Origin of the sequence: Flavobacterium sp. 11, assembly GCF_002754315.1 — a bacterium.
Classification (GTDB): Bacteria; Bacteroidota; Bacteroidia; order Flavobacteriales; family Flavobacteriaceae; genus Flavobacterium; species Flavobacterium algoritolerans.
In genome coordinates this window covers 1672474-1730144 of the sequence record NZ_PEFE01000001.1, presented here as the reverse complement: position 1 = coordinate 1730144, position 57671 = coordinate 1672474, and the positions used below count along the sequence as shown (strand labels likewise).

Annotated in this window: 50 protein-coding genes and 4 tRNA genes (1 of these 54 running past the window's edge); 8 read left to right on the top strand and 46 right to left on the bottom strand. The window is 34.0% G+C overall.

What is annotated here, in order from left to right; translation table 11 throughout:
- The 15 genes from rplJ to CLV00_RS07530 form a co-directional block, all read right to left on the bottom strand.
- Window positions 1-207: the beginning of a 50S ribosomal protein L10 gene (gene rplJ, locus CLV00_RS07600; RefSeq protein WP_099714545.1), read on the bottom strand. The gene continues 306 nt to the left of window position 1, outside the view; the window shows 207 of its 513 coding nt (coding positions 1-207); its start codon is at window positions 205-207; the stop codon falls past the left edge of the window.
- Window positions 208-229: 22 nt separating this feature from the next.
- Window positions 230-919: a 50S ribosomal protein L1 gene (gene rplA / locus CLV00_RS07595; protein ID WP_039111376.1), complete on the bottom strand. Its 690-nt coding sequence runs from the start codon at window positions 917-919 to the stop codon at window positions 230-232.
- Between the two features lie 13 nt (window positions 920-932).
- Complete coding sequence (gene rplK / locus CLV00_RS07590) at window positions 933-1370, bottom strand: 50S ribosomal protein L11 (RefSeq protein ID WP_035639405.1); 438 nt, start codon at window positions 1368-1370, stop codon at window positions 933-935.
- A gap of 68 nt (window positions 1371-1438) precedes the next feature.
- The gene (nusG, locus tag CLV00_RS07585) at window positions 1439-1990 is read right to left on the bottom strand and encodes a transcription termination/antitermination protein NusG (protein ID WP_099714544.1); all 552 of its coding nucleotides are present in this window, start codon (window positions 1988-1990) and stop codon (window positions 1439-1441) included.
- A gap of 11 nt (window positions 1991-2001) precedes the next feature.
- Complete coding sequence (gene secE / locus CLV00_RS07580; RefSeq protein ID WP_039109059.1) at window positions 2002-2199, bottom strand: preprotein translocase subunit SecE; 198 nt, start codon at window positions 2197-2199, stop codon at window positions 2002-2004.
- 17 nt (window positions 2200-2216) lie between these two features.
- Window positions 2217-2287 (bottom strand) — tRNA-Trp (locus CLV00_RS07575).
- Window positions 2288-2346: 59 nt separating this feature from the next.
- The gene (gene tuf, locus CLV00_RS07570; protein ID WP_099714543.1) at window positions 2347-3534 is read right to left on the bottom strand and encodes an elongation factor Tu; all 1188 of its coding nucleotides are present in this window, start codon (window positions 3532-3534) and stop codon (window positions 2347-2349) included.
- A gap of 54 nt (window positions 3535-3588) precedes the next feature.
- Window positions 3589-3660: transfer RNA gene (locus CLV00_RS07565), tRNA-Thr, on the bottom strand.
- A 79-nt stretch (window positions 3661-3739) separates the two neighbouring features.
- Window positions 3740-3820 (bottom strand) — tRNA-Tyr (locus CLV00_RS07560).
- Between the two features lie 33 nt (window positions 3821-3853).
- A tRNA-Thr gene (locus tag CLV00_RS07555) sits at window positions 3854-3927 on the bottom strand.
- A gap of 90 nt (window positions 3928-4017) precedes the next feature.
- Entirely contained in the window at window positions 4018-4320 is a 303-nt protein-coding gene (hpf, locus tag CLV00_RS07550) for a ribosome hibernation-promoting factor, HPF/YfiA family (RefSeq protein WP_099716279.1), read from the bottom strand.
- Window positions 4321-4355: 35 nt separating this feature from the next.
- Window positions 4356-5252: a tyrosine-type recombinase/integrase gene (locus CLV00_RS07545; RefSeq protein WP_099714542.1), complete on the bottom strand. Its 897-nt coding sequence runs from the start codon at window positions 5250-5252 to the stop codon at window positions 4356-4358.
- A 70-nt stretch (window positions 5253-5322) separates the two neighbouring features.
- On the bottom strand, window positions 5323-5517 hold the full coding sequence (rpsU, locus tag CLV00_RS07540) for a 30S ribosomal protein S21 (RefSeq protein WP_035670421.1): 195 nt from the start codon (window positions 5515-5517) through the stop codon (window positions 5323-5325).
- Between the two features lie 263 nt (window positions 5518-5780).
- Window positions 5781-6923 carry an acyl-CoA dehydrogenase family protein gene (locus tag CLV00_RS07535; RefSeq protein ID WP_099714541.1) on the bottom strand — a complete coding sequence of 381 codons (1143 nt, stop codon included), beginning with the start codon at window positions 6921-6923 and terminating at the stop codon, window positions 5781-5783.
- Between the two features lie 17 nt (window positions 6924-6940).
- Window positions 6941-7732 (bottom strand): ComEA family DNA-binding protein, encoded by a 792-nt coding sequence (locus CLV00_RS07530; RefSeq protein WP_369800923.1) that lies wholly within the window; start codon window positions 7730-7732, stop codon window positions 6941-6943.
- A 374-nt stretch (window positions 7733-8106) separates the two neighbouring features.
- Between CLV00_RS07530 and CLV00_RS07525 the strand changes: the two genes are divergently transcribed.
- Window positions 8107-9558 (top strand): amino acid permease, encoded by a 1452-nt coding sequence (locus CLV00_RS07525; protein ID WP_099714539.1) that lies wholly within the window; start codon window positions 8107-8109, stop codon window positions 9556-9558.
- A 73-nt stretch (window positions 9559-9631) separates the two neighbouring features.
- Here CLV00_RS07525 and CLV00_RS07520 read toward each other — a convergent pair whose 3' ends face one another.
- The gene (locus CLV00_RS07520) at window positions 9632-9859 is read right to left on the bottom strand and encodes a PspC family transcriptional regulator (RefSeq protein WP_099714538.1); all 228 of its coding nucleotides are present in this window, start codon (window positions 9857-9859) and stop codon (window positions 9632-9634) included.
- 67 nt (window positions 9860-9926) lie between these two features.
- Window positions 9927-11198 carry a DUF2851 family protein gene (locus CLV00_RS07515; protein WP_099714537.1) on the bottom strand — a complete coding sequence of 424 codons (1272 nt, stop codon included), beginning with the start codon at window positions 11196-11198 and terminating at the stop codon, window positions 9927-9929.
- Between the two features lie 162 nt (window positions 11199-11360).
- Between CLV00_RS07515 and CLV00_RS07510 the strand changes: the two genes are divergently transcribed.
- Window positions 11361-13034, top strand: a complete 1674-nt coding sequence (locus CLV00_RS07510) for a GLPGLI family protein (RefSeq protein WP_099714536.1) — start codon at window positions 11361-11363, stop codon at window positions 13032-13034.
- A 44-nt stretch (window positions 13035-13078) separates the two neighbouring features.
- On the opposite strand, the gene CLV00_RS07505 is transcribed toward CLV00_RS07510, so the two are convergent.
- From CLV00_RS07505 to CLV00_RS07465, 9 genes are all read right to left on the bottom strand, one after another.
- Window positions 13079-13561, bottom strand: coding sequence for a 3'-5' exonuclease (locus tag CLV00_RS07505; RefSeq protein ID WP_099714535.1), 483 nt, complete (start codon window positions 13559-13561; stop codon window positions 13079-13081).
- Between the two features lie 99 nt (window positions 13562-13660).
- A complete protein-coding gene (locus CLV00_RS07500) occupies window positions 13661-15022 on the bottom strand; it encodes a pyridoxal-phosphate dependent enzyme (protein WP_099714534.1) in 1362 nt (453 codons plus the stop codon).
- 205 nt (window positions 15023-15227) lie between these two features.
- Window positions 15228-17186 (bottom strand): putative porin, encoded by a 1959-nt coding sequence (locus CLV00_RS07495; protein ID WP_099714533.1) that lies wholly within the window; start codon window positions 17184-17186, stop codon window positions 15228-15230.
- Between the two features lie 301 nt (window positions 17187-17487).
- Window positions 17488-18255 (bottom strand): hypothetical protein, encoded by a 768-nt coding sequence (locus tag CLV00_RS07490; RefSeq protein WP_099714532.1) that lies wholly within the window; start codon window positions 18253-18255, stop codon window positions 17488-17490.
- 15 nt (window positions 18256-18270) lie between these two features.
- Window positions 18271-19752 carry a RagB/SusD family nutrient uptake outer membrane protein gene (locus CLV00_RS07485; RefSeq protein WP_099714531.1) on the bottom strand — a complete coding sequence of 494 codons (1482 nt, stop codon included), beginning with the start codon at window positions 19750-19752 and terminating at the stop codon, window positions 18271-18273.
- 11 nt (window positions 19753-19763) lie between these two features.
- Entirely contained in the window at window positions 19764-22820 is a 3057-nt protein-coding gene (locus CLV00_RS07480) for a SusC/RagA family TonB-linked outer membrane protein (RefSeq protein WP_099714530.1), read from the bottom strand.
- Window positions 22821-23018: 198 nt separating this feature from the next.
- Entirely contained in the window at window positions 23019-24968 is a 1950-nt protein-coding gene (locus CLV00_RS07475; protein WP_099714529.1) for a S8 family serine peptidase, read from the bottom strand.
- A gap of 346 nt (window positions 24969-25314) precedes the next feature.
- Window positions 25315-26943, bottom strand: a complete 1629-nt coding sequence (locus CLV00_RS07470; protein WP_099716278.1) for a RagB/SusD family nutrient uptake outer membrane protein — start codon at window positions 26941-26943, stop codon at window positions 25315-25317.
- 16 nt (window positions 26944-26959) lie between these two features.
- Window positions 26960-30046, bottom strand: coding sequence for a TonB-dependent receptor (locus tag CLV00_RS07465; protein WP_099714528.1), 3087 nt, complete (start codon window positions 30044-30046; stop codon window positions 26960-26962).
- Between the two features lie 199 nt (window positions 30047-30245).
- Between CLV00_RS07465 and CLV00_RS07460 the strand changes: the two genes are divergently transcribed.
- Window positions 30246-30905 carry a ribonuclease HII gene (locus tag CLV00_RS07460; protein WP_099714527.1) on the top strand — a complete coding sequence of 220 codons (660 nt, stop codon included), beginning with the start codon at window positions 30246-30248 and terminating at the stop codon, window positions 30903-30905.
- 7 nt (window positions 30906-30912) lie between these two features.
- Here the strand turns inward: CLV00_RS07460 and lipB are convergent, their stop codons facing one another.
- Entirely contained in the window at window positions 30913-31632 is a 720-nt protein-coding gene (gene lipB / locus CLV00_RS07455; RefSeq protein WP_099714526.1) for a lipoyl(octanoyl) transferase LipB, read from the bottom strand.
- 108 nt (window positions 31633-31740) lie between these two features.
- The gene (locus CLV00_RS07450; protein WP_099716277.1) at window positions 31741-32466 is read right to left on the bottom strand and encodes a hypothetical protein; all 726 of its coding nucleotides are present in this window, start codon (window positions 32464-32466) and stop codon (window positions 31741-31743) included.
- A 293-nt stretch (window positions 32467-32759) separates the two neighbouring features.
- Here CLV00_RS07450 and lysS point away from each other — a divergent pair, with 293 nt between their 5' ends.
- The gene (gene lysS / locus CLV00_RS07445; RefSeq protein ID WP_099714525.1) at window positions 32760-34469 is read left to right on the top strand and encodes a lysine--tRNA ligase; all 1710 of its coding nucleotides are present in this window, start codon (window positions 32760-32762) and stop codon (window positions 34467-34469) included.
- Between the two features lie 160 nt (window positions 34470-34629).
- On the opposite strand, the gene CLV00_RS07440 is transcribed toward lysS, so the two are convergent.
- From CLV00_RS07440 to CLV00_RS07415, 6 genes are all read right to left on the bottom strand, one after another.
- A complete protein-coding gene (locus CLV00_RS07440) occupies window positions 34630-36153 on the bottom strand; it encodes a DUF4394 domain-containing protein (protein ID WP_099714524.1) in 1524 nt (507 codons plus the stop codon).
- A 204-nt stretch (window positions 36154-36357) separates the two neighbouring features.
- Window positions 36358-37317: a hypothetical protein gene (locus CLV00_RS07435; protein ID WP_099714523.1), complete on the bottom strand. Its 960-nt coding sequence runs from the start codon at window positions 37315-37317 to the stop codon at window positions 36358-36360.
- A 160-nt stretch (window positions 37318-37477) separates the two neighbouring features.
- Window positions 37478-38515: a cytochrome-c peroxidase gene (locus tag CLV00_RS07430; RefSeq protein WP_099714522.1), complete on the bottom strand. Its 1038-nt coding sequence runs from the start codon at window positions 38513-38515 to the stop codon at window positions 37478-37480.
- Between the two features lie 57 nt (window positions 38516-38572).
- Window positions 38573-39355 (bottom strand): MbnP family protein, encoded by a 783-nt coding sequence (locus tag CLV00_RS07425; RefSeq protein ID WP_099714521.1) that lies wholly within the window; start codon window positions 39353-39355, stop codon window positions 38573-38575.
- Between the two features lie 136 nt (window positions 39356-39491).
- Complete coding sequence (locus CLV00_RS07420; protein ID WP_099716276.1) at window positions 39492-39833, bottom strand: hypothetical protein; 342 nt, start codon at window positions 39831-39833, stop codon at window positions 39492-39494.
- 128 nt (window positions 39834-39961) lie between these two features.
- Window positions 39962-41776 carry a hypothetical protein gene (locus tag CLV00_RS07415; RefSeq protein ID WP_099714520.1) on the bottom strand — a complete coding sequence of 605 codons (1815 nt, stop codon included), beginning with the start codon at window positions 41774-41776 and terminating at the stop codon, window positions 39962-39964.
- 266 nt (window positions 41777-42042) lie between these two features.
- On the opposite strand from CLV00_RS07415, the gene CLV00_RS07410 reads away from it, so the two are divergent.
- The 3 genes from CLV00_RS07410 (at window position 42043) to CLV00_RS07400 (ending at window position 44539) form a co-directional block, all read left to right on the top strand.
- On the top strand, window positions 42043-42636 hold the full coding sequence (locus CLV00_RS07410) for a Crp/Fnr family transcriptional regulator (protein WP_099714519.1): 594 nt from the start codon (window positions 42043-42045) through the stop codon (window positions 42634-42636).
- Between the two features lie 3 nt (window positions 42637-42639).
- Entirely contained in the window at window positions 42640-43872 is a 1233-nt protein-coding gene (locus CLV00_RS07405; RefSeq protein WP_143394882.1) for a hypothetical protein, read from the top strand.
- A 67-nt stretch (window positions 43873-43939) separates the two neighbouring features.
- Window positions 43940-44539: a fasciclin domain-containing protein gene (locus tag CLV00_RS07400; protein WP_099714517.1), complete on the top strand. Its 600-nt coding sequence runs from the start codon at window positions 43940-43942 to the stop codon at window positions 44537-44539.
- A gap of 26 nt (window positions 44540-44565) precedes the next feature.
- Here the strand turns inward: CLV00_RS07400 and CLV00_RS07395 are convergent, their stop codons facing one another.
- The 8 genes from CLV00_RS07395 to CLV00_RS07360 all read right to left on the bottom strand — a co-directional run bounded on the left by CLV00_RS07395 (window position 44566) and on the right by CLV00_RS07360 (window position 51549).
- Window positions 44566-44937: a group III truncated hemoglobin gene (locus CLV00_RS07395; protein ID WP_099714516.1), complete on the bottom strand. Its 372-nt coding sequence runs from the start codon at window positions 44935-44937 to the stop codon at window positions 44566-44568.
- 11 nt (window positions 44938-44948) lie between these two features.
- A complete protein-coding gene (locus CLV00_RS07390) occupies window positions 44949-45242 on the bottom strand; it encodes a hypothetical protein (RefSeq protein WP_099714515.1) in 294 nt (97 codons plus the stop codon).
- Window positions 45242-46009: an ABC transporter permease subunit gene (locus CLV00_RS07385; protein WP_099714514.1), complete on the bottom strand. Its 768-nt coding sequence runs from the start codon at window positions 46007-46009 to the stop codon at window positions 45242-45244. Before CLV00_RS07385 ends, CLV00_RS07390 begins: the two co-directional genes overlap by 1 nt.
- Window positions 45993-46715: an ABC transporter ATP-binding protein gene (locus CLV00_RS07380; RefSeq protein ID WP_099714513.1), complete on the bottom strand. Its 723-nt coding sequence runs from the start codon at window positions 46713-46715 to the stop codon at window positions 45993-45995. Before CLV00_RS07380 ends, CLV00_RS07385 begins: the two co-directional genes overlap by 17 nt.
- Window positions 46712-47941: a nitrous oxide reductase family maturation protein NosD gene (locus tag CLV00_RS07375; RefSeq protein WP_099714512.1), complete on the bottom strand. Its 1230-nt coding sequence runs from the start codon at window positions 47939-47941 to the stop codon at window positions 46712-46714. The genes CLV00_RS07380 and CLV00_RS07375 overlap by 4 nt, the downstream gene beginning before the upstream one ends.
- A gap of 48 nt (window positions 47942-47989) precedes the next feature.
- Window positions 47990-49006, bottom strand: coding sequence for a nitrous oxide reductase accessory protein NosL (locus CLV00_RS07370; RefSeq protein WP_233206869.1), 1017 nt, complete (start codon window positions 49004-49006; stop codon window positions 47990-47992).
- Window positions 49007-49070: 64 nt separating this feature from the next.
- Window positions 49071-51044, bottom strand: a complete 1974-nt coding sequence (gene nosZ / locus CLV00_RS07365) for a Sec-dependent nitrous-oxide reductase (RefSeq protein ID WP_099714511.1) — start codon at window positions 51042-51044, stop codon at window positions 49071-49073.
- A 16-nt stretch (window positions 51045-51060) separates the two neighbouring features.
- Window positions 51061-51549 carry a c-type cytochrome gene (locus CLV00_RS07360; protein WP_099714510.1) on the bottom strand — a complete coding sequence of 163 codons (489 nt, stop codon included), beginning with the start codon at window positions 51547-51549 and terminating at the stop codon, window positions 51061-51063.
- A 194-nt stretch (window positions 51550-51743) separates the two neighbouring features.
- On the opposite strand from CLV00_RS07360, the gene CLV00_RS07355 reads away from it, so the two are divergent.
- Window positions 51744-52208: a hypothetical protein gene (locus CLV00_RS07355; protein ID WP_099714509.1), complete on the top strand. Its 465-nt coding sequence runs from the start codon at window positions 51744-51746 to the stop codon at window positions 52206-52208.
- Window positions 52209-52274: 66 nt separating this feature from the next.
- Here the strand turns inward: CLV00_RS07355 and hemL are convergent, their stop codons facing one another.
- From hemL to CLV00_RS07335, 4 genes are all read right to left on the bottom strand, one after another.
- Window positions 52275-53561: a glutamate-1-semialdehyde 2,1-aminomutase gene (gene hemL / locus CLV00_RS07350; RefSeq protein WP_099714508.1), complete on the bottom strand. Its 1287-nt coding sequence runs from the start codon at window positions 53559-53561 to the stop codon at window positions 52275-52277.
- Window positions 53562-53593: 32 nt separating this feature from the next.
- Window positions 53594-54502, bottom strand: a complete 909-nt coding sequence (locus tag CLV00_RS07345; protein ID WP_099714507.1) for a glucosaminidase domain-containing protein — start codon at window positions 54500-54502, stop codon at window positions 53594-53596.
- Complete coding sequence (locus CLV00_RS07340) at window positions 54495-55391, bottom strand: 1-aminocyclopropane-1-carboxylate deaminase/D-cysteine desulfhydrase (protein WP_099714506.1); 897 nt, start codon at window positions 55389-55391, stop codon at window positions 54495-54497. Before CLV00_RS07340 ends, CLV00_RS07345 begins: the two co-directional genes overlap by 8 nt.
- Before the next feature lie 86 nt (window positions 55392-55477).
- Complete coding sequence (locus tag CLV00_RS07335; protein WP_099714505.1) at window positions 55478-57313, bottom strand: T9SS type A sorting domain-containing protein; 1836 nt, start codon at window positions 57311-57313, stop codon at window positions 55478-55480.
- Window positions 57314-57671 lie beyond the last annotated feature (358 nt).

The following is a 57671-nucleotide window of genomic DNA, read 5'->3' as shown; positions in this document are numbered from 1 at the left end:
ATAATCATTATCAGAAGCTTCCATTGCTTTTGCAAGCAAAGTGTTTTTTACAACCTCTAATTTTATACCTGCTTTAAAACAAGCTCTTCTCAAGCTTGAAGTAGTCTCTGCATTAAGTCCTGAAATATCAGATATGTAAATGATATTTGTACCAGCTAACTGTGCAGTTAAATCTTCAATCGCGATTGATTTTTCTTCTCTAGTCATACTAAAAATTATTAACTACCAATTATACTGCTTTTGGATCCAATGCAATTGCAGGACTCATAGTGCTTGTAAGGTGAATACCTTTAATGTAGGTACCTTTAGCAGCAGTTGGCTTAAGTTTGATTAATGTTTGAATAATTTCGTGTGCATTGTCATAAATTTGCTCAGCTCCAAAAGAAACTTTACCAATTCCTGCATGTACGATACCAGTTTTATCAACTTTGAAATCGATTTTACCAGCTTTAACTTCTTGAACAGCTTTTGCAACATCCATAGTTACAGTACCTGTTTTAGGGTTTGGCATTAAACCTCTAGGTCCTAAAATACGACCTAATGGACCTAATTTACCCATAACAGCAGGCATAGTGATGATAACATCAACATCTGTCCAACCGTCTTTAATTTTTTGAAGGTAATCGTCAAGACCTACATAGTCTGCACCAGCTGCCAAAGCTTCCGCTTCTTTATCCGGAGTAACCAATGCTAATACTTTAACATCTTTACCAGTTCCATGAGGTAATGTTACCACACCTCTTACCATTTGATTCGCTTTTCTTGGATCTACACCCAATCGAACTGCGATATCAACAGACTCATCAAATTTTGCAGAAGCAATAACTTTTATCAATGCAGCTGCATCTTTTAAAGAGTATAATTTGTTCTTTTCAATTTTTGAAGCAGCCTCTTTTTGCTTTTTTGTCAATTTTGCCATGTCTTTCTCTTAATTAAAAAGGAGAATCTCCTGATACAGTTATACCCATAGATCTAGCTGTTCCAGCAATCATGCTCATAGCAGATTCGATTGTGAATGCATTTAAATCTACCATTTTATCTTCAGCAATTGCTTTGATAACATCCCAAGTAACGCTAGCTACTTTTTTACGATTTGGTTCACCAGATCCTGACTTTAGCTTTGCAGCTTCCAATAACTGGACTGCCGCTGGAGGAGTTTTTACAACAAAATCAAATGATTTGTCTTTATACACAGTAATTTGTACTGGGCATATTTTGCCGGGTTTATCTTGAGTTCTAGCATTAAATTGCTTACAGAATTCCATGATGTTTACCCCAGCAGCTCCTAAAGCAGGTCCAACCGGTGGCGACGGGTTCGCAGCACCTCCCTTAACTTGTAGTTTAACTACCTTACTAATTTCTTTAGCCATTTTTTAAAAAATTTAACACTACAATCATTGGAAGCGATTGTAATGGATATTATAGATGTAACAAAAAATTATACTTTTTCAACTTGCATAAAACTTAACTCTAATGGAGTTTTTCTTCCGAAAATCTTAACCATTACTTCAAGCTTACGCTTTTCTTCATTGATTTTTTCAACAGTACCGTTAAAACCATTAAAAGGTCCATCAACAACCTTAATAGTCTCTCCAATGTTAAAAGGAATAGAACGAGTATCTGTATTCACAGCCAACTCATCTACTTTACCTAACATTCTGTTTACTTCAGAAATTCTCAATGGCACAGGCTCTCCACCTTTGATTTCACCTAAAAAACCAATAACACTTGTTATAGACTTAATAATATGAGGTATCTCTCCAATAAGATTAGCTTCAATCATAACATAACCAGGAAAATAAACTTTGTCTTTGATTATTTTTTTCCCCTCTTTTACTGTAACTACTTTCTCAGTAGGCACTAAAACTTGCGAAACATAATCTCCCATTCCTAGTCGCGCGATTTCGGTTTCAATATAAGCTTTCACTTTATTTTCTTGCCCGCTTACCGCTCTAACGACATACCACTTCTTAATAATATTATCTGCCATAACAAAAAAAATTATGCTTTTATCCAGTTAAAAAATCCAGCCAAAGCTTTTGCGAAAATTTCATCTACTCCCCAAGTTGCCAAAGCGAATAATACTGAAAAAACAGCAACAACAATCGTTAGACGTTGCACCTCAGCCCAAGCCGGCCAAGTTACATTTGACTTTAATTCCTCAAATGCTTCTGATATGTAATTAACAACTTTTGTCATTATGATTTATTTTTTTGCACGGGCGGAGGGATTCGAACCCCCATCAACGGTTTTGGAGACCGCTATTCTACCCTTGAACTACGCCCGTAGAATAAAAAGTAGTGCCATCGTTAAACGACACTACTTTTTGAATTTATTTTTAGTAGATTATCCTACAATTTCAGTTACTTGTCCAGCACCTACTGTTCTACCACCTTCACGGATAGCGAAACGTAAACCAACGCTCATTGCGATTGGGCTTAACAAAGCAACATTAATAGTTAAGTTGTCTCCTGGCATTACCATCTCTACACCTTCTGGCAAAGTAATAACTCCTGTTACGTCAGTTGTACGAACGTAGAACTGTGGACGGTAGTTATTATGGAATGGAGTGTGACGACCACCTTCTTCTTTTTTCAAGATATAAACCTCTGCTTTGAAAGTAGCGTGTGGTTTAACTGAACCTGGCTTAATGATAACCATTCCTCTTTTGATAGATTCTTTATCAACACCACGCAACAATAAACCTACGTTATCTCCTGCTTCACCTCTATCAAGGATTTTACGGAACATCTCAACTCCTGTAATAGTAGAAGTTAATTTTTCAGCTCCCATACCAATGATTTCAACAGCATCTCCAGTATTAGCAATACCAGTTTCGATACGACCTGTAGCAACAGTTCCACGACCAGTAATTGTAAATACATCCTCAACCGGCATCAAGAATGGTTTTTCTGTATCACGAACCGGCTCTTCAATCCAGCTATCAACAGCTTCCATTAATTCAATGATTTTTGGTACCCAAGCTGGATCATTATTCAATCCTCCAAGAGCAGACCCTTGAACAACTGGACAATTATCTCCATCATATTCGTAGAAAGACAATAAGTCTCTAATTTCCATTTCAACAAGTTCTAATAACTCAGCGTCATCAACCATATCCACTTTGTTCATGAAAACTACCATTCTAGGAATACCAACCTGGCGACCTAAAAGGATGTGCTCACGTGTTTGTGGCATTGGTCCATCAGTTGCAGCTACAACTAAAATTGCACCGTCCATTTGAGCAGCACCAGTAACCATGTTCTTTACGTAATCCGCGTGACCAGGACAGTCAACGTGTGCGTAGTGACGGTTAGCAGTTTCGTACTCAACGTGTGATGTATTAATTGTAATACCTCTTTCTTTTTCTTCAGGAGCATTATCAATTTGATCAAATGATTTTGCTTGACAGTAACCAGCATCAGATAACACTTTTGTGATTGCTGCTGTTAAAGTAGTTTTACCGTGATCTACGTGTCCGATCGTACCAATATTTAAGTGTGGTTTCGAACGGTTAAAGGTTTCTTTTGCCATTTTACTTAATTTTTAATCTAGTTTATATATTTATTTCAATTTCCTACTTACTTGAGCCAACTACGGGAATTGAACCCGTGACCTCTTCCTTACCAAGGAAGCACTCTACCTCTGAGCTAAGTCGGCAGAACCCTTGATTAAAGAGCTTAGATTCCTCATTTTAAACTTTTCAATCTAAAAATTCGCAATCTAAAATTAATTCTTGTGGGGAGAGCAGGATTCGAACCTGCGAAGTTCACACAGCAGATTTACAGTCTGCCCTCGTTGGCCGCTTGAGTATCTCCCCTACTTTTTCTATCGTCAAACCTTTACAGTCTTGAGCCGGCGGAGGGACTCGAACCCACGACCTGCTGATTACAAATCAGCTGCTCTAGCCAACTGAGCTACGCTGGCGAATCAATAAAAAAAGTCCGCTATTTCTAACGGACTGCAAATGTAGAGATTTTATCTCTCAATCAAAACATTTTTTAAAAAAAATTCATATTAAATGTGCGAACTTATTTTTTCTTTCCTTTTTACTAACATTCTCTCTAAGGATTCTGCCGAAAGCTCAACTGCCTCTTCAAAAGTTTTACATTGCTTTTTTACCAAAAAATCATCTCCTGGAACATTGATTTTTACCTCGGCAATTTTATTTTCTTTATCACTTGTCTTTTCAACCTTCAAAAAAACATCTGCTGATACTACTTTGTCATAATACTTTTCCAACTTGTCCATTCTCTCTTGAACAAAATCTACTAGCTTTTTGTCAACAGTAAAGTTAACTGCATGAACACTTACCTTCATAATCATTTTTTTTAATAGTTAAACATTTCTCAAAATTACTTCCGACCCCGTGGATGCGCTTCTTTATACACACTTTTCAGTTCTGATAAACTACTGTGCGTATATATTTGCGTCGATGCCAGACTAGAATGACCTAATAATTCCTTGACTGAATTTAAATCCGCTCCATTATTTAACAAATGCGTTGCAAAAGTATGTCTCAATATATGGGGGCTCTTTTTTACTTTTTCAGAGACAGTACTAAAGTAAGAATTTATTAATCGATACACAAAGGAATCATTTAATTTTAACCCTTTTTTTGTGAGAAATAAATAATCATGATCTTCAATAGACAACAAACTCTCCCGCTCTTTCAAGTACAAAGCGAACTGCTCTTTTATTATTGGCAAAACAGGAATAATTCGCTCCTTATTTCGCTTTCCTAACACTTTTATTGTACTGCCAGACAAATCAACATTTGTTATTTTTAAACTTATCAGTTCTGCTCTACGTATCCCTGTAGTATAAAACAAATCAATGACAAGTTTATTTCTAACTCCTTCAAAGCCGGCTGCACTTTGCGCTATATCCAAAACATCAATAACCTCCTTTTCAGAAAAAGGAATCTGCAACAACTTTGGAGCCTTTAACGCTTTGTGCTTCAACAATGGACTTACTTCTATTTGCTTTGTTTTTAATAGAAATTTATAAAATGCTTTTAAGGATGCAATTTTTCTATTAACTGAGGTATTTGATATGTCATTATCAACAAGAGACACAATCCAACTTCTAATTTGACTATAATTAACCTGCTCAATATTTTGTTGGTCAAAATGTATCGTATTGAATGATTCAAAAGAAGTAATATCATTACAATATGCCGTAACGGTATGTGAAGAATATTTTTTCTCCAACTGTAGATAATCCCGAAATGCGTCTTTATTAGTAGTCATAAAAAAACCGTTAGCATCAAAGTTATAAAACTTTTAATGACTAACGGTATTTTATTTTAATAGATATTGACTAACTCTCTAAGTTATCTCTCATATTTTGGATATAAGCCGCTTTTTGAATTTTGATTCTATTTGTTACTGAAGGCTTAATAAAAGCAGTACGTGCTCTTAATTGACGAACAGTTCCTGTTTTATCAAATTTTCTTTTGTAACGTTTTAACGCTCTATCGATATTTTCTCCGTCTTTAATTGGTATAATTAACATAATATAGACACCCCCTTTCTTTAAGTGTGCAAAAGTAAACATTATTTTGAATTACGAGTCATGAATTATAGATTATTTTTGGGCGTGCCGGTGGACACCTCTTTTATCATTCACAAAACGTCAATTCGTCCACCGTCAGGCTGTCCGTTTCAAGTCCTCATTGCATTCCGGGCTTTCCTCTTCTATCCTTCACGCAAAAAAAAAGAGCCAAGCTACAATTTAATGCATTTTGGCTCTTTTTACTATATTCAAATTTTCAAAAACTATCCTTTCAATAAATTTCTGGAAATCACTATTTTTTGAATCTCGGTAGTTCCTTCTCCAATAGTACATAATTTAGAATCCCTGTAGAATTTCTCTACCGGATAATCCTTGATATAACCATAACCTCCATGTATTTGCACTGCCTCATTTGCTACTTTCACACACACTTCTGAAGAATACATTTTAGCCATCGCTCCCAATGTGGTAACTGGCCTGTGTTTCTCTTTCAAGAAAGCTGCTTTGTGCAACAATAATTCCGAAGCTTCAATCTCAGTTGCCATATCAGCTAACTTGAATGAAATACCTTGAAATTCTGAAATTGGCTGTCCAAACTGATGTCTTTCTTTCGAATATTTCAAAGCTGCTTCATACGCTCCTTTTGCGATTCCTAATGACAATGCGCCAATAGAAATTCTTCCACCGTCTAAAATTTTCATCGCCTGGATAAAACCTTGTCCTACTTCTCCTAATCTGTTTGCATCAGGAATACGACAATTATCAAAAATCAATTCAGCAGTTTCACTGGCACGCATGCCTAATTTATTTTCTTTTTTACCAGATGTAAAACCTGACATTCCTTTCTCAAAAACAAAAGCTGTCATTCCTTTTGAATCTCCTTTTTCACCAGTACGAACAATTACAACCGCAATATCTCCAGAGATAGCATGCGTAATGAAATTCTTAGCTCCATTTACAATCCAGAAATCTCCGTCTTTTTTTGCAGTAGTATTCATTCCTCCAGCATCAGAACCTGTATTGTGTTCCGTCAATCCCCAAGCACCAATATGCTCAGCAGTAGCCAGCTTTGGAATCCATTTTTTCTTCTGCTCCTCGCTTCCAAAAGTCAAAATATGATTGGTACACAACGAATTATGCGCAGCAACAGATAACCCTATTGAAGGATCAACTTTTGATATTTCTTCTACTATAGTAATGTATTCATGATATCCTAACCCCGAACCACCTAGTTCTTCCGGCACTAAAACTCCCATAAAACCCATTTCACCTAATTTTTTAAATAACGGCACAGGAAATGTTTGAGCTTCATCCCATTCCATTATGTTTGGTCGAATTTCTTTTTCAGCAAAATCTCTTATAGATTGCGCAATCATTGATTGCGTTTCGTTGTAGTCAAAGTTCATTGTAATAGTGTTTTGTTTTAAAAGTCCAAATATAAGCCAATTATTTTTGCTTTATCAACAGGAAATCCCTTAATTTTTGTTAAATCCTCAATATTGTTAATATTTCCTCTCATACTTCTATAGGTAACAATTTCTTTTGCCAAAGCATATCTGAAATAATAAAATTGAGAAAGTTCTTTTAAAGAGGCATTATTAACATCTATTTTCTTAATATTCGGAAGTACCGAAACTTTAAAATGAGAATTTAAGTTCTCAATCACTTCAGGTGATAATCCCCAAACATCTTTCATTTGTTCCATGGAAACAAACCCACCTAAATTTTCTTTTTGTTTTAAAATTCGCAAAGAAATCGCCTCACCTATTCCGTAAATTTTTATCAAATCCTCTTTGGTTGCCTGATTGATATCGATTATAATAATTTTTTCTTTTTTGGCGAAAGCCTTATTTGGATATTTATTATACTCTTTAAATTCTTTCTTATTATTTACCCAATCAGGGAATTTAAAATAAGGAGCTATGACATTTAACAATGAATCCGAAATTTTAGTTACGTTTTGAAACTCCTTAGGTGAATTAACGTATTTATTTTCTTTTCTAAAAACTAGCAAGCGATCAATTTCTTCCACTGACATTCCTAACTTATATCCTTTATAATCAGTTATGAAATTAGGATTAAAAAGATACATTTTTGGAGACTCTTTTTCGGACTCCCTTTTCATGGAATCAATTTCAGATTGAAGGGAAAGCCATTTTTGTTTATCAGGATATTCTTTTGTTTCAAAACCAAAGTCCACAAAAAAATAAATCATTTGCAAAAGAATAATAATTGCGAATAAAACAAAAATACCCGTACGTTGCTCTCGAGTAAAATTGAAGAAACTTCGCAGTGTTTTAAAATTCATTTATAATATCAGGATTAGTGTAGTAAATTAAGATTCCTAAATTTATAAATTAAATCAAGACCTATCACTTTCTAAGAAAAAATATTTGAAAGAAGTAAAACTTATTTCAAAAACAAAGTGAAATTCAGCACACCTAATGCCAAAAAAAGTTTTTTCTCATACTAAACCCCAAATAAAGACAGGTAAATTACTTTTTTATAACTTAAAATTCAATTATTGTTTTTATTTTTTATAAAAAACTATACATTTGGAGCTTAATAACAAACAAAACCATATAACCCATGTCAATTTGGAAAACTAAACCACTGTCGGTATTGCTAAATGAAGCATCAGAATCCGAAAAAGGATTAAAAAGGACTTTGTCTTCACGTTCATTAGTAGCACTTGGAGTTGGAGCAATTATTGGAGCAGGATTATTCTCGTTAACAGGAATTGCTGCCGCAGAACATGCTGGTCCAGCAGTTACACTTTCATTTATTTTAGCCGCCGTAGGATGTGCTTTTGCAGGACTTTGTTATGCTGAGTTCGCATCAATGATACCAGTAGCAGGTAGTGCTTACACGTACTCCTATGCAACTATGGGAGAATTTATGGCTTGGATTATCGGTTGGGATTTAGTTCTTGAATACGCATTAGGAGCAGCTACAGTAGGGGTAAGTTGGTCTCGCTATTTACTCGAATTATTAAATAAATACGGAATACATCTTCCACATGATTTGATATGTTCGCCCTGGGAAACATTAAAATTAAGCGACGGAACTATAATAGAAGGTGGAATCATTAATCTTCCTGCTATTTTTATCGTTTCGATGCTATCTTTACTTTTGATAAGAGGAACTAAAGAATCTGCGTCTATAAACAACTTTCTAGTTGTTGTAAAAGTAATAGTGGTTATCATGTTTATTGTTTTAGGTTGGAGCTTTATTGACACTGCTAATTACACACCTTACATTCCTGAAAACACAGGAGTTTTTGGAGAATTTGGATGGTCAGGAATTGCTGCAGGAGCTGGAACTGTATTCTTTGCCTTCATTGGTTTTGATGCTGTTTCTACAGCTGCTCAAGAGGCAAAAAATCCACAAAAAGGGATGCCAATTGGTATTTTAGGATCTCTTATTATTTGTACTATTTTATACGTATTATTTGCTCACGTAATGACTGGACTTGTTCCTTATAATGAATTTGCAGGAGATGCTAAACCAGCAGCAACTGCATTTGCAAGAACCGGATATACCTTTTTACAAACTGGTTTAATCGTAGCTATTTTAGCAGGTTATACTTCGGTAATGCTTGTGATGTTAATGGGACAAAGTCGTGTTTTCTATACAATGAGTAAAGATGGTTTATTACCTTCTTTCTTCAGTGATATTCATGCAAAATTCAGAACACCTTGGAAAACGAATCTTTTCTTCATGGTATTTGTAAGCCTTTTTGCAGGTTTTGTACCAGTAAGTGATTTAGGTCACATGGTAAGTATTGGAACATTATTAGCCTTCGTTTTAGTATGTATCGGAGTTTTAGTAATGCGTAAAAAAATGCCAGATGCACCAAGATCTTTCCGCACACCTTTAGTACCATTTGTACCAATTGCAGGAATCCTAATCTGTTTAGCCTTGATGTATTCATTACCAAATGAAAGCTGGGCGAGACTTGTTATTTGGATGGCATTAGGTGTTGCTATTTACTTTGTTTACGGAAAGAAAAACAGTAAATTGAACAATCCAGACAAATAAAATTTCATCATAAATAAAAAAGGGATTATAAAGTATCAACTACTTTATAATCCCTTTTTTTGTTTATAGCTATTTACAAATCAAAAACTGAAGTCCGCTTGGCGCGAATTAAATCCTTCAAACGAATCCAAAAAGCCAACGTGAGGTAGACCGCAAACCACAACCCTACAGTAACAAAAGACAAATAGATAAAAAACAATCGCACACTACTGGCACGCATTCCCAAAGTATCAGCTAAACGAGAGGAAACATGAAAACCATGTTTTTCAAAAAAGAACTTTAGTTTAATTACTACTGACATTTTATGAGTTATGAATTATGAGCAAAATTACGATTTTTTCGAATAAACAAATGACCGAATCAACAAATCAACATTTTTTCATCAATTCCGAACCTATAACACATTCTAAACACTTACTTTTATTACAATACTCATTCTTCAGTTGCAACAAAGATTGCGTTTCAAAAGCAGTTTTTGACTGTATTCCAAAAGAAGTAAATTTTTCAATAATAGCATTTTTCTCTGCAACAACTTCATTTAAAAGCTGTATTAAATCCTCCGAAATTTCTTTTCCCTGACTTTTAGCAAAAGCAAATTGAATTGGAATTATAGTATTTATGACAATTAAATCAATGAAAGATTTAGATAGTTTTCTCTGTTTCATCGGACTTTCTTTATCAAACTGATAATGGTTTTGCCAATACTCCGAAGCCGTAATCTGAAACAATTCGTAAGTACTTTTTAATGAACTTAAACTATTTATTTTCGAAAATAAATTCTGCTGACTATGGTATAAATTAGCTAATTGTGAGAGTCGTATCGTCGGAAAATTATCTGGACGATGCTTGAAAAACTGTACTGGTTCTATACAAACTTTCTCTATTTGATACTTATGCAACAAGTAGAAATACCTGAATTTTAAATCCTTAAAATAGTTATCTTCTTTTTCGGAGTCCAATAATCCGGTAGTGCCAAAAATTAATGCTTCTATATTTTCCACTTCAAAACTTTCCTTTCTAATTATCGAAAAAGGAATAGATTGCGCCATTTTATAAAAGATTTCTCCGTTTGTATTTAAACCAAAATTCTTAGCCAACAAACAGAACAAAACTCCTTCCCAATCTTGATTGGTTTGTTCCAATAAATCAAATATGGGTTGGGATTTTCTTTCTAACCGTTCAAAAAACAACCGTTCTTGCCAGTTTTTCAATGCAAACTCGTCAACATCTTTTAGCTGCTTTTCGCAAAAAATCCATGATTTTGGAGTCATTAAAGACTGGTAGTTTTCCAGAGTCGCTTTCTCGACATATTCTTTTAATTCTAAAACAGGAATTTCAGAATTGTCGCTTCTAAAAACTGCTACATCATGCTCCCAAACCACATGCAAAATTACGTTTTCATAACCCGCATCTTTTTCGTGATGATGCACGTACCAATCAGAAGATTTTATATGAATTTCAATATTTCCTGCCCATTTTTGAGCACCAATAACTATCTGAGCATTAAAAAAGTCAGGACCTGCCAATTCAAGATATTGACCTACATTGACAATTGTAATTTCCTCGTTGTTGACCGTTTTTAAATTCAAAGTGTCAAACTTCTTAAATCTCCAGAGGTAATGCAGAAAATCTTCTTTCATTTGTTTAAATTTAAAGAATCAGATACTAAAGTAACGAAAATTATTACAAATAAAAGCATCTAAATGCTATGACAAAAAAATATTTTTCATCTCCAATATAAAGAAACATCGGCTAAAAATCTTATCCTAATTTTTTATATTTGCGTTCCTAACTCTATTACCATGAAAAACCACTTCATTTTATTCTTTGTTTTTTGTTCTGTCTTTTCAGCTCTGGCTCAAAAAAATATCAAATCAATAAAAATAACTTATACCAGAAGTTCAAACGGAACCCTTATTGAAAACCAAGATCCCATTTTAGTTTTTACCAATGAACTAAAAACACAAATCACTTCTGAATCCATATTCAATAAAAAAGCCTCATACCCTTTCGAATACTACAACATCTATAGAGAAAACAATAGATATGACCAGTTTGCAAATCTAAATGAGAACAAAATTATTTACACAACAGATAGTCTTTCATTAGCAAAACAAAATTTTGAGATTACCAATGAAACCAAAACTATTTTAGGTTATGCCTGCAAAAAAGCAAAAACAGTAATCAACTCAAATACCATTGAATTATGGTTTACCAATGATTTAAAAGTAAAAGGTGCACCAACAATCTTAGGACAAAATCTAGGTTTAGTGCTCGAAATGGTTAGAAATGGGAATTATATTACCGCTGCCACAAAAATTGAAGTCCTAAAAGAATTTCCAATAATAAGAAAAAGTGAAACTCCACAAAGAAAAGTAGATTTATTAACGTACAAGGATTTAATCTGGAAAAGTCGATTTACCAATATTGCTGTTTTTGACAAAGAAATCATCAACTTTTCGAATACATCCCAATCAAATGACAGCATCTTACGCTTTGCCAATGGAACTATAATTCTCAAAAAAGTAAAAATCCCAGAAATCAAAAAAGGAAATCGAATTTTTGTCGATGTAACAGAGCAATCAAACGGTGACGCTTATGATAGAACCGGTTCCGTATTTTTAATTCCTACAGACAAAAACATTTCATTTCTTGATGGCTTGAAAAATGGAGTAAAAACGTTGCCTATATACGAAAATGGAAATGGTGAAAAATATCAAGGTGTGATTCGAACAGAAAATTACGCTCCTCTTTTAGAATTGATGCGCTTTTTTACTCCTTTTGGCGTAAAGCAGTTCAATACGCTGCAATTGAAGAACAAAGTGTGGCAAGACAGCGTATATTACCGTCAAGATATTTCAGAAATGCTTCCTGCTTTGAGCAATAAAGAGGTCTGGATTGGTATGAATATTGGCAATTATGACAAAGGCGGACACAAGGCAAGTTTGAATATTTCTATACATCCAGAAGAAGAAAATAAGCCAAAAAACACATGGTTATTACCTCTTTTTAACACTAATAATGTAATGGAAATGGCCGGCCAGCAATACGCAACCATGTTCAACACCGATAAAGGATTGGAAGTGACTTTTGATGTTCCCGAAGGTTTTAAGAATTTCAAGTTACGCTACATCACCACAGGTCACGGCGGCTGGGAAAACGGAGATGAATTTGTACCTAAGAAAAACACCATACTCGTTGATGAAAAAGAAGTTTTTGCATTTACGCCATGGCGAACGGATTGCGGTTCCTATCGATTGAGTAATCCCGCATCTGGAAATTTCAGCGACGGATTATCTTCTTCTGATTTAAGTCGTTCCAACTGGTGTCCAGGAACAGTAACTAATCCTATTTATATTGATTTAGGAAATCTTTCACCTGGAAAACATACGATACAAATTAAAATACCTCAAGGCAAACCAGAAGGATCTAGCTTTAGCTCGTGGAATGTTTCAGGTTGTTTAATAGGAGAATAAAAAATAGAATTCGGATTTTTTTGCCAATATAAAAAACCGGTAAGTTATCTCAAAATGTACAATTTGGCACAAGCCCGAGCATCTGATAATGCTTCGTGATGGTTTAAAGCTATATTCATTTCTCGACAACAATCACTTAATTTAGTTGGTTTCAATCCTTTGGCTTTGTAAATTTTTACAGTGCATTCCCAACGCGAAGCGATATTCAAATCGGCATAATCAAAACCATAAAGCGCCATTGATTTAGCAAGGACATTTCTGTCAAAACTTTCATTATGAGCCACAACTACTCTATTTTGCAAACGTTTTTGAATTTCAGGATACACTTGTGCAAATGATTTTGCATTCACCGTATCACGTGGATATATCCCGTGAACTTGAATCGTAAAAGGAGAATACAGATTATTTGGAGGCTTAATTAAACTAACAAACTCATCTACAATTATTCCGTTTTCAACGGTAACAATTCCTACCGAACATGGATGGAATGCAGTTGCGGTTTCAAAATCTATGGCAGTGAAAGTCATATTATATGTTTGTTATAAATCTGAAAAGCCACAAATTTAACGAAATAAACTCGTCAAATTCATGGCTTTAAAAATTTTAATATTTTGATTCTAAAATTTTTACTTTATAGATCCAATAATATCATATTTGGTAATAATATGGTGACTTCCATTTTCTAATTCAATCAAAACTGCTTCATTCTCTTTAGTAAATAATCGAGAAACTTCTTCTATTGAAGTTCCAAATTTCACTATTGGAAATGGTTTCCCCATAACTTCTTTTATAGGCTTATCAGCAACATTTTTATCGGCAACATAACTTTGAAACAAATCACTTTCATCAACAGAACCTACAAAACCTGTAACATCAATCACCGGAATTTGAGAAATTTTGTATTTACGCATTCTTTCAATAGCGTGCGAAACTAATTCCTCGGTACGCACAACAATCAATGGTTTATCGATATGATCTTTGATTACATCTTCGGCTTTTGTAATTTCTTCGTCAAGAAAACCACGTTCACGCATCCAATCATCGTTGAACATTTTACCTACGTAACGACTTCCTGAGTCATGGAAAAGAACGACAACAACATCTTCAGGCTTAAAATGTTCTTTAAGCTGCAACAATCCTTTTATTGCTGCTCCTGCTGAATTACCTACAAATATTCCTTCTTCAAGTGCAATTTTACGGGTATAAACCGCTGCATCTTTATCAGTTACTTTTGTAAATCCATCAATCAAAGAAAAATCAACATTTTTGGGAAGAATATCTTCTCCAATTCCTTCTGTGATATACGAATAGATTTCATTTTCATCGAAAATTCCTGTTTCATGGTATTTTTTAAATACTGAACCATACGTATCAATTCCCCAAATTTTAATGTTTGGATTTTTCTCTTTCAAATATTTAGCCACACCAGAAATTGTTCCGCCAGTTCCTACACCAACAACAAAATGAGTGATTTTACCTCCTGTTTGCTCCCAAATTTCCGGTCCTGTTTGTTCGTAATGCGCGATAGCATTTGAAGGATTATCGTATTGATTCACATACCAAGAATTAGGTGTTTCTTTGGCTAATCTTTTGGAAACTGAATAATAGGAACGTGGATCAGTAGGCTCGACATCAGTAGGACAAACCACTACTTTAGCTCCTACTGCTCGAAGGATGTCCATTTTCTCTTTAGACTGTTTATCTGAAATCACACAAATCAGTTTGTATCCTTTTATAATGGCTACTAATGCTAATCCCATTCCTGTATTCCCAGAAGTTCCTTCAATAATGGTTCCGCCCGGTTTTAATCGTCCATCAGCCTCTGCATCTTCAATCATTTTTACTGCCATTCTATCCTTTACAGAATTTCCCGGATTGAAAGTTTCTACCTTAGCAAGTACTAAAGCATCTACTTCTGCAGTTACTTTATTCAGTTTTACTAAAGGTGTGTTCCCTATTGTGCCTAATATATTTTCTGCGTAGCGCATTTTATGTTGAATTTAAGATTGTGATTTGTTGTAAATACTAATACAAAGATAGTATTTTGTTATAAAAATATTCTGGTTTACGGAATTTTGCGTTAGTGATGGTAGCGACATCCTTTACTTGCTTCCTTTAAGCAAGTAAAGATACAGTGGACAGCGCGGGAAACGCCCAAGAAAAAACATTTAAAAGGTATATTATTGCCCGAAATTAATTAAAGAAGTTCCAAATTAACCCGAAACGAATCGTGAAATCACGCGATGGATTATTTGGTGAGGAATAAAAATTATTACCCATTAGAGACGAATTAAAATGCTCCGCTTTGAAATAAATACGTGTTCTTTGAATCTTTGCGTTTATAAAAAAATCAAAGTTTGGATGATTTCCAATTTGTTTATCATTTTGCACAAAAAACTCTCCAATAACCGGATTGTAATCACTTGCATAATATTTCGAGAAATAATTCAATACAATTCCTGTTTGCAAAAATAAAGCACGTTTGAATAAATAATTGGAGTAATAAAACGTATTTCTTGTTACTATTTCAGGAACATTTAAAATGGCATCTTGCTGCTCTACTTTTTGATATAAAATAGTATTGTCTAAAGCGAAGTTTCCAAATGTCAATTCTCTACTTAATTTTACAGATAAGTAATTTATAGTCCCATCGTATTGTGACGGAGCCACTATTTGTGTTTTTGCGATTGCTTGTTCAGAAGTTGACGCATCATTAAAATACAAATGATCTTTTAAAACTGAAAATTGTACTTCTGCATCTAACCATGGAGTAATTGCATTAGCGCTAATTGTATTTATTTTTTCGTTCTTGAAATCATTTGACCAATTGTACTGAACGTAACTACTTTGATGTAGATTGTAATTACTATTTGGCAGTTTATTTATGTTCTGGTATTGAAATGAAAATTGGGTTTCGTCATTAAGATCATAATCTAATTTAGCATCAAGATTTGATAAAGACTGAGCCGTTACTGATCTTGAGTATAAAAACTTACCATTCCATTTATTTTTTCTATATTCATATTGACCACCAACACTATTAATTTCCTGACTGAATGAACTTGGTATCACATTTTGATTATCAAAAATCAATATCTGGTCGTAATAATAATTCGATCTAAAATCATCTGCAAAAAACTGGAATTTACCTAAAATAGTATTCTCATAAACCAGCCCAACTCTATTGTACATTTTATTATAACGCGTTTGGTCATTTATCCCGCTACTTTTAAAAGATTCCCCAAATCTATATACAATTGTGTTTCCTACTGTTGATGGAACGGTAGCTTGGTTGTATTCAAAAAATTTATTTTCGTAATTAAACTGATGGGTTAAATACAAGTTATTATTCCCTTTTTCTGAATTTATCCTGAAATTATGGTCCAAAAATATTCTTTTCCCTTTAAGAAAGGACTTCGCATCTGAAAAATAAACTTCAAATCTTTGGCGATTATTATAGTTTGGATCTTCACTTTCGAAATCATCTATTGTTGTTATTCCACCATTTTCCTCATTCAAAATATCTTGAAAAGTATAATGTGCTTTAGCGAAATAGCGTTTATTCTTGGTGTTATAACTAGTGGTGAATCTAAAATTACCAGTACTGGATAACTGATTAATATATTCTCCTTCTGAACGCAAACCTTTGTATGCAATAGAAAAATTAAGATTTTCAGAAGTATTCAAGGTTATAAATGCATCTACAGATTGTCCTTTTCTAACAGTAGTTTTAAAATACAATTCGGTCACAGGAGTAGCTACAGAACTGTACCTTATTTGGTTTGCTTCTAAAAAATTGAAATGTTTTGCTTTAAAACCAAATTCCGGATAAGGTGAAAAATCGGTTAAACTATATTGTAATGTATTATAGGTTTGCCCATCATTTGCAAAAGGTAAAAGCCCAAAAATATCTTTTCGCAAATAATTATGACTGTATTCTTTTTGAATGGTAAGAGAAGTATCTATGTAAGTTGTATCATTTTCGATTGTAATAAAACGATACATGTCAATGGTAGCGATTTTTTCACTTATCTTTTTAATCGAATCAGAACTATTATATTTATTATCAATTCTCAATTTTTGAATCTTTTTCTCTTGAGAAAATAATAGAACCGGAAATGTTAAGAAACAAAACAAAAATAATATTCTCATTTGAAAGAAATCTAATTAGTCGATTAAAAAAAATAATCAAGCAAAGATATATTATTAAGAGATATAATTAAAAAAAGAAATGCCAATATGAATTCAAACTGAATTAATTAAAATAAGAGTTGGTAGATTAATCCGTTTACAGAACGCCCCTTATGTTTTAAGAGCCGAAGTTATTTTTATTATCATTTATTATTTTTGTCGGTTAGCAATAATAAATGATATGACTCCAGCTATTTATTTACAAAAAAAAGAGTGTTTTGTTAGTCACAAAACACTCTTTCTATTTTTTTTGAAAAACTCTTTACGGGTTTATTTCAAAAGCAGTAACTTCTGTACATCCGTAAGCTCCAGTACCAGATGCGTGCTTAATAATAGAACAGTCTAATTTATAACCACCATCATAAACACCATCATTTTGACCATCACAATAAATATCTTCCATTATAAGAGTATACTTCCCGTTTGGTAAATTAATATTATGTGTATAAACTTTTCCTCTACTTGCAGTAGATGAAGCAGGTCCATATGTTCCAGGAGGTATTGACGCAACTACTACTCCAGCAGCATTTCTAATTTTCCAAGAAGTTTCTTCTGCATAGGCATCAGTAGTTACAGTTAACACAACATTATTACAAACCACCTTTTTGTTATAATTTATAGTTGCAACATCGTTAAAGGCTGAACCTCCAGCAGGTGCTACTAGTTTTACAAGTAGTGTATATGCTATACCATCCTGTAGAGAATTAGTATTTAAAGTAACATCTAAAGTTCCTTCATAAGATCCAGCGGGAATTGTTGCTACACCTATTGAATAAGAAACAGCTGCACCAGTTGACTTAACATCTGCAACCGCTTGAAATGTTCTTGCAACATCAGAAATTGTCGTAACACTTACTGGTATAGTAACTGTTGTTCCCGCAGGAGGGACAGTAATGTTATAACTTCTTGTAGTAAATTGAACACCCTCTTGGCCATTTACATTATCAAATACTACACTCTCGCTTTCACAACCTACAATTACCCCCATAAAAAGGGCAATTACGGTTATTTTTAATAAATATTTTTTCATAATACAATAGTTAAATTAGTTAGTATAACCAGGATTTTGTTGGTCTTTTATACCAGTATTAGCACTAAGCTCACCAACAGGGATAGGCATTGTAAATCTATAATCAGTATTTGGTATAGTACAAGCATTATATATACTACAGTCCGCTGGATCTCTATCAATAGAAACACCCGCTTTAACACCCAAACGTTTTAAATCTAAGTATCTGTGCCCTTCAAAACACAACTCTATTCTACGTTGTTTCAAGATTTCAGCAAATGCCGCTTGTGCTGTAGTTGGAGTAGCAATAACCGGAGCTGTACCCGCAACAAATCTAGCATTAGTAACCGCTTGTAATTGCGCAGCTACACCTGCAAAGTTTCCAGCATCAGCAAGAGCTTCCGCTTTTAAGAAATACATTTCCGGAGTTCTAAAGATTTTAATATCATTCAATTGAACAATACCACCTGAACCAGGATACTTACCAATAACAATTCTATTTCCGGCAGGATCAGAAGAAGGACTTAAAAAAGCACGTCTTCTGATATCATTTGGATTATTAAGTAAATTGTATAAACCAGTACTCATTTCATAAAAAGGAGAACCATTTATAGTACTATTAACAGATGCCCATGTTGCATTTATCAATCTATTTCCAGGAACACGCTCTAGTTTGAAAATAACTTCATTCTGAGTAGCTGTAGGTATAGCTACATCAGTCCAAATATTTAAATATAACGACGTAGCTTCTGTAGCTACAGTAGCTGATCTAGGAGTCAAAGGATAAGCAGCAATTAACTCATCAGCTAAAGCAGTTACTTCAGCATATTTACCTCTGTATGCTGCCATTCTAGCTCTAAAAGCTTTCACAAAATCAGTTGAAACAAAAGTACGTGAAGTATTAACTGCATTAGTAGACAATGAAGAAACAAAATTTAAATCTTCATTAATTAATGCAAAAACTTCACCATTCGTATTTCTTGGTAATTGATCAGTAACAAGCGGTACAAAATCAAGTTTAATAACACCAAGGGCGCTGTCATCAGCCATATTTGTTGTAAAATGACTTAACAATACAAAATGCCCCCAAGCTCTCAATATATGTGCTTGTGCCAATATGTTTTTGTATGCCGCTTCATTAGCAGCAGTTGGAGTAACAAGCTTAGCTCCTGCGATAACTCTATTCGCTCTATTTATTAAAGAATAATTAGAATACCATATTGCCGAAGGATCACCTGAGGCCGCAGTTAGATTAAAAACATATTCACCACCATTCAATCCTTGACCACCATTGGCAAAACCAATAGCAACTTCATCTGTAAAGACTGTGCTAAAAGCTATAGCGTTTTCACCTGCAACAGCAGCATAAACACCATTAAGACCTAATTGCAAATCATCTACGGTCTGAAAAGTAACATCTGGACCTAATTCACCAGGCTGAATAATATCAATCGCATCTTCACATGAAGAGAAAAATGACACGATCAATGCTAATAAAATAAAATTAATTTTTTTCATATCTTTTTATATTAAAATTCTAATTGTAATCCTACAGAAACGATTTTTGGAGTAGGGTATTGGTATTGGTCAGCAGTACGTGGGCTTTCAGCATCCCAACCTCTCCACTTAGAGAATGTAACTAAGTTTTCTCCTTGCACAAATGCCTTCACAGTTTTGAAAGGCGTTTTGTCTAATAGTTTTTTAGGAACATCATATCCAAAAGATGCAAATCTTAGTCTTACATATGAAGCATCTACTAAATAACGGTCTGAATTATTTTGCGCAGCATAATTAGCAGCTCTCAATGCAGGAATATCGGTAACTCTATTGTCAGCCGTCCAAGCATTTAATAAATCAGCAGAAATATTAAATACTCCTACATTATTTGTTGGATTCTGTAATCCTTGTAAATCGAAATCAATTCTATACACTTCAGCAGCATAAGAAAAATTGGTTGTTAAGAAAAAACCTTTATAGCTTGAATCAAAACCAAATCCTCCTTGATACAATGGAATTCTGGACTTACCAGTAAGAACTCTATCAACGGTTGGGTTAGGATTCTCAGTAATTTCTCCAGCAGCATTTAAGAAAAGTAAATTACCATTAGCTGGATTAACTCCTTGATATCTTGTAAGAAAAAATTCATCAATAGTAACACCTTCTTGAATAACAGTAGTTCCATTATCAATTAGTCCTGTAGTTCCAGCTATATCAAGAATTGTATTTTTATTATAAGCACCATTAAAGTTCAAAGTTAAATTAAAACCATTAGCACTTTTAATCAAATCGTAATTTAAAGTAGCTTCAACTCCTTTATTTTCTAATGCCCCAAAATTAGCATTTATAGTAGGTGTAGCATTAACCGCTGATAAGGGTACTGGAATAAACAAATCTGTCGTTTTCTTTCTATACACATCAAATGAACCACTCAATCTACCTTTAAAAACCTCAAAATCAAGACCTATATTTGCTTGAGCAGTTGTTTCCCAACGTAAATCCGGCACTGCCAACTGAGAAAGTATAAAAGACTGAGTCCCATTATAACCAACACCAGTAGTATATAGCTCTCTAGTATTATTTAAAGCCAAGTATGTTCCATTTAAAACGTCTTGATTACCAGATGTTCCATAAGACCCTCTTAGTTTAAGAGCATTAATTACAGATCCTTGCATGAAAGCTTCTTTGTCAATATTCCAACGACCACTTAATGAGTAAAAAGTACCCCATCTGTTGTCTCCTGCGAATCTAGAAGAAGCATCTCTACGAATAGTAGCTCCAAAACCATATTTGCTGTCATAATCATAATCAGCAGTACCAAAATAAGAAAACAAACCTGTTTCTTGTTTAAAAGCACCTACAGTAGGTACAAATCTATCATTAGCTGGGCCATCTAAAATGTATCCAGTACCCGCTCCAGGAGAAGTAGTTTTAGGATTTAAACCTCTTTGTCTAAAATTAAAACCATTTCTATGTGCTTTGATGTATTCAACATATGCACCTGCATTTACAGTGTGCTTCTCATTAAAAGTACGGTTATAATTCAAACGAGTATTTGAAGTTATAGCTGCATCTCTTTCGAACAATTGGTCTTCAAATTCAGGTGCAGTTGCAGCTCCAGCAAAAAGAAGTGAATTAAAAGCACTTGGGCTTTGCCAAGTATATAGATTTTGTTGAGTATAATCTAATGCTATAGATGTACCAATACTTAAATCTTTAGTGATTTTATAACCACCTTCAATATTAATCAATCCTTTTAATTCATCAATTCTATTTTCAAAAGTCTTTAACTTATCAATAAGAAATAATGGAGTTAGCAATAAAGTTCCTCCTTGTGTACCATAATCTGCAAAAAGTTGCGCAGATGTGCTATACTCACTAGGTGTAATGTATGGCGCACTATTATTAGCTCCAAGCACATAATTTTGATTTACACCTCCTGTACCAATAGCGTTTGCTTCATTTCTTCTAGAAAAATTGATAGATGTAGTAGTAGAATAGGTTAATTTTTCATTATTAGATTTACCACTTATATTACTTCTAAAACTGAATCTTTTCAAATCAGATCCTTTCAAGATACCTTGCTGATCAAAATATCCAAGAGAAGTAAATGAAGTCATGTTTTTTCCTCCAGCAGATAAGCTCAAAACTTGATTTTGAGTTACACCAGTTCTAAAAAAATAATCATTCCAGTCTGTATTTGGTGCTGCAGCAATCTGAGCATCCGTCATTGGACCACCATTAGGACCAGTAGTAAAACCTCTTCCTCTACCATATGCTCTCTCAGTAGTAAGCAATTCTTGAGAGTTCATCAAATTGTATTTAGTTTTTTGTAAAGTTGAAAAACCAGTAGTTGATGAATATTTAACGCCTAACGCTGAATCAAAACTACCTTTTTTAGTTTTAACAATAATTACACCATTTGCTCCTCTATTACCATAAATAGAAGTTGCACCAGCATCTTTAAGAACAGAAACTGATTCAATATCATCAGGATTTATACTTCTAAAGTTATCAGAGTTCAAAGGAATTCCGTCTATAACGAATAATGGCTCGACTTTACCGTTGATAGAACCTGTACCTCTAATAATAATTTGGCTATTCCCTCCAGGTTGTCCTGTTCCTGATGTAATATTCAAACCAGAAACTTGCGCCTGTAAAGTTTGAATAAAAGAGGCATTAGGTCTTCCCTCAATAGTTTTAGAACTAACAGTTACCGAGGCAACGTTAGATTTCGCTTTTGTTTTAGTTACATTGTAACCTTCAACGATAACATTTTCCAATACAGTAGTATCATCTTCAAGCTGAACATTAATTCTATTTTGAGCACCTACCACAACAGTAACAGGTTTTGACCCAACAATAGAAATAACTAATCTTTCTCCAACGGAAGCTTTGATAGAAAACTCTCCATTGAAATCGGTTTGTACTCCACGACTTGTACCTTGTACAACAACATTTACCCCCGGCATAGTCATTTGATCGGATTTAGAAGTAACAGTACCCGAAACAGTTTTCTCTTGCGCAAAGGAAAACTGAATAAAAAACGCTAAACATAGCGTAAGAATCCAAGTAAACTTTGATTTCATAAATAATTTTTTTGAGTTAGTTAAAAAACAAAACTATTAATTTATTATTAATTAACAAACATTTAATAGTTAATATTATAGGTTTTTAAATTCAACAGGCATTTTTATCAAAAACAGAACTTTTTACTCTGTTATTGTTTATTCCGCTTTTTTGAAGAAAAAAAAGTATTAAAAAGAAAAATTTCAAATATATTTAGTTTAATTTTTCAATATTTTCCAAACAGATTGTTTATTTCCCTGCTTAATTTTAAAAATATAAACCCCTTTTTTCAGAGAATCTACATTTATTGAATTAACTAAACCATTATTTGAATAATCTATTTTTTTATAAAGCTGTCTAATTCCCAAAACATCATACACCTCTAAGTACATTTCGTCAGAAAGATCGGACTGAACAGATATATTAACAAATTCATTCATTGGATTAGGCCATACATTCAATGATTTAAAATCAGACTCATAATTTGATAATGTGCTTTCATCTACACCTGAAACTATTAAAGAAAAATCTTGACTATCTCCGATCAAACTTCCTTTATGGTTAACCGTTATTGTGTAAAAATCATTAGCAGGATTATTAATTTCAATCTTCTCAACATTATCAACACTATTATCTGCTTTAATAGCAGGCAGACTTCTTACATCATTTAATCTCCATGGAAAAAAAACCTCATTCCCTTTAGTAATTCTAATATCCAAATCATTTACCAAAACAGGAGTTGCTAAATCAACTGTACCAGTATTAACCACACCCGAACGATCTGTCCAAGAAATAGTTGCTACCAAGGGCTCAGTTCCTTTAGCTTTAATAACTTTTGTAAAAACAGAACCTTGAAGCAAAGGAGATGTTCTAGAATCAAATTCCTGAATTAAAACTTTATTATTCGTCTCAAATGCATTAGTAATTAATATTGCCGCTTTTTCAGCGTTTAGCAAGCCCCAACCAAATCTTGGATCTGGTCCATCTGCATCTCCGGCCTCATCAGCACTATGAATCATTAATCCCCTTAATGTAGCAGATCGCATAAAATCCCCTTTAACATTTCTAAAATGCTCTTGCAATAACAGTAAAGTCCCTGTAACTCCAGGAGCTGCCATTGAAGTTCCAGATATTGTCCCATACCCCTTATTACCAGCAGCATTGGTTGTTGAAAAAACATTAACACCTTTTGTAGAAATATCAGGTTTTATTCTATTATCATCAGTTGGTCCCCAGCTACTAAAATTAGACATGACAACACTACTTGAATTAACATAACCATTAACACTTAAACCTTCTACAGCTGCAACTACAATTGCATTTTTTGCAGTGCTAAAATCCGTCAATAAATCATACCCGTCTTTTGAAGCATTAATATTCGGAGTTTTATTTCTATCATTACCAGCTGCAATAACCGGTTGATAATAGGGCGCATCAAAAGCTATTTGATCTAAATCTTTCGAATCACTCCTGTAAGCTCCAAAAATATACTCTGGAAAACTTGCGCTAGTTGCAAGAAGTCCGTATGAATGATTAGAGAGTAATAACCCATTATTTGTAGCTAATTCTGTCATCTCTTCTAAATCTCTAGTCCAATTACTTACGTAAGCGTAAGCCTGATAAGCAATACCTCTACCTAAACCACTAGTTGAATTTGCACCAGAACTAATCATTGTACCTGTCACGTGGCTTGAATGATACGAAGTAGGATTTGTATTATTATCATAAACAAAAGCTCTTCCTCCAAAATCCTCATGTGCAATGATCGCATTATCTTGATCCCAGACCCCTACGAATAATCCATTACCTGTTAGATTCAAACCTAATCCGCCATTAGGACGTAATTTATTCGCTCTAGAAGTAAATGCAGATCCTTCATTCCTGGTTACACGATACAATGGAAATCCATCATCGGTAACTTCTTTAATTTCGGAATAAGTCCCATCAGAACTTGTAAATTTAACAGGCCATCCATTTTGTTTAGCAATAGCAACTGCTTTTTCATATTTTTTTATTTGACTCAAACCAAATTCCATTTTCAATTTTTTAAGATTTGAAACATTGGTTTGATTTAAAATAACTTTTTTTTCTTTGTCATTTTGTGAATATGAAAAAATTGAAAAAAACAGCATTAACAACAATAATATTCTAAAAGTATTTTTTTTCATGATTTGAAATTAAATGGATTTTCTTGCTTGCTAAATTAAAATAAAAAATAACTTATTTATGTTAAAAAACAGCACAAGATGATATGATTAATTCAACAAACTTCTTATTTAGAAAACATTTAATTAAAAGTTTTAAAAAAATCGCCTTTATAAGATTGAAATTATAGAATGAAAGATTAACTATTTTCTTTTCCTTTTTTAACTGGAAAAAAATTAAAATAAAAAAAACAGCTATAAGAATAAATTCCCATAGCTGTTTATATAATAATAACTTATAGCTCTTTTATAGTAAGATTAATAACTGATATAATTATTTCACCTTATTTATAATGAACTATTAACTTATTTAGTAACCAGGATTTTGTTGTTCTCTTAGAGTTGGATTAGAATCCAATTCCAATTGCGGTATAGGCCACAAAAACTTGAAGTTATCGTAAGGAATTGCATTCACACCTAAAGCGCCTGAGTACGGAGTCCCTAATGCATATGCAGCCAAAGCTGTTGAAGCACTAGAAAAACCTCCATTAGCAGCTTTTGCAGGAACACCAGCTATTGGGAAATTAGCATCGTTTTGCAATCTGTGAATATCAGCCCAACGACGTCCTTCCATAAGAAACTCAATTCTTCTTTCTTTCAATATAGCACCTAATAATGTGATGTTCGAAGAAAAACTAGTCGCAGTAAACGCCTGAGTTGTTGGATCAGCTAAAGATCTATTTCTAACAGAGTTTAATCTTGCTAAACCATTAGCTACATCATTATTTCTAGCGTAAGCTTCTGCCATATTCAATGCTACTTCAGCATATCTAATCACTGGAGCCGCATCTGTTTTATTCACACCATCTTTGTATTTTTTGGTGAATTTAGAATTTGGATAATAACTTCCAATACCTGTAATAATCATAGTACCTTCAGTTCTTCTTTTATCATCTGACAACCAACTTGGATCTCTCCAAATAATTGGGCTTATAGCTACCAATCCACGACCATTAGAGGCTGCTGGAATTGGTGGATGATACATATTTGCTAATGCACCATTCGCACCTGGATTATTTGTAGCACCATTTGCAATAGAGAAGATAGACTCCGTATTTGAACTGTTACTAGCAAAAGGAGTATCTGGATTTGCAGTCATAGAATACAAACCATTTAACTTTAAACCTTCTGTTATTACACCATTCCAATTACGCATATGCAAATGAACTCTCGTTTTATAGGCTATGGCAGCTTCTTTAGTAATTCTTTCAATTTTAGCAGCACCAACTCTTGCGCTTTTTGAAAAAAGTAACGTTTCTGCGTCATTCAAATCTTTAAGGATTTTTGTATAACATTCAGCAACAGTATTTCTACCTTGAGCTAAACCAAGTTCGATATTAGCAGGAGTATTATAAGGAATCTCTCTGTAAGGAACTCCTAAATTAGCACCATTATTATCTTGAAAAGGTTTTGCATAAAAAATTAGCAATTCATTGTGCGCAATCGCTCTGAAAAATTTTGCTTGTCCAATATAGTCATTAGCAACCTCTTGAGTAATAATTCCACTTGCAGCAGCTTTTTCAACACCTTCAATTACAATATTTGTTCTATTAATTAAACGATAAGCATCAGCCCAATAATATACGTTATTAGCTGTAGTTGGATCATACGTACCAGTATAAGTCAATTGGTAGAATGCCGCTAAATTAACTACATCTTCACCTCTATTATCACCTTGCTGAATGTAAGCAGCTCCAAATACATATCCTCTAGCTCCTGCACCATTAAAGTTACCCAATTGAGCACCATTATACATACCTGTTACCGAAAGATCAATTAAAGCTGGAGTTTCAAAAGCAACATTTTCTGAGATACTATTGAAAGGATCTAATTCAATCGTATTTTCTTCACTACAAGAGGCAAACAAGAGTGAAACCACCATTAACGGAACTGCTATTTTAGCACTCCATAAGGATAAAAATTTGTTTTTATTTTTCATTTTTTTCATTTTTAAATTAGAAACCTACATTAAGACCAATAGTGAATACTCGAGATCTTGGAGTACCATTTAAATCAATACCTGTAATTTCCATTTCTGGATCTAAACCTTTATAGTCTGTAATAATTAATAAGTTTTGACCTTGTACAAAAAATCTAAATTTATCAACTCCAATTTTTTCTAAAACTGGTTTTGGTAAATTATAACCTAAAGTTACGTTATCCAATTTGATATAATCACCATCTTCAACAAAACGAGTAGATGCTTGATTTAAATTGATAAAAGTTTCTCTATCATCTCTCAATCTTGGAGTCCATCCATCACCAGGATTAGCAGCACTTTGCCATCTTCCTAATATTTCAGTACTATTGTTATTGAAATTCATTGTTAACGCATCACGTCTAGTTGAATTGTGAATTTTATTACCTCCACTGAAACGGAACATAAAACCTAAATCAAAATCTTTATATCTCATGTTAGAATTGAATGCACCAAAATAAGTAGGAAGTACACTTCCTAAAATACTTTTATCAGATGTACTCAAAGAAGAAGCAACAGAAATATCAGAAGGATTGTTTGGATCAAAAACTCTATATGCTTGAGTATCGATATTTCCTTGAACTAACGAACCATCAGCTTTATAATAAACTGGGTTACCATTAGCTGGATTTACTCCCCAATATTTAAAACCGTACAAAGCGTAAGGAGACTCACCTTCTCTTAATATGTTGTTTCCAGTATTAAAATTATCTGCATCAACATAATTAATATCCTGACCATTAACTAAGGTATTCACTTTACTTTTAACTAAAGATAAATTAGCTGTTAAAGTCCATTCAAAATTTTCACTTTTAAAAGGTGAAGCTTCAACTGATATTTCATGACCAGAATTTTTCAAAGAACCAATATTTTGTGATATTGAATTTCCAGGAACTCCTAATGACAATGGCTGAGGCACTGCTAAAATCAATCCATCTTGGTTATTGATAAAATAATCATAAGTAAATTTTAAACGATTATTTAAAAAAGCTAAATCTACACCATAATCAATCTTCTCTGAAGTTTCCCATTTTAATTGGTTATTACCTGCTTGAGAATATGAAATTCCGTTATATTCAGCATATTTTGAATTGTTATATAAACCTAAATAAGGGTAGTTTCCAATATCAGTATTTCCAACTTCAGCATAAGAAGCTCTTAATTTGAATTCAGAAATAACATTTTCTAAAGGTGTCATGAAAGACTCTTTGTTCACACTCCAACCTGCAGAAACTCCTGGGAAAGTTCCCCATTTGTTAGCAGAAGGCAATGATGAAAGACCATCTTTACGAATAGATCCTTGAAGGAAATATTTCTCTTTATAATTATAAGTTAATCTACCTGCATAAGAAATAATTCCATTTTCAGATATTCCTCCACCAGAAACTTGAGTAGCATATGAACCCGAGATCAAACCTTGATTAAAGAAAGTATCAGATAAACCATTACCTCCACCAAAGAAAGAATTTACTTTTTGTTTCTGTGCTTCATAGATCGCAGTAGCTCCAATAGTATGGGCATCTCCAAAAGTTTTGTTGTAAGACAAAATATTTTGAACATTCCAACGCGTTAAGTTTGTAAAGTTATTTCTAACTAATCCTGCAACTCCAGCACCATCTCCATTAATTGGATTTAAATACTGAAAACCTTCCGTTCCAATAGCATCTACACTTCCTTGAGTTTTAAAATTCAAGCTAGGTAAAATTTTAAAATCAGCAAAAAGACTAACTAAAGATCTATCAATTTTTGATCTGTAAATATTATTATCCAAAACATAAACAATGTTTGGTAAATTATTTCCAATTACTGATAAGTTTTCTCCTTGACCTACACTTGCACCTGCAATATTGTAACCCGTTGGATTAGCAGCATCATAAATAGCAGTATTTGGTAATTGACGCATTGCATTAAACATCAAACCTGACAATGAGTTAGCTCCAGTATTTAAACCATTATTTTGCGTTCTGGACAAAGCCATATTCACACCAATGTTCAACCAGCTTTTAACTTTTTGATCTACGTTAGCTCTTACGTTATATCTAGTTTGGTTATTTGCTTTTGCAATACCTTCTTGCTCATTGTATCCAACAGAGAAATAATAATTTGTCTTGTCAGTTGAACCTGATAATGATAAATTATGATCTGTTTGAAAAGCGTTAGAACGAAGTACCGCTTTTTGCCAGTCAGTATTAAAAGTCGTTCCAGCTGCCCATGGTGAAGCTGCTCTGTTTGATCTTTTTTCATTCTGAATTGTAATAAAATCTTTAGTACCCAACAAATCTAATAAATCGATTGGCGAAGCAACTCCAGTATAAGTATTGTAGTTTACTCTAAATTTACCACCTTTTCCTTTTTTAGTTGTAATTAAAATTACACCATTAGAAGCTCTAGAACCATAAATAGCGGTTGCAGAACCATCTTTTAAAATTTCTGTCGATTCAATATCCGCTGGATTTATATCTCCTAAAGCGTTAGTATTAGCATATCCTCCCACATCTCCTGTGAAAATTGGCACACCATCAACCACAACTAAAGGATAGCTTCCAGAAGAAATTGAACCAATTCCTCTAATTCTAATTCTAGGAGCTTGTCCTAAAACACCTGAATTAGATGTAACTTGAACACCCGCAGCTCTACCAGCTAATTGAGATTCGAAACTAGGAGTCGCTAAACTTGCTATAGCCTCACCTTTAATTTGTGAAATCGAACCTGTAAGATTTTTTTTCTTTTGAGTTCCATAACCTACAACTACGACTTCCTCTAATGTATTATCTTGTTGCTCCATTTTAACACTAAGTGTAGAAGAAGCTCCAACACTTGCTGTAGTCTCTTTCATACCTACAAAAGAAAATACTAAAACTTCACCTGCACTAGCCTTAATGGAATACTTTCCATCAAAATCAGTTTGTGCACTTCTATTTGTACCTCTAACAACAACGTTAGCTCCAGGAATAGGCCCAGTAGCATCTGTAACCACACCAGTAACAGTCTTTTCTTGTGCAAACGCAAATTGCATTGACAATGCCAATAGCAACGAAAAAATCCATTTGAATTTTGATCTCATATTAAATTTGTTTTGAATTAGTTATTTCACAAAAATCATAATAATTTCTTAAAGTAGCAAGTATTTACAAGAATTAACACATTTTATTTTTGTTAAAATATTAAACCTAAAAGAGCATATAATATTAAAATTTCATCTGCATACATATTTTTTTACGAATAATTACATATAAATCAATATTTTTGTCAAAATTAATAAAATGTTAAGCCCCTTTTTTTTAACACAAAATTTAGAAACTGGAACTGACGAAGCGGGTCGTGGTTGCCTTGCAGGGCCAGTTACTGCAGCAGCTGTAATTTTACCCTCTGATTTTCAAAACAGTACACTAAACGACAGCAAACAACTGTCTGAAAAAGCGAGAGAAAAATTAAGACCTATTATTGAGCAAGAATGCATTTCATTTGCGGTAACTCATCTAGAACCTTTAATAATCGATGAAATAAACATTCTGAATGCATCTATAAAAGCAATGCAGGAAAGCATTCTAAAATTAGACCCAAAACCCGAATCTATTATTGTAGACGGAAATAGTCCATTAATACCTAAAGGAGGAATTAAAAATCGCGGAGGAAAAATTTTTACCGATGCTGAAATTGAAATCCTAAATTCGATTCCGAATGCCAGTATTGTAAAAGGAGATTCAAAATACATGAGTATTGCCGCCGCTTCCGTGTTGGCAAAAACATATCGTGATGAATATATGAATCGGATTCATGAGGAATTCCCAATGTACAATTGGAAACAAAACAAAGGTTACCCTACCAAAGAACACCGAGAAGCAATTCGAATCTATGGAGTTACAAAATACCACCGAATGACATTTCGCTTATTGCCGGAACAGTATACTTTTGATTTTTGATTGTAGATTAATGATTTTTGATTGCAGATTTCTCAAAAGTCGCTTCAAAAAGAATGGAGAAATGTTTCAGGATTTTTTCTTTGACTTCTTCTTCATTAACTTTTTCTACGCCAAGCTCTACATTTAATGAAGTTACCGCTTTACCGCGAATACCACACGGAATGATATTATCGAAATAACCTAAATCGGCATTTACGTTTAAAGCAAATCCGTGCATGGTTACCCAACGGGAAGCGCGAACACCCATAGCACAAATTTTTCTTGCAAATGGAGTTCCTACGCCTAACCAAACTCCGGTTTCACCTTCGCTTCTGCCGCAAGCAATTCCATAATCTTGAAGGGTAAGAATAATAGCCTCCTCCAAAAACCGTAAGTATTTATGAATATCAGTAAAGAAATTTTCTAAGTCTATTATTGGATATCCCACGATTTGCCCTGGTCCGTGATAGGTAATATCGCCACCACGATTGATTTTGTAGAAAGTTGCTCCTTTGGCTTCCAATTGCTTTTCAGATAAAAGCAAATTACTTAAATCACCACTTTTACCTAAAGTATAAACGTGTGGATGCTCCACAAAAAGAAAGTAATTTGGAGTTTCTAAGTCAAGTTCTTCTCTGCGATTTCGAATTTTCAAGTCTACGATTCCTTTGAACAATTCTTCTTGGTATTCCCAAGTTTCCTTGTAATCTTTGGCTCCTAAATCTTGAAGTTGGATGGTTTTATTCATTTGTCATTGCTAGGAACGAAGCAATCCTATTTCGTCCACTTATTTTTGAATTGCAAAGGTACAAAGTTTTTAAGAGAAGTTACAGAGAAGAAAAACTTCCAATATAAGTTACTCTAAAACAACTTCCAGATTCGTACTCTCAGGATTTACTAAACAATCCGCTATTAAAAAATGTAATTCCAATGATTTTCTATCTTCACTGATTTTTGCATTCGAATTGGACACCGATTTTATTTTTCTGGGAAAATGATATTTTAGAACATAAGGCTGTGTGATTTTGAATTTAGAAACTTGCGTTTTATAACCTTCAATCTTATCCTGCTGTTTTTTTAGCTCAACTACATCAGTAATTTTTACTATTCTTTTAAAAAGACTTCCGTCAAAAGCATAGTTTACACTATAATAATGTTCTTCGGCAACCAATGCGTAATTATTTTCTATATCATCTGCATATTCCTCGGTTTTGTATAAGTCTGCGACTTCTTCTATTTTATTAAAGTTTTGAGTAATTGTTGTGCGGAATTCTTTCTCGAAAGAACTTTTCTTGATATGTACTTTTACCGTAGCAAATTTTTGAAAAATGGCTTTTTCAAACGCCGGTAATCTGGAAAATGTTTCGGAATGTTTTGCTATCAAATCCTCAAAAACATAAGTGGTATCTCTAAAAATTTCTTCTTTGGAGTAGTTTTCACCCGCTAATTGCATATAACTGTGTTCATCGCGAAGTGATACCGTTTCTATTTTTCCGGTTCCGTCTTCGTTTAAATATATGGTTTCTGTGACTTGGCAACTTGTTAAAAAGAATACTAAAAGTAGTAAAGCGTGTATTTTCATTTGGTAATTCAGAGTATTTATTGGTTTCCAAATATACATGATTTGTACTATTTTTCACGCTGTTTTGAAAAAGAAAAAGTAGTTAAATAGCCCCGATAGTCCCGAAGCTTCGGGAGACATCCTTTTTTTCTTATTTTTTGTTCAACAAGAAAAAAAGATAGAACGAATAGCGGGACAGGTTGTCTTGAAAAAACAAAATTATCTGCTCCAAAAAACTAAAACCCTTTATGTATTGCTGTCTTTGCAACTTTAGAACTTATATAGTATCTTTGCGCTCTTAAAATCAGAATATAATGGCATTATCCGAACAAGAAACTCTACGTAGAGAAGCACTTACAGAATTACGCAATTTAGGCATCGAACCTTATCCTGCAGCCGAATTTATCACAACCGCATATTCTAGCGAAATCCTTGCTGATTTCGAAAAGTACGAAGGAAAAGAAGTTGTTTTAGCAGGTCGTTTGATGGGTAAGCGTATCATGGGAAAGGCCTCATTTGCAGAATTGAAAGATGCTGAAGGACGTATTCAAGTATATGTTTCCAGAGATGATATTTCGACTGATGAAGAGAAAACAATGTATAATGTAGTTTTCAAAAAACTATTGGATATTGGCGATTTTATTGGGGTTCGCGGGACAGTTTTCAAAACGCAAGTGGGTGAAATCTCGGTTCATATTTATGGATTGACGGTTTTGTCTAAAGCTTTAAAACCACTTCCTGTTGTAAAAACAGATGCCGATGGAAAAACGCATGATGCTTTTGCTGATCCGGAACAAAGATACCGCCGTCGTTATGTGGATTTAACGGTGAACGATCACGTAAAAGAAACATTTATTAAAAGAACAAAATTGTTCAATGCAATGCGTTCGTTCTTTAATGACAAAGGATATTTAGAGGTAGAAACGCCTGTTTTACAACCGATTCCCGGTGGTGCTGCAGCGCGTCCTTTTATCACGCACCACAACTCGCTTGACATGCCATTATACATGCGTATTGCAAATGAGTTGTACTTAAAAAGATTGATTGTTGGTGGTTTTGAAGGAGTTTATGAGTTTTCGAAAAATTTCCGTAACGAAGGAATGGACCGTACACACAACCCGGAATTTACTGCCATGGAAATATATGTAGCCTACAAAGACTACAACTGGATGATGAAATTTGCCGAAGACCTTTTGGAACATTGTGCCATTGCCGTAAATGGAACTTCAGAAGTGACTTTTGGAGAACATACCATCAATTTCAAAGCCCCTTACGCACGAGTTACAATGACTGATTCTATCAAACATTTTACTGGATTTGATATTTCAGGAAAAAGTGAAACTGAGCTATTTGATGCTGCAAGAGGTATGGGAATTGACGTGGATAAAACCATGGGTAAAGGAAAATTGATTGATGAAATCTTTGGCGCTAAATGCGAAGGAAATTATATTCAACCTACTTACATCACAGATTATCCAAAGGAAATGTCTCCATTGTGTAAGCAACACCGTGACAATCCGGAATTGACAGAACGTTTTGAATTAATGGTTTGTGGTAAAGAAGTTGCGAACGCATATTCTGAATTAAACGACCCAATTGATCAAAGAGAACGTTTTGAAGACCAAATGAGATTGTCTGAAAAAGGAGATGATGAAGCCACTGGAATTATCGATGAAGATTTCTTGAGAGCTTTAGAATACGGAATGCCTCCAACATCTGGAATGGGAATTGGAATGGACCGATTGATTATGTATTTGACAAATAATGCTTCTATTCAAGAAGTGTTGTTGTTCCCGCAAATGCGACCAGAGAAAAAACAAGTTCAAATTGAATTAGAAGAAGACGAAAAATTAATTATTGATCTTTTGAAAGTCAATGAAAACCAAATGGAATTTGGTCTTTTGAAAATCAAATCAGAATTGAGCGGTAAAAAATGGGACAAAGCCATGAAAAACCTATCTGCTTTAGGATTGACAGAAGTTGTAGTGAATGGTGACAGTAAAGCGTGTCGATTGAAAGAATAAGTTTATTCAAGTATATATTTAAAAAAAGGAGCTTCAATTGAAGCTCCTTTTTTTATAGAATAAACTAAAAAATTACAGACGATACCTGAATACGATGTAATAACATAAAAAAGCCGGCTCTTTTTAGAGCCAGCTTACTAATTCAAATAAAACCTTACGATTAAAATCCTAAACCAACAGCCATTGCTGTAGCTTGAATATTTATATCAGAAACCTTAGTTGCAGCACCCGTTGCCATATTAATACTGTATACAGAAGTAACACTGTTTACTTTCAATAAAGCAAAAGCTGTAGCACTATTTCCACCAATATCAAATCCACTATCAGCATCAACATTTACCCCTAAATTTCCAATAGCAACTAATGTCCCATTATTTGGTGGGTCTTGACGGAATAACATATCCGTTTGTGAGTCAATTACAAACAAAGCTGTTGTAGTTGCTCCAGCAATATTATTTGTATATGCAGCACCCGTTATAAATGGTGTTCCAGGATTTAAATTACCATCAACTGCGACTACTGTTCCCAAATCTGGGTGTAAACGTAGGTTTTGACCTGTATTACTTACTAATCTTATTCTGTCCACCGTTGGATTAAAATCAAAACCAAAAGCTGTACCTGATAATCCAGGCACTAATGTTGAACCAACTACTGTTAATGCTCCACTTGCAGTATTCACAGAAAACAATCTGCTTTGATTTGAGATCGCATACAATGCTCCATTTGCTGGTCTAAAATCTAAACCTACAATACTTTCGCTTGCAGCTAAACCAGTTAATGCTACAGAATTATTATTCCCGCTTGTAGGATTAAAACGAACCAACATATTTCCAGTAGTTGTTGCATAAGCGATTGGATTAGTCTTAAATGCTAAACTTATTACCGGAGCAGTGAATTTACCAACATCAACGGCTTTTCCTGTAGTTAAATCAATTGTATATAATGTGGATACATTAGCATTGTTTGTTACAGCAAGAGCAGTAGAATTATCCGCTAAAATATCCATATCTCCTACACCTTGAAAGTTAACTCCTAAGTCACCAACAAGTTGAAGCGTTCCGTCGTTAGGCGGCGTTTGCATGTATAATTTATCTTGTTCAAAATCAATGTCATACAACATAGTTGCTGTAGCTCCAGCCATACTATTAGTATATGCTACAGCACCAATTTTAGCATTTGCACCACCATTAATAATACCATCAGTTACCACAACAGTTCCTAATTCTGGATGCAATCTTAAATTTTGACCTGAATCTGTTACCAAACGAATTCTATCTACTGTAGGATTAAAATCTAATGAGGCATTTCCTCCCGCGACAATAGGAGAAAAAGATCCAGCACCTAATGCTGTTGCAGCTCCACTTTTCTCATTAATAAAATAGAGACGACTAGAAGAACCTAAGGCATATAACTGCCCTGTTGCTGGTCTGTAATCAATACTTACAATACTCTCTGATGCTGGTAAACCAACAATTGGAGTGGTTGAAGTTGGAGTTCCTAAATTTCGTGCATTGAATGTAAGAATGGTATTATTACTGGCTAATGCCGTAAAATTTACATCTGGTGCCGATACAGGCATCATCATTTCATTGTTATCGTCATCATTACATGAAATTGCGGTAAAAGATAACAGTGCTAGTCCAATTATAGACGCAAATCCTAAATTTTGTTGTTTGTTTTTCATCGTTTGTTTATTTAGTTATGTATTTACATACGAAACATACTTCATTATGGTTTTAAAATTTTTAAAAAAACTTACATAACTACTAAATCGTAACGTATAACAAGAGTAAAAAACACCTCCGACTTGATCGGTATAAGCGGACTCAAGTCACCTTGAGAACATAATACCAATAACTAAAAAAAAATTCAATAAACTTTTATGATTTTACAAACTATAATTCAAGTTTACACTCCACCTGTAATTCGCTTCTACATTGCCGCCGGTAAGATTTTGATTGATAGGCAACATGGCATTAGCTCCAAAAGAAAACCTATCCTTTCCTACCTCAAAACCTAATTTCCCAAACAAAATATCACCGTTTGTATTTCTTAATTTTTGATTGTATTGATAATTACTTTCATAAACTTCACCGGCAAAACCAAGTTGTGGAACAATAGAAAAACTGTTTTTTTCGTACAAATAGAAAAAAGTTCCTGCGTAATTCAATTGATTCCCAAAACGGTAACTCTTTTGATTTTCTGTTTTTATAACGTAATTCAGCATCGAGTTTAAACCAAATTGTTTTCTTTTAACCACATATTCAGTTGCCAAAAGATAATCCCAACTTCCTGTTCCTACTTGAAAACTTGGATTTATACTGCCGGAATTTGCTTCATTGAATTTTCCGGTTGGCGCTTTGATTCCGCCTCCCAATTGTAATGTATGTACTAAAAAAGTACTGTCTTTATGCGTTTGATACAAACGATACATTGCCAAAACAGTAATATCGCCAATCCCATTGATGATTTTGTTGCCAGTTGCGGTTTCTCTTGCATGAAAATGATACGGCAATAATGCCGAAACCTGAACCTTTTCGCTAACCGGGATTCGGCCCCAAACCTGAACGGTGTTGAAATTTTCTTTGTACCAAGGCGAATTGCTGTACAAGCCATCTGTCGATTTGTATTGTTGATTAAAATACCGAATCCCGACAAAATTAGAGTTTAACATCGAGGCAAATCCCATGCTACCACCACTGGCGGAGCAACCGCAGACATCACAGAAATCCTCTTCTTCAAGGAAGGAATGGTATTTTGTAAATGGATTTATTGTGTTTAAACTGTCTTTTTCGGTGGCGTTTGCCAATTGAAAAAGTAGTACTAATAGTAGTGTGTATTTTTTCATGTTTATTGTTTTTAGCCCTGATGGAAACGGAAAGCCCGGAGCAGAAAAAGCTTGTTTTTCTTGTCCTGAAAAAGCGACCAAAGGAAGCTCTTTTCAGGACATAGAAAAACGGCTTTTGCAGCGAGGACTTGCAGTGTACAGCAGGAAATAGCTTCTTAAATTAATATTCGGAAAAGCGTTTATCCGTTAGGTATTGTGTGTCTGTCAATGTTTTCAGGAAAGCTATTATTTTTGTTTTTTCGGTCGCTGTCAAAGTGATTCCGAGTGTTCCGTTTTTATTCAAAATGGGGTCTAAAGTAGCTGAATTGACTACTCCGGAATTATAATGTTCCAGAACAGCTTCCAATGTAAATAAGCGTCCATCGTGCATGTAAGGAGCTGTTTTTTCTATGTTTCTTAGACTTGGTACTTTGAATTTGTACTTATCCTGTGACAGCTCCGTCACGCGAAAACGCCCGATATCATTGTACGAGGGATCAATTGGCAAGCCATTGTTTCTAAAAGAATTATCGGTAAACAAATCCGTGGCGTGACAACTGGAACATTTCTGGTTGAAAATTGCATAACCGTCCTGCTCGTCTTGAGTGAGCGTTCCGCCAGATTCATTGCGGCGGTACTTATCGAAACGGGAATTTGAGGACGTCACCATGACCATAAACTGCCCCAAGGCTTTGAGCATATTTTCGGAATTAATTTGTCCATCCGTAAAAGCAATTTTGAATAGCTTTTGGTACTCGGAATCACCTTTCATCATAGCAATAGCTTTGGCAAAATCGCCATTCATTTCTATAGGACTCGTGAACGGAATAATGGGTTGCAAGTCTAAATGTGTTGTTGCTCCATCGTACATAAATGTGGTTTGATAGGCCAAATTTTGGATTGGTGGCGTGTTTCGGGTTCCTATGGCGTCATCAACCCCGTGACTCAAAGTGTGGCCGTGGTGCGTAAAAGCATCTTCCTGAATGTGACAAAACCCGCAGGAAACAATCCCATCTGAAGCCAATCGACCGTCGTAAAAAAGTTTTTTCCCGAGTTCGAATCCTTTTTCTGTTGGTGGATTATTCGATAAATTATAAGCCAAAGGTGGAAAATTAGCCGGAACTTGAAAATCTAATGGAATATCTTGATATTCATCAGCATCATTAGAACAAGACCAAAGCAACGGCAAAATGAGCAATACTATATATTTTGCTTTCATTTTATACTTTTTTTTAAGCGGTCAGACTTTGATACCCAACCGCTGCTAGATTGAAAATTAGTCGTTATGAACGTGGTCTATTGTAAACATCGAGGATATATTAGCGGTGACTAAAGCTAATTTAGCACCACCCATCACGGTTGCAGATTCTGAAAAATTGATTTTATTGGTTCCATCAATAAGTTGAGACAAATCAGCCATAATGTGAACTTGAGGCGTAATTGTAGTTCTCACCAAAGCATTTTCAGGAAAATCTAAAGTAACTTCAGTGTAGTTATAATCCGTTCCGGTTTGTCCGGTATGGAGTTTAAATTGCGTAGCAGTTGGCACCGTAGATGAAGTAAAAGTTCCTTCGAAAGCCACAAACTTATAACCGGCGCTCCAAGACCACATCATTCCGGCCGTTTGGGCTGTTGCCAAGAAATCTCCTTGACCCGTTGCTCCTGCTTCCCACTGGGTTTTATCAACTCCTATTCCGTATTTTACTTTAGTATAATTTCCGGCAGGGATATTGGAAAGATTCAACGTCAAAGTTGTTGTTGTCAGTTCGTCTACAATAAAATAACTTTGGTTTTTTGGATAGATAAAAGTCGTTCCGTCTGCTTTTGTCAAGACAATATTACTCACAATATATTTCACTTTAGAAACCGTAACAACCTCAGCATTAGAATTTGTATAGTTTGTATTGAAAGCAAAATTTGCTGACTTGTATACGTTATCGAATTCTAATTTAAGATTTCCATTACCGGTAATCGTTTCATCATCATCATCATTTGAACAAGAGAATAAGGTAACTGCGATAGCCATTACAGCTAGTATATTTTTTAATTGAAATTTCATTTCTTAGGTTTTTTATTTTAAATATAGGTATTGATTTGCCTGCCGTTTTTGGACCATTTTTTTCCAAAAAAAGCAAACAGAATCTCATCCGTTGTATAAAAACGGATTAATAAAAGCACACTACGTGCATAAAAATTTAAGAAATGAAAGTGGGTGGGTGAAAAACAGAAGTACTATTCAAGTGAAAGTATAAATTAGAATAGTATGGGTTTATTTTTTCTTTGGTACCAAAACAAACGGGTACAATTTCGAAAGATTTGATTTCCTCAAAAATAAGTACATCAAGTATTGGAGTAGTTCCTTTTTTATCCGAAGAAAGTGGTTTTTCAGCATCAGAAGCTTTAGCTAATTCTTTCATCAAATGACATTTTCCGTTACATTGCATTTTAGGCTTATCCTTATTGATACAAAGCACTTTTGAAATGTATTCATAATTCACGACATACTCTAAAACCGGCAGAATGGGCTTTACTAGCATGATTAATACAATTATGAATATGATTTTTTTCACGGTGCAAATTTACAACATCATTGAGCAAAAAAAATATTTTTAAATAGAATAATCCTGTAAAAATCATTCTATTTAAAAACAAATATTTGGAGGCTTTATGCCAATTTCAATTCGGGGATTTCAATCTCAAATAATTCTAATTTATAGGAATTAAATTGACTAAAAATCTCTTTTTTAGAACTTTCGAAAAAAGGAGTTGTTGAGAATAAATCTTCATAATATTCAATTCCTTGCAGCAAATTACTTTTAAATGAATTCCATTTTTTAATTTGCCCCAAAGTTATTTCTTCAGAAACGGATACAATTTCATTCTTCAGATAATCTAAATACATTTTTAACTCTTTAACAAATAGATTTGGTCTATTAGTGACCCACAATACCGATGCGTTTCCATAAATATGCTGCACCATTTTAGACAGTGAAACTTCTTGATCAAAATATGCCATATTAGGTCCGGGACAAATGATTACTCCTTGCGCCTGACCTTTAATTTTAATGTCATTTTCAAGATACGAAGCATTGGCTAAACCTACACAAAGACAGGCTTTCTCCGTAATACTGTTTTTCTTTTTTTCGAAAACTTCTGCTGGTAAAATATCTTTTTCAAGAAGCAATTCTTCCAGTTTCAAATCTTGAAATTTTTTGGAAGATGTACAAATTCCTTTCGCATCGTATTCTTTGCTTAGCGCCAAAAATCGTTTTGGACATGAACTTCCCGCTTTGCTTTCCTCAATTCGTTTCAATTTCAATTTTTCATTCGTCGTTCCTCGTAACGTATTGAAAGGAATTCCCAATGGCGAAATATGACTTAAATACAAATCATCTTCTTTGGCTCCAGCCAATAAATCTCTGGTGTGTTTATCTACCGATGTTGCTTCAGGAACCAATAAAAAAGGCGAACCCCAACCCACAGAATCCACATTATAATGGTCCAATAGAAAATCGTGTTCTTCAGCAGTTCCTACGCCGCCTTGAACCGTGATTTTTAAATATAAAGGCTGTTCTGGAACATGCATTTCTTTTTGCCCCAATGCTTTCACCATCAACTCGTGTGCGGATTGAATCAATTGCTCTTTTTTCTGTTTGAATTCTTCCAGAATCGGTCCTAACAAATAGCCTTCGGTTGCAAAAGCATGTCCGCCGCAATTCAGTCCGGATTCGATTCGATATTCAGAAACCCAAAGTCCTTTTTTAGCCAGAAAATTCCCTTGAATCATCGCCGAACGAAAGTCGCTTACTTTCAGCGTGATTTTCTTTTTCAATGCATTATTCGAATCTGGAAAGAAAGCTGAAAAACTTTCGAAATAGCTGTATAATCTTGGATTCATCCCCGCCGATAAAACTACCGAAGATTCTAATGTACTATTGACAAACCCACGCAGCGCGGCATGTGCATCATTAAAAATAATTGGTAATTGTTCGTCTTTGATGAAATTATCCTTATCCAATTTGGTCATAATATTGACATCAATATCGCCCGGATAAAGATTTTTCTCCAGATAATTTTTGATGTTTTCTTTGAAAGCAAAACCGTCTTCCATCAAGTTTTGCAAACCTGATTTAATCTCTGATTTGTTGGGCAGCATGGCGATGTAATTTTCCAAAGCTGATTTGCTTTCGGATAGTTCCGTTTTGAAATTTTCAAATTTTTCTTTTACGATTTTGTCTACCAAATTCAAATAAGAAGTAATGCGTTCTGCACGATAATCATGTATTTTTTGGGTAATTTCCTGATACGGCAAATCGAATTTCTTACTGTAAAAAGCATTCATTTTTTCGATAAGTTCATCATCCATAATTGAAATCACAGATGAAATTCCATACTTCGCCACTCGTATAGGACTATCAATCGTATAAGCAAGTCCCATAACCGGGATATGAAAAGTATGAAGCGGATTATTTTTTGTCATGCTAAAAATGATTTAATAAATAAACCACAAAAGTCGAGAAACAAAAAACTATAAAAACTGATAAATATCATATGCTATGCTACTTTAATGAAATACTTTAGCCATTATTTTTTTATGTGAATTTTCACTAAACAAATACTTTTTTCTGATGATATTTTATGATTTCAATCATATTACTATTGATTTTATAAAAATTATATTTGTATTCGTTGCAAATTTTTGCCTTTTTTTATTGCTAATAAACTATTATTAATTCCAATTTAATTATGCAAATAGACATCGATTTATTGTTTTCATGGGGAGCTGTTGCCAAAAAATACAAAAAAAATGAAGTTATTTTTCAGGAAGATGAAATAGCTCATTTTTATTATCAAATCATTGATGGCAGCGTGAGAATGTTTAACTCAAATGACGAAGGAAAAGAGTTCACACAAGGACTTTTTTGTATAGGAGAAAGTTTTGGAGAACCTCCTTTGTTTATTGATCAGCCGTATCCATCTAAAGCGATTTGCATTCAGGACAGCACTATCATAAAATTATCAAAGGATAAATTTTTGAAAATTCTTGACGAATATCCCGTAATACAGAAAGCATTTTTGGTTTTACTTGCCAATAAAATTCATTCAAAATCCAATACTTCAAAAGAGATCATCAACCAGAAACCGGAGTTTAGAATTCTAGCCTTTTTGAATACACACAAAAGAAAATCAGAATGTAATGGCAGTAAAGTATTGATTCCCTATACGCGTCAGGAAATTGCAAATTTTACCGGTTTAAGAGTCGAAACGGTGATTCGCGTTTTTTCAAAAATGAATGATTGCAACAAAGTTGACATCATCAATCACAAAATATTTTATTAAAAAATGAAATTAAACATACAGTTTTGGCTTAAATTCTCCTTGTTAAATCTTTGTATCGTTGCCTCACTTGGCGTTTTAATGCGTTATAAAATTGGTTTTGAATTCCCTTATTTCAATCAAAAAAACATCTTACATTCCCATTCTCATTTTGCATTTTCAGGATGGATCAGTCATACTTTGATGACATTGATGACATATTATCTTCAGAAAAAAACCACTGATTTTCAAGCAAATAAATATCAAAAAATAATCATAGCCAATCTAATTTGTTCCTATGGAATGCTGATTTTTTTTATTATTCAGGGATACGGAATGATTTCCATATTTTTCTCAACGGCATCGATTCTGGTATCCTATCTTTTTGGCTATTATTACATCAAAGATTTAAAAAAACTAGATACCGATTTTGCTTCAATAAACTGGTTTAAAGCCGCCGTAGTTTTTAATATTATTTCCTCTTTCGGCACTTTTTACTTGGCTTACATGATGGCCAGTAAAAATGTCATACAGGATTTATATTTAGCATCTATTTATTATTTTCTCCATTTTCAATATAACGGTTGGTTTTTCTTTGCTTGTATTGGTTTATTTTTTGGCTTTTTAAATCTAAAAAAATCAGAACATCCTTTTTACGAAACTTCCTTTAAGCTGTTTGCTGTTTCTTGTATTCCTGCATATTTTTTATCCACACTTTGGCTCGATTTACCGATTTGGCTTTATGCCATCACAGTTTTTGCTGCAATAATTCAGGTTTTTGCCTGGTTTAAACTTCTTTTAATTTTAATACAAAAACAAAAAGAGTATCTGAAAAATTTTGCTTCATTGTTGCGCTATATTTTGCTCTTTTCCTGTTTGGCATTAAGCATAAAATTCATTCTGCAATTGGGTTCAACAATCCCATCGTTAAGCCAGCTTGCCTTTGGCTTCAGGCCAATTGTAATCGCCTATTTACACTTGGTTTTATTGGCGGTAATCACGTTGTTCTTGTTGTTTTACATCTATGCCAGTCATTTGATTTTCATTACTAAAAAGATAAAAATTGGCCTGGTTCTATTTTCCATTGGCGTTTTATTAAATGAGTTAGTTTTAGCCGTTCAAGGTGTTGCATCGTTCAGTTATACCATAATTCCGTACGTAAATGAAATTCTTTTTATAGTTGCATTAATCTTGCTTTTAGGAATCGGGGTTACTACCTATTTTTCCATCAAAAAAGTTAAAAATAACCCTCCTTTATGATTGAACGCATATAATAAACATTTGATAATTAAGTACTTTGCTATATAAAACCAAAGTAAACTTAATTATGAAAAAATCAATTCAATTAGTAGTAGCTGTTTGTGTATTTACCATTTTTGGCTGCAAACAAAATAGTGAAGCTGCATCTGAATCAACAACAGAAAATACAGCAACCCAAGGTGGTGGACAGTCAGCGGTGATTGATGAAACTTCTAATCCAAACATTGTTCAGGTAGCTTCCGGAAGCAAAGATCACTCCACACTTGTAACAGCCGTAAAAGCAGCAGAATTAGTGGATGTATTGAGCAATGCCGGGCCGTTTACCGTTTTTGCACCAACAAACGCTGCTTTTGATAAACTTCCAAAAGGAACCGTTGAAGGATTATTAGAACCCGGAAAAAAAGATGATTTGAAAAATATATTAGAATACCATACTTACGTAGGAAATCTAAAGACTGAATACATGCAAGACGGGCAGGAATATGAACAAGTGAATGCAGGAAAAATAAAAATCACTAAAGTAGGTGACAAAGTGTTTGTAAATGGTTCCGAAATAGTGGCATCAATACCAACATCAAACGGAATTATACACGTAATCAATGATGTTTTACTTCCAAAAAATAATATTATTAATTCATTTTTCCAGATTGAAAAAAGCGTAAACTAAAGTAGTTTACGCTTTTTTTATGCTTTTCATCCTATGGTTTTGTACATCAATACCCCCGAAATATTCATGGCTCTTTGTTTGATTTCTCCAGCTTTTTCTCCTGTGAATAACTCATCAACAGTTTCATTGAACAAAGCGTTCCAATGCTGAAAATGAGCTTCTTTCATTTCGCTTTTTTGATGTAACTCTTTGTGTTTAGTCATCGGATTTCCCGTGTAATTCCCATTAGAAAACATAACATTTTCCCAAAAATCATACATTTTAGGCAAGTGCTCTTCCCAATTCACTTTGGCTACATCCGTAAAAAAATAACCAATTTTAGTATCTGTTTTTATTTTACCGTAGAAAGTGTTTATCAGTTTCTCAATGTCGTTTCTGTTTTTTATATCTGTTTTCATTTCTAGATTTTTTAGCCTTTAAACAATAAACACAAGCTGTCTTCCAATGCTTCTACGGAATGCAAAACTGCTACTGGAATTTCTTGTTCGTCATAAAGAAAGAGTTCGTTTTGTTGGTTCTCCTCTTTATAAATCACGTTTCCTTTTATCACCAATAATTTGGCAGGAACATCCGTTTTATGCTCCTTGAGAATCATTCCTTTTTTGAAAGCAATCACCATTACTTTACTGCAAGAAGTATTTTGAACCACTTGCGCCACTGGATTAGCGGCATTTTCTAGTTTTTGAAGTATATCTTTAAACATTATAAATCTTTGTTTTTAAATTTAATTAATGAAATGAAAAATGGAATAATAATCCACAAACACAATAACGAAAAAGAAAGTAACAGCCCCAATGAAGTCCCGAAAAAATCTTTAAAAATAGCTCCGGTATATCCCATCATCGCAGAAACATCCAGATGCAATAGGATTTGAATTCGAGCTAAATCAATTGGACTAAACGCCGTAACTACAATCATTGCTTTCTCTATTGGATAGTCTGAAAATTGAAACAATAAATACAAAATTATTCCATCAAAAAGCAGTGCAAAATATAACCAGCCCATGATGGCAATCCCTATTCCTTTTGCCTTGTCTCTCGTCAGTATCGAACTTAAAAATGCTAAAGCCACGAAGACCAACGTAATCAGACAACCTATAACGAGCATCATAATCCCTACACTATCCGGTGCATTAATTAAAAGCGGAATTCCGGCACCAATAAAAAAGGCTAAAACCATTGCTAACGAAAGTCCGAGAAATAAACTCAACCAAATTTTCTTGCGTTTAATGGGTTGGCTTAATAAAAGCTCAATAAACTCTGCACTATTATACAAATAAATCGTGGCAAAAAGAATGGAAACCAGCGGAACCGTGAATAAAATTATATTCAAAATGGTAAGCAATCCTTTGGCAGAATTATCTTCCAGCCCAAATGAACTCCAGGAAAGAATGGCTAAAATAAGCGTGTACGCCAGTATAATCTTGTTCTTCAGAATGTCTAGAAAAATGATTTTAATGATTCTGTTCATTGCTTTTGTTTTTTAAGATTTTAGCAATTGCTTTGGATATTTTTTGTTCGTTTGTTGATTCCAATAAATCCGCGATACTTTGATGAAAATGCACTGTCCCGTCTTGCATGTAAATAATTTGGGTAATCAAGTCATCTAATTCGCTCAAAAGATGGGAAGTAATCAAAATGAGTTTTCCCTTTTCTTTTTCTTTTATAATTTTCTCTTTCAATATTTCGGAAGCCAATGGATCTAATCCCGCTGTAGGTTCATCTAAAATCAACACTTCAGGATTAAACAAAAAAGCCAGCGTAGCACTTACTTTTTGCGTTGTTCCACCAGAAAGTGTCCGCATTTGTTTATCAACTATTTTTTCGAGTTCAAATGCATGGACTAAATCCTCATCTAAAACCTGATTCGAATTCCGAATTTTTTTTATCATTTCGATGATTTGCCCAACTGTCATATAATCCGGATAACGCCCTATTTGCGGCATATAGCCTATTTGTTCCCGATATTTAAATTCCTTTAAAATTGATTTTTCATTGAATAAAATATCGCCTTTAGAAGGAATGACCATTCCCAAAATACTTTTTATCAAAGTGGTTTTTCCACAGCCATTTGGACCAATTAAAGCAATGCATTCTCCTTTTTTAAAAGAAAGATTGATATCATTTAAAACCTCTAATTTTCCAAATTTTTTATATATATTTTTTATTTCAATCATAATGGTAATGAATGCATTAATGGCGAATTGTCAATAAAATTATCCGGCGTTATACTGGGCAACACTTTTTCGGATTTATCCAAAAGTGTGATCATAAAACTCCGGAACAGCAACATCGCCGAGGGATTATTTTCAACTAAAACTGCAAATAAACTCAACGGATGATACGGTACATCACCGACACCATTTTTGTCTAAATCATATCCTTCATATTTATCCCAATAATTGGTATTGAACGTATTTAAAACTAAACTTCCGTTAGTTCCCATATCAAAAGTATTTCCAATAAAATTATTATTTACGATTTCATTATCTACGCAACTGGCTTGGATTTTCATGGCCCAACCGTTGGCTTCAAATACATTCTTTTCAATTCGAATTCGATTGGTTCCTTCCATGTGAATTCCAGAAGTATTTTTAGAAAATTTATTTCCAATAATATGACTGTCCGTGATTTCCTTAAGGAATAATCCATAAGCGCCATCACCCCAATTTTCTTCGAAATAGTTATTGAACATCTTGACATTTTTGGTAAACATTACCGCAACGCCGGCACCGTTATTCTTGAAAATATTGGTAATATACGCATCGTCATTAGAGAACATAAAATGCAAACCATACCGAATATTGTTAGTTGAAATATTTCTCCAGATAACGGAATTGGTAACAAATTCAAAATAAATCCCATCACGATGACCGGAAATAGTATTAGCGATAATTTGGAGGTTTTCACTTTTCCAACAATGAATTCCGTTGCCTATTTGCTGTTCTTCTTTGCCATACGCTACAATTGTATTGTTTTTTATCAGGCAGTTTTTACCATTTTGGATATAAATTCCAAAGAAATTATCGTCCAAAATATTGTTCTGAATAACAACATGGCTTTTATTATAGACTTTAATCGCGCAGGGATCTTCGAGTGAAGCATACCCTGATTTTATCACTTTAAAACCTTGCACAACCACACTATCCGCCTTAATGGAAAGTACTTCATACTTTTTTTGCCCATCTAAAACTGGAAATCCTTTACCCAGAAAAACAATTCTTTTATGAATAACAATATTGCCTTCTTTGTAAACTCCTTTATGAACTAAAATAGTGTCACCAACTTTAGCCGAGATAATTGCTTTTTTTATTGATTTTACAGGTTTATTAGCACCTACTTCAATTACACGAGCATGAAGAAATGAAGAAATAAACAGAAATATGTAGAGTAGTTTTTTCATTATTTTTAAAATTAAACCGTCTGAATTTAAATAAGAAAAAAGACTGGTTTATTTTGCGATTACTGCTTCCCAAGTAACTGGTTTTGCTTTTAATTTTATTTCAAATTCTTTTGCGTCATTTTCAGAAGAAAAAGCAATAATTCCGCCTCTCATAGGGCTTTGAATAGTTCCTCCGGAAAGGAAAAAAGCAGTTTCAGCAGTAATTAAAACATTGTCTTGGGTATAATCATTCACATAATAAGTTGTCATTTTTGTGTTGGAATTTTCTTTTCCATAATGTACCATACACATGAAATCGTCAAACTTGTAGACTCTTCCTTTTTCAGTAATTACTTCGGCCGCATATTTACCATCGGCGATTGTCATTTTACAGAAATCGCACGTATCAACGTTCAATTTAATGGGAACCACTTCTGTTTTGGCACAGGAAAAAAAAGACAAAGATAAAAAGACAAACAAAGCTGTTGTTGTACTTGATTTTTTGAATCTCTGCAACAGATTAGCCTCTTTAATAACTAGTAAAAACAATAAAAATCCCGATGCGATCAGCATCCATCCTCCACTATCCGGAATAGAATACGCTCCAAAATTCAGAAGTTGTTTGTATCCTATTAATGGCGGCTGATACGACATTCCTGGCACTCTGATTGCTGCATTTGGATCTAGATTATGTCCGTATTCATAGTTCCATCGATAAAAATCGACTGCTGCTAATATTCCAAAAAGAATGAACGAAATAAACAAAGCATAAAGTCCTTTTTTCTTAGCAACTACCGCAACTACCAAAGCACATAATGCAAAAAAACCAATGATATAAGGCAATACGGTAAACTCTATAAAATCTTCTTTGTGCAAGGTTTTCATGCCAATATAATGGTTCAATCCATTAATAATCTCGACATCACCACCTATTTTATTAGCATGTAGTTGCAGTACTAAACCTTCCGGATATTGAGGAGCTGACAATTCAATTCTCCACATTGGAACAAAAACAGATGACACTAATAGTACCATCACCAACAAAAGCATCACTTTTGAAAGCGTTGAAATGTTTGAATTATTCATGATTTTTTTATTAAAAAAGGGAACAAACTAAATAATTTGTTCCCTCTTGAATTTGAAGTGATTCTTATTTAGCCGGTATATTTGTTCCCAAGCTAAATGTGAGAGGAACAGTACTTCCTGCTGGAGAAACTCTTAAATATCCTGACATTTCCTGGTGTAGCGCACTACAAAAATCAGTACAATAGAAAGGAAATATGCCTACTTTTTTTGGTATCCATTTCAAAGTAGCTGTTTCACCCGGCATGATTAACAACTCGGCATTATCAGCACCTTTTATAGCAAATCCATGGGGTACATCCCAATCTTGTTCTAAATTAGTGACATGGAAATACACCTCATCACCCACTTTAACCCCTTCGATATTGTCAGAAGCAAAGTGAGAACGTATGGAAGTCATATACACATGAACTTGGTTTCCTTGTCTTACTACTTTAGCTTCTTTTTCTCCTTTGGCAACATAAGGGTGTTTATTTTCTTCGATTTTATAAAATTTCAACTGACCATTATTCCTGATTAAATCAGCCGGAGCAGATTGTGCATAATGGGGTTCTCCAATAGTTGGATAATCTAATATAAGTTTCATTTTATCTCCGCTAATATCAAACAATTGCGCACTTTGAGCTAGTTCAGGTCCAGTAGGCAAGTATCTGTCTTTGGTAATTTTATTATAAACGACCATGTATTTTCCAAATGGTTTTTTACTGTCGCCACCAGGAATAGAAAGGTGTCCAGGAGAATAATAAGTAGGTGCTCTATCTAAAACTTTCAATGTTTTAATGTCCCATTTCACCACTTCGGAAGAAACAAAGAAAGTAGTATATGCATTTCCTTTTCCATCAAACTCAGTATGTAATGGTCCTAATCCCGGTTTTTTAACCTCACCATATAAAGCTGCTTCGTATTTGATAACCGGAATACCTTCATACTCTCCATCAAATTGTTTTTTTGCAATAGCATTTTTCATTTTGTCAAAACTAAAGACAGGAATTAAAGCCGCTAATTTTCCGCTGCCTATAATGTATTCTCCTGTAGGATCTACATCACATCCATGAGGTGATTTTGGACAAGGAATCATGTAGCAAATGTCTTTTAAGACTTTAGAATCCAAAACTAATACTTCAGTTCTCATTTCAGATTTTGCTGTATGCGTTTTTTCGTCCCAAGTATTGTGTACATATTTAGCTTTTACCTTTTTCCCTTTTCCGGCTTTAATGTACTCTTCGGCTTTTTTCCAATTCACCGCCATAATATAATCTTTATCATTCTGTGAAGCATTCACTTCCAGTAAAGTATTGGCTTGTTCTGTATTGTAACAAGAGAAGAAAAACCAACCGTGAGATTTGCCTTTACCGGCATGACTCAAGTCGAAATTTACTCCCGGCGCTTCAATTTGGAAAGCGATATCCATCTGACCTTCCTTGCCTACTTTTACAAAACTCAAATAGCCTTTGAAATTTTGTTTGTAGGTATTGATAGGCACATCACCGTTTGCATTATCCGTAGGAACGCTGAATCGGGTTCCTGCCACCACATATTCTGTGTTTTCAGTAATAAATGGAGAAGAGTGATTTCCTGCACTATTCGGCAACTCAATTATTTCAACCGTTTTGAACGTTTTCAAATCAACACGGGCAATTCTTGGCGTGTTATTGGCATTGGCAAAAATCCAACGACCATCAACCTCACCTTTGGTTTGAGACAATTCTAAATGGTGCTGATCGTCCCAAGGCACATAACCGTGAGAAGTATTCAACATTGGTTTCGTTTCTTCGCTGTATCCGTAACCAGTTTGAGGATCTTGGGAAAATATTGGAACTACTCTCAATAATCTTGCACTTGGCAAACCATATACACTCATTTGACCACTAAAACCTCCTGAAACGAAATTATAGAATTCGTCATATTTTCCTGGAGCAACATACGCTTTTTGAGCTGCGTCCCCACTTACGGCATCTGCAGTATCTTTTGGTCTGCAAGAACCAAAAAGTGCACTTACCAAGACTATCGCAAGACTGGTTTTTATAAAAATATTGTTCATATTATTTTGAGTTAAATTATTTTACTCCATCATTTTTACGCATATATTCCAATAAGTTTCTTGCGTCAACATCAGTCAATGCTTGATTTGGCATACGAACTAAACAAAGTTCTAGTTGCGCTTGAAGTTTTGGATCTTTATCAATCATTGGATCTGGATTAGTGATGAAATTCATAATCCATTCTGGTTTTTGTCTTTGAGTAACTCCTTTCCATCCTGGGCCAACTAATTTTTCATCAGTCAATTTATGGCAAGAAGAACATTTAACGGATTGGATTTTTTCTCCTTCGGCAGCCATTGCTTCATCTAATTTATCACTTAAATCAACCGATGTGTGTTTTCCAATACCTCTGTTTGGATCATACGTAGCCGCATCGGTTGAGTTAGTAGCAGATTCCTCAGATGGAGCAGCAGTATCTTTTGAAAAGTCATCATTAGTTTTGGTTTTATCACCACATGAAGTTAACATTACGAATGCAACTACAAAAAAAGTTAATTTGTACATAAAATTGTTTTTAGAATTGTTTAACAAATTTGCGATTAGATTAGCGCATTAATTATGACTGGAATCATACTTAATCAAGTATTTTTTATGATTTTTCTACTTCTAATCAGAAAATCAAACGATAAACTTTTGTTAACGATTAAACTTTTAAATGCTATCCTTGTCCTATATGCATAAAACTTAAAACAATACATATGAAAAAATTATTTATCGTTGCATTATTAGTTGTCGGAATGACAAGCTTTGCACAAGAAAGAAAAGCAAGACCAGAGAGAGCCAAAATAGAGCAAATGACTCCTGAGCAAAGAAACCAATTGCATTTAAAAAAATTGACTCAGGAATTAGATTTGAATGCTTCACAGCAAAAAGAAATGAGTAAAATCATCGCGGAACAAAGTGCCAAAAGAGAAGCTAAAATGGCAGAACGAAAAGCAACTAAAGATTCGGATAAAAAACAACTTACTTCTGACGAACTTTTTGCTAAAAAAAGCAAAATGTTAGACGAGCAAATTGTTATGAAAGAAAGAGTGAAAAAAATTCTTACTCCAGAACAATATAAAAAATGGGATGACATGAAATCGAAAAGACATCACGGAATGAAAAAAAGAATGATGCACCATAAAGACAGAAAACCAGCAGAAACGGGTGATAAAAAATAATCCGTTTACTTGAAATACTTCATCTTATTTCATAAAAAAAGCCCCTATTCAGGGGCTTTTTTATTATTAAAATGCTTTCGAAACTTTATCTATGGCTTGAATGGTAAAATCTAAATCCTCATACGTTAATGCATCGGTAATAAACCACGTTTCATAAGCAGAGGGCGCAATATAAATTCCTTCTTGCAATAATCCGTGAAAGAATTTCTTGAACGTTTCGTTATCGCCGTTTGCAGCGGTTTGAAAATCAACAACCGGAGCAGCATCAAAATGAACTGAAATCATCGATCCAATACTGTTGATTGTAAATGTAACGTTATTTGCTTTCAACACTTTATCAATTCCTGCAGCCAAATACGCTGTTTTCTCTTCTAATCTTTGAAAAATAGCACGATCCGTATCTAAAGCTTGCAACATTGCCAATCCAGCCGCCATTGCCAACGGATTTCCAGACAATGTTCCTGCCTGATAAACGGGACCTAACGGAGCTAGGTAATTCATAATTTCTTCACGGGCAGCAAAAGCACCAACAGGCAATCCTCCACCAATTACTTTCCCGAAGCAAACAATATCAGCAGTTATATTGAATAATTCCTGAACACCACCTCTAGCGAGTCTGAAACCAGTCATAACCTCATCAAAAATCAATAGAATTCCATTATCGGTACACAATTGGCGCAAGCCTTCCAAAAAGCCTTTATTTGGCGGAATACAACCCATATTCCCCGCAACAGGTTCTACGATTATAGCTGCAATTTCATTTTTATTGGCTTCAATTAAAGTCGCTACATTTTCTAAGTCATTGTATTTTGCAAGCAAAGTATCTTTGGCCGTTCCAGCTGTAACTCCGGGACTGTTTGGCGAACCAAAAGTAATTGCTCCACTTCCGGCTTGGATTAAAAACGAATCCGAATGACCGTGATAACAACCTGCAAATTTTATTATTTTATCTCTTTTGGTAAATCCGCGAGCCAATCTTACAGCACTCATACAGGCTTCGGTACCTGAATTTACAAATCTAATTTTATCGATATTTGGAACCATGGAAACAGCCAAAGCTGCAATTTGAGTTTCCAATTCTGTTGGCATCCCAAATGAGGTTCCTAACTTAGCTTTCTCAATCACGGCTTGTACTACCGGTTCGTAAGCGTGTCCTAAAATCATCGGTCCCCAAGAATTGATATAGTCAATCAAACGGTTTCCATCTTCATCGTACAAATAAGCACCTTTGGCACTTTTGACAAAAATTGGAGTTCCACCCACCGCTTTAAAAGCTCTTACTGGCGAATTTACACCTCCTGGAATTACTTTTTCTGCTTCAGCAAAAAGCTGACTGCTTCTTTTATACAACATTTATGAATTATGAATTATAGTTATTTTTTCAATTATTTTACCATCAACCTCTGTCCAATAGAAAGTGTATTGTCAGAAAGATTATTTTTTTGTTTTAAATCATCAACCTTTAAATCGAATTTTTTTGAAATGGAATACAGCGTATCCCCTTTTTGAACAACGTATGAAAATAAGTCTTGATTGATTGTATTTCTAGATTCAATCGTTAATTCTTCAACCATTTGTTTTTCATTAGACACATAATTTACATCTAAAACCTGATTGTCATATTGATGCAAATTGTAGCGCTCAATATAAGAAATCAACTTATCCGGATATTTTGGATCTGTAGCATAACCTGCAGCTCTTAGCCCTTTTGCCCAAGCTTTATAATCGCCTTTTGAGAATTCAAACAGCTTGGAATACCTGCTTCTTCCTGTCAAAAATAACGCGTGATCTTTGAAGGATTCTGAAGGATTGTCATATTTCCTAAAGCACTCCTGGTCAGAATCATCGTCATGCTTAACGCTTTCTCCTGTCCATCCTACGTGACATTTTATTCCAAAATGATTATTGGCACTTATTGCTAAATCACCTCTTCCTGCACCTGATTCTAAAATCCCCTGAGCCAAAATAATACTTGCGGGAATCCCATAATTTTTCATGTTTCCCATCGCAATTTCTTTAAATTTAGAAATATACGATACAATAACATCATTAGTAACCACTGTTTTTGAAGTTGAAACAATTACTTCTGTTTCCCGATTACCTTGTTCTTTTTTTACCGGTTTTGCAACTGTTGGTCTTGTAGTGGCAGGATTTGACGCAGCTGGTTTTTTTATCGTGCGTACTACCTCTGGTTTTGGTTTTATGGGAGCTTTCTTTGTTACAATAACAGGTTTTGCGGCATTACAACCTATCAAAGTAATTATGGTAAGAAGCAGTAGGATTTTTTTAAACATTGATATTGATTGTTGGTAATTGTTTGTTTCTTAATTTCATATTCATTCCTTGAATTCCCTGAATTCCACCTGTATGAATTAGTAAAATTTTTGATTCGGCAGGAAAATAGTTTTTTTGAATTAAATCTATAACGCCAAAAACCATCTTTCCCGTATAAATGGGGTCCAAGGGAATCTGATTTTCCATGTAAAACTGATTAATGAATCCGATTAAGGCTTCATTTACTTTCCCGTAACCCCCAAAATGATACTCCGTAATTAAGTCCCAATTTTCATTTTGGACAAAATTACGAATTTCCTCTTTCAAAAAATCACCTTTTAAAGCCGGAAATCCTAAAACTTTTTGGTGCGGTAAAGCACTGTTAATAATTCCAGAAATAGTACCGCCTGTTCCTATTGAGCAACAAATATAATCAAATTCAGCATCTTCCGGAGTTAGAATCTCTTGACACCCTTTGATGGCTAAAGCATTTGTTCCTCCTTCAGGTATTAGATAAAAATCGCCAAATTGCTGTTTTAATTTCTCTAAAAATGAAGCCTCGCTTTTTAAGCGGTACTCTTCTCTAGAAATAAATTCCAATTGCATTCCGCAATTTTGAGCGAATGCCAATGTGGGATTCTCTGCTATTTTACTCCCTAATTCATCCCCACGAATAATTCCTATGGTTTTAAATCCTTTTTCTTTCCCTGCAAAAGCTACTGCTGCGATATGATTTGAAAAAGCGCCTCCAAAAGTAAGTAGCGTTTCAAAATGCTCCGTTTTCGCTTGCAGCAAATTGTATTTCAGCTTTCTGAATTTATTTCCGGAAACAAAAGGGTGAATCAAATCCTCCCGTTTAATGGCTACTGAAATAGAGTTTAGAAACGGAGATGTTACCTGTTGATTCAAGGAAAGTGATTTTGGCACAAAGGTAAAATTATATCTAATAAAAATGCAACCCTTACAGATTGCATTTTTTTCATTTATGTTGACTCTTATCTTCTGATAATTATTTTTTGACCAACTTCAATTTTATCTTTATTTGCTATTTTAACGATATAAATTCCATCACTAAGTCCCGAAGTAGAAAAGGTATAAGACGAATTCGATCCTAAATCTTTTTTATTAAAAATTAATTTTCCGGCTACATCATACAAATTGCAAGTAGCAAGATCCAGTAATAATGGATTACTAATGGTTAAGTTCTTAGTTGTGTTATTTTGATAAACCACAAAACTTTGGCGAGCTGTTTCGTCAACTCCTAAAGCAACATTGTTTTTAAAAGTAATTTCAAATTGTGTATTGTTTACTCCTGCCGGCAATGTCAAATCATAGAAATCGTTTTTGATGTCGTGGTATAAATCGGTTGTTTTATCGTGTAAATAAACGGCATTGGTTCCAGTAAAATTCAACATTCCCTTTACTGTAATCTTAAAATTAGCTTGATTTGTATTTTTAAAACCAATTGGAATCTTTTTATCCATATCAAAATTCACTGCATTGATAAGATATTCATCGTTATCTATCACAAAATAAACATCTGCCGGACAATCATCACTGGAAGATATTGCATCCATCGCACGATCAACTCCATCAGTAGCACCTGGAACAAATGCCAGAACAATTTGACGAACTCCTTGATTGTTCAATAAGGTATTAAATCGGATTTGAGGTGTTGGTAAAACACTTACGGTTTTGTAATCAAACCCGGATACTGATGGAATATCAGCCATGTAAGTCGAAGTAGTCTTTGTTTTATTTGAATTTATATTTCTTTCAAATTCAGAAAAATTTAATGCGCCTTCTTTAACAAAAACCCTATAGCTATTTTTCATCTCTACAGTTCCGTTAACCAATCCATCAATCATGAAACCTTGTCCAATAGGAGAAAAACGTCTTTCATAATCTCCTCCTACACCAGAAGCCGATCCTTCATTCCCAGAACCATCATAGGAATAAAAAGTAGCTGGCACGTATATCCCTGTACTCCCAAGAGTACCTGGAGAAAAAGCGCCATATCCGCCTTTATAATCCGCAATAAAATGGGAATCAACTGTTTTATCCTGTTCCCAGAAATAAGCAATTCCGGTACAATGCGTTTGTTCAATTAAAAAAGCAGACAAATCTATTGCCGATGGATAAGGATTTCCTGTCAATGTAAATTGCTCAAATGCTACTGGAACAGAAATAGTCCCATCATTTGGTTTGCCTCTAAAATCGTAGCGCTGTACACCTCCAGGATTGTTTTGAACTCCATTTATTGTTGTTAAATTAGTCCCTGAACTCCCTTTCATAGTAAATCCTTCTCCTGCATTAATATTGGAAGTTGATCCAACCTGAATCCAATCTGAATAGTTTGATGAAGCAGTTAACTTAAAAATCCAATAGGGTGCAATTGCAAATGGACTTGCAGTTCCATCGTAATTATTCATTGCCAAAGGAGTTGAGTTGGTACTATTTGTCACATCTACAATATCTTTTAGCTGCGTGATTCCAAAAGCAGAATTTCCTGCAATTGCATTACTGCCCCCAACTGGAGAACACCAATAATCAAATTGATAATTGTTTGTTGTTCCTTCCTGAAAAACGGACAAGCTTCCAAGACCTTTATTAGCACTTCCTGATGTAGCACCTTGAACCAACTGAGCATCCGTCCTTAAATAGAAATTACTGCTGGCAGCATTTAACTCCAGTTGCTGTTTCACAAAAACCACTTGGTTATTTGCAAAAACATAACTATTAGGACTTACATACATCTGGGCATTTACATTGTTCTGCAAAAATAATCCAGTAACAATCAATAGTGTTCGTTTAAGTAATTTTGAGTCCATAAGCCAGCATTTAAATTAATTTGTATGAAATAAATTATATTTTTTATAAAGACATTATACCTGAAATAATGCCACTTTAATATTAAAAAATGAAATCTTCTTTAGCCTTAAAAGGTCTAAAAACACATTCCTAAATCAAGTATTTCAGCTAATAAAAGCTGTTTTGAGTTATTTTTATTTAAAGTTACAAAAAAAATAGAATAGGAATCAGTATAAATACCGATAAAAAGTATAAATAATCGATTAAATACATCTTTTTTAATTTTAAATATATAATTTCTTACAATTTAAAATTTAAAAAATAAGAATTAACCATTTAACGATTTCTTATAAAAAAATATTTAAAACCCTGTAAGTT

Bases quoted from the DNA above. Each gene is read 5' to 3' on its own strand.
- tuf (WP_099714543.1), bottom strand. From the start codon at position 3,534: ATGGCAAAAGAAACCTTTAACCGTTCGAAACCACACTTAAATATTGGT.
- CLV00_RS07505 (WP_099714535.1), bottom strand. From the start codon at position 13,561: ATGACTTTCACTGCCATAGATTTTGAAACCGCAACTGCATTCCATCCA.
- CLV00_RS07405 (WP_143394882.1), top strand. From the start codon at position 42,640: ATGAAATTAAACATACAGTTTTGGCTTAAATTCTCCTTGTTAAATCTT.
- CLV00_RS07400 (WP_099714517.1), top strand. From the start codon at position 43,940: ATGAAAAAATCAATTCAATTAGTAGTAGCTGTTTGTGTATTTACCATT.
- rplK (WP_035639405.1), bottom strand. From the start codon at position 1,370: ATGGCTAAAGAAATTAGTAAGGTAGTTAAACTACAAGTTAAGGGAGGT.
- CLV00_RS07530 (WP_369800923.1), bottom strand. From the start codon at position 7,732: ATGATTTATTTTTTTGTGGACTTTGGTTTTGAAACAAAAGAATATCCT.
- CLV00_RS07470 (WP_099716278.1), bottom strand. From the start codon at position 26,943: ATGAAAAATAAAAACAAATTTTTATCCTTATGGAGTGCTAAAATAGCA.
- CLV00_RS07545 (WP_099714542.1), bottom strand. From the start codon at position 5,252: ATGACTACTAATAAAGACGCATTTCGGGATTATCTACAGTTGGAGAAA.
- CLV00_RS07435 (WP_099714523.1), bottom strand. From the start codon at position 37,317: ATGAAAAAATACACACTACTATTAGTACTACTTTTTCAATTGGCAAAC.
- CLV00_RS07385 (WP_099714514.1), bottom strand. From the start codon at position 46,009: ATGAACAGAATCATTAAAATCATTTTTCTAGACATTCTGAAGAACAAG.
- nusG (WP_099714544.1), bottom strand. From the start codon at position 1,990: ATGGCAGATAATATTATTAAGAAGTGGTATGTCGTTAGAGCGGTAAGC.
- hpf (WP_099716279.1), bottom strand. From the start codon at position 4,320: ATGAAGGTAAGTGTTCATGCAGTTAACTTTACTGTTGACAAAAAGCTA.
- CLV00_RS07425 (WP_099714521.1), bottom strand. From the start codon at position 39,355: ATGAAATTTCAATTAAAAAATATACTAGCTGTAATGGCTATCGCAGTT.
- secE (WP_039109059.1), bottom strand. From the start codon at position 2,199: ATGACAAAAGTTGTTAATTACATATCAGAAGCATTTGAGGAATTAAAG.
- CLV00_RS07410 (WP_099714519.1), top strand. From the start codon at position 42,043: ATGCAAATAGACATCGATTTATTGTTTTCATGGGGAGCTGTTGCCAAA.
- CLV00_RS07395 (WP_099714516.1), bottom strand. From the start codon at position 44,937: ATGAAAACAGATATAAAAAACAGAAACGACATTGAGAAACTGATAAAC.
- CLV00_RS07375 (WP_099714512.1), bottom strand. From the start codon at position 47,941: ATGAAAAAACTACTCTACATATTTCTGTTTATTTCTTCATTTCTTCAT.
- CLV00_RS07475 (WP_099714529.1), bottom strand. From the start codon at position 24,968: ATGAAAAAAAATACTTTTAGAATATTATTGTTGTTAATGCTGTTTTTT.
- rplA (WP_039111376.1), bottom strand. From the start codon at position 919: ATGGCAAAATTGACAAAAAAGCAAAAAGAGGCTGCTTCAAAAATTGAA.
- CLV00_RS07355 (WP_099714509.1), top strand. From the start codon at position 51,744: ATGAAAAAATTATTTATCGTTGCATTATTAGTTGTCGGAATGACAAGC.
- CLV00_RS07380 (WP_099714513.1), bottom strand. From the start codon at position 46,715: ATGATTGAAATAAAAAATATATATAAAAAATTTGGAAAATTAGAGGTT.
- CLV00_RS07525 (WP_099714539.1), top strand. From the start codon at position 8,107: ATGTCAATTTGGAAAACTAAACCACTGTCGGTATTGCTAAATGAAGCA.
- CLV00_RS07480 (WP_099714530.1), bottom strand. From the start codon at position 22,820: ATGAAATCAAAGTTTACTTGGATTCTTACGCTATGTTTAGCGTTTTTT.
- CLV00_RS07430 (WP_099714522.1), bottom strand. From the start codon at position 38,515: ATGAAAGCAAAATATATAGTATTGCTCATTTTGCCGTTGCTTTGGTCT.
- CLV00_RS07335 (WP_099714505.1), bottom strand. From the start codon at position 57,313: ATGGACTCAAAATTACTTAAACGAACACTATTGATTGTTACTGGATTA.
- CLV00_RS07515 (WP_099714537.1), bottom strand. From the start codon at position 11,198: ATGAAAGAAGATTTTCTGCATTACCTCTGGAGATTTAAGAAGTTTGAC.
- CLV00_RS07495 (WP_099714533.1), bottom strand. From the start codon at position 17,186: ATGAGAATATTATTTTTGTTTTGTTTCTTAACATTTCCGGTTCTATTA.
- CLV00_RS07360 (WP_099714510.1), bottom strand. From the start codon at position 51,549: ATGTACAAATTAACTTTTTTTGTAGTTGCATTCGTAATGTTAACTTCA.
- lysS (WP_099714525.1), top strand. From the start codon at position 32,760: ATGGCATTATCCGAACAAGAAACTCTACGTAGAGAAGCACTTACAGAA.
- CLV00_RS07485 (WP_099714531.1), bottom strand. From the start codon at position 19,752: ATGAAAAAAATTAATTTTATTTTATTAGCATTGATCGTGTCATTTTTC.
- CLV00_RS07440 (WP_099714524.1), bottom strand. From the start codon at position 36,153: ATGAAAAACAAACAACAAAATTTAGGATTTGCGTCTATAATTGGACTA.
- CLV00_RS07345 (WP_099714507.1), bottom strand. From the start codon at position 54,502: ATGTTTAAAAAAATCCTACTGCTTCTTACCATAATTACTTTGATAGGT.
- CLV00_RS07465 (WP_099714528.1), bottom strand. From the start codon at position 30,046: ATGAGATCAAAATTCAAATGGATTTTTTCGTTGCTATTGGCATTGTCA.
- lipB (WP_099714526.1), bottom strand. From the start codon at position 31,632: ATGAATAAAACCATCCAACTTCAAGATTTAGGAGCCAAAGATTACAAG.
- rpsU (WP_035670421.1), bottom strand. From the start codon at position 5,517: ATGTTAATTATACCAATTAAAGACGGAGAAAATATCGATAGAGCGTTA.
- CLV00_RS07370 (WP_233206869.1), bottom strand. From the start codon at position 49,006: ATGAATAATTCAAACATTTCAACGCTTTCAAAAGTGATGCTTTTGTTG.
- nosZ (WP_099714511.1), bottom strand. From the start codon at position 51,044: ATGAACAATATTTTTATAAAAACCAGTCTTGCGATAGTCTTGGTAAGT.
- CLV00_RS07415 (WP_099714520.1), bottom strand. From the start codon at position 41,776: ATGACAAAAAATAATCCGCTTCATACTTTTCATATCCCGGTTATGGGA.
- CLV00_RS07490 (WP_099714532.1), bottom strand. From the start codon at position 18,255: ATGAAAAAATATTTATTAAAAATAACCGTAATTGCCCTTTTTATGGGG.
- CLV00_RS07500 (WP_099714534.1), bottom strand. From the start codon at position 15,022: ATGCGCTACGCAGAAAATATATTAGGCACAATAGGGAACACACCTTTA.
- CLV00_RS07535 (WP_099714541.1), bottom strand. From the start codon at position 6,923: ATGAACTTTGACTACAACGAAACGCAATCAATGATTGCGCAATCTATA.
- CLV00_RS07390 (WP_099714515.1), bottom strand. From the start codon at position 45,242: ATGTTTAAAGATATACTTCAAAAACTAGAAAATGCCGCTAATCCAGTG.
- CLV00_RS07420 (WP_099716276.1), bottom strand. From the start codon at position 39,833: ATGCTAGTAAAGCCCATTCTGCCGGTTTTAGAGTATGTCGTGAATTAT.
- CLV00_RS07520 (WP_099714538.1), bottom strand. From the start codon at position 9,859: ATGTCAGTAGTAATTAAACTAAAGTTCTTTTTTGAAAAACATGGTTTT.
- CLV00_RS07450 (WP_099716277.1), bottom strand. From the start codon at position 32,466: ATGAAAATACACGCTTTACTACTTTTAGTATTCTTTTTAACAAGTTGC.
- hemL (WP_099714508.1), bottom strand. From the start codon at position 53,561: ATGTTGTATAAAAGAAGCAGTCAGCTTTTTGCTGAAGCAGAAAAAGTA.
- CLV00_RS07460 (WP_099714527.1), top strand. From the start codon at position 30,246: ATGTTAAGCCCCTTTTTTTTAACACAAAATTTAGAAACTGGAACTGAC.
- CLV00_RS07510 (WP_099714536.1), top strand. From the start codon at position 11,361: ATGAAAAACCACTTCATTTTATTCTTTGTTTTTTGTTCTGTCTTTTCA.